This window comes from Pseudoalteromonas sp. 31A1 (genome assembly GCF_011378815.1).
Classification (GTDB): Bacteria; Pseudomonadota; Gammaproteobacteria; order Enterobacterales; family Alteromonadaceae; genus Pseudoalteromonas; species Pseudoalteromonas arctica.
Map to the genome: position 1 here is coordinate 57,672 of NZ_WTKY01000016.1, position 57,671 is coordinate 115,342.

Here is a 57,671-nt window from a genome sequence, read left to right on the forward strand (position 1 = left end):
TTGTATGTGCAGCGTCGCCCACTAAAACCAAGCGCCCTTGCGAATAGCTATTAGCATGCTGACGAGTAAGCGGAAATATCGCATGGGTCTGTACTTCAAAGTCTCCAGCAAGTTCTGGAAACTTATTAAGTATGTGCGCTTTTAACTGCTCTGGGTTTAACCCTCTAAATGCTTGCAGTGTATTTGCATCGTCGTACCAAATTAAATTAGCGTACGGTGCCTGCATTGGTAAAAATGCCAATGGCCCGGTTGGTGTAAACTGTTGCCATGTTTTAATTTGTTGCGGTGCATCGAGTTTAATTAACACCCCCATGCAATGCTGTTGGTACTGCCAGCCAGTAATTCCTATATTAGCTTTAGCACGCAGCTGCGATTGCCCGCCATCGGCTGCAATTACTAAATCAGCTGTATAGGTTTGCATTCCATACACAAGCGTAATTAAATCATCCGTTTGCTCTATTTTAGTAACCGGTAATGATTGCTCAATTACCTCAATCTTATAACGCCCAAATTGCTGCCACAAACTTGCTTGAATTAAACTATTTTCAATCAAGTGGCCTAAATGTGTCGTGTTTATATCGGCGCAATCGAATAATAAATTATCTCCACCGCGCTCAAATGCTTCTAACTGTTGATAAGGCGCTATACGATTTTGCCTTAAAAGCGGCATTGCCCCTAATTCATCAAGTAAATTTTCTGAAAAACGATTAATAGCCGACACTCTAATATCCACCTTATCGCTACTAAGAATGTGTGATGGGTCTATTAGGTGTTTTTCGATTATGCGCACGCCAAAGCCTTGTTGAGCCAGCTTTATCGCCATAGCCGCGCCAACCATGCCTCCGCCAACTACTATCACATTATTTTTAGTCATGTTTTTCATCATTTTATTATTACTTGAGTCTGTTTTGATTGTATCAAAATTAATTTGTTTTATACCAGAGGATATCCCTAACAGCACATTAAACTCGCCCTGTATTGATTTGAGATCACAAACATGAAAACTATACTTGGATCTGGGCGGGTATCCAGCTAAAATACGCCTCCTTTAAGTGAGCATGCTTGCTCCTTAATCCTGTTTCTAGCACATTTTTGTGCCACTATCGAATTGAACACGAGGCAATATTTCAATGAGCAAAAAGCTGCATATTAAAACCTGGGGTTGTCAGATGAACGAATACGACTCTCAGAAAATGGCTGAACTTTTAGATGCCACCAACGGCTACCAGCTAACTGATGATGCAACAGATGCCGACGTAATCTTACTTAACACCTGTTCAATTCGTGAAAAAGCGCAAGAAAAAGTATTTCACCAGTTAGGTCGTTGGAAGTTGTTAAAAGACGACAAGCCAGATTTAATAATTGGTGTAGGTGGTTGTGTTGCCTCACAAGAAGGTGACTCTATTCGCCAGCGTGCACCATTTGTAGATGTTATTTTTGGCCCGCAAACGCTACACCGTTTACCAGAAATGATTAAACAAGTGCAAGGCAACAAAGGCTCATCGGTTGTTGATATTTCATTCCCAGAGATTGAAAAGTTTGACCGTTTACCAGAGCCAAAAGCCGATGGCCCATCTGCATTTGTATCAATTATGGAAGGCTGTTCTAAGTACTGTACTTTTTGTGTTGTACCGTACACTCGCGGTGAAGAAGTTAGCCGCCCGGTAGATGACGTACTACTTGAAATTGCACAGCTTGCTGAGCAAAACGTACGTGAAGTAAATCTACTTGGCCAAAACGTAAATGCATACCGCGGCGACACGCACGATGGCGAAATTTGTTACTTCTCAGATTTAATTCGTCTTATTGCTGCTATTGATGGTATTGACCGTATTCGTTACACCACATCGCACCCAGTAGAATTTACGCCTGATATTATAGACGTTTACGCTGATGTACCAGAGCTTGTAGATCACTTACATCTACCAGTGCAAAGTGGTTCAGATCGTATATTAAACCTAATGAAACGTGGCCATACGGCAATTGAATACAAATCGACTATCCGTAAGTTACGTAAAATTCGTCCTAACTTAAGCATGTCGTCAGATTTCATTATTGGTTTTCCAGGCGAAAGCCAAGAAGACTTTGAAGCAACCATGAAGCTTATTAGCGACATTGGTTTTGATATGAGCTTTAGCTTTATTTACAGCGCGCGCCCAGGTACGCCAGCGGCAGATTTGCCAGATGACGTAACAGAGCAAGAGAAAAAAGAGCGCTTATACTTACTACAAAATCGTATTACACAAATGGCGCAGCAAATTAGCCGTCAAATGTTCGATACAGAGCAACGTATACTTGTTGAAGGTCCTTCTAAAAAGAACCCAATGGAATTACGTGGCCGTACCGAAAATAACCGTGTAGTAAATTTTGTTGGCCCACACACAGTGATCGGACAGTTTGTTGACGTACGTATTACCGAAGCACTACCTAACTCTTTACGTGGTGACTTAATTCGTACAGAATCAGAAATGAACTTACGACGTGAAATCGCGCCTTCAGCTATTTTAACTAAAGCTGCAGCTGCAGAGCCAAAACCAGACACTGTTAACGAAATTGGCGTAGCTACTTTCGTTCCTTAGTCAAAATTATTAGCGCCAGTTAACACTGGCGCAGTACTATAGGAAGCAATTTTGAGTAATCAGTTAAAAACGTTAGAGATTTATTTAGAACCTGCCGATAACAAACGCCTTTCTTCTTTATGTGGCCCGTTTGACGAAAACATCAAACAAATTGAACGCCATCTGGCTGTTGAAATAATTCACCGTGACAACTTTTTTAAAGTAACCGGTAAATTACACAACTGCGCCGGCGCTGTAGAAATCTTAAAAAACCTTTATGTTGATACTCAACCAGTGCGTGGTGTGTTAGGCGAAATAGAACCCGACGCCGTTCATTTAGCTATTACCGAATCAAAAGCCCTAGAGCAAGACGCATCAAGCAGCGCTTATGGCAAAGATATGGTGATTAAAACACGCCGTGGTGTAATTAAACCACGTAACGATAACCAAGGTGTTTATGTGGCTAATATTTTACACCACGATATTACCTTTGGTATTGGTCCTGCTGGTACTGGTAAAACCTACCTTGCCGTTGCTGCCGCCGTTGACGCCCTTGAGCGCCAAGAAATACGCCGCATATTATTAACGCGCCCTGCTGTAGAAGCGGGCGAAAAGCTTGGTTTTTTACCAGGCGATTTAAGTCAAAAAATAGACCCGTACTTGCGCCCTCTTTACGACGCTCTTTTTGAAATGCTAGGTTTTGAAAAAGTAGAAAAGCTCATCGAAAAAAATATCATCGAAGTAGCCCCGCTTGCTTACATGCGCGGACGTACTTTAAACGATGCCTTTATTATTTTAGATGAAAGCCAAAATACCACCGCCGAGCAAATGAAAATGTTTTTAACTCGCATAGGGTTTAACTCAAAAGCGGTTATTACAGGCGATATTACACAGGTTGATTTACCACGTGGTACACGCTCAGGCCTTCGCCATGCAATGGAAGTACTTGATGGTGTAAACGAAATTAGCTTTAACTACTTTAAAGCCCAAGACGTAGTACGCCACCCTGTTGTAGCACGCATAGTTGAAGCCTACGAGCGTAACGACGAAAGCGAGCGACTAAAGCGCATTGAAAAGCAAAATGCAAAAGACGCACTTGCTGCTCTTCAACAGCCTACTACTAAAGAGTAATACTTTGACAACCGAACTTGATTTACAAATAGCCTGTGAGTTTGACAACCTCCCAAGCGAAGAGCAATTTGCACTGTGGGCCGACAAAGCCCTTAGCCAATATCGTGATGAGTCAGAGCTCAGTATTGTTATTAGCGACGAAGCGCAATCGCAACAGCTTAATAACGACTACCGTGGTAAAAATAAACCGACCAACGTACTGTCGTTCGAATTTGAAGCACCACCAGGAATAGATATTCCCTTAGTTGGTGATTTAATTATTTGCCCAGCCATTGTATTAGCTGAAGCAATTGAGCAAGAGAAGTCATTTCATGACCACTTTGCTCACATGGTTATTCACGGATGCTTGCATTTGCTTGGATTTGACCATATAAAGAGTGACGATGCTTTAGAGATGGAAAGCATAGAAAAGCAATTACTTGCAGAGCTGAACATAGCAGACCCATACCGGGACGATATTTAAATTAACGGAGCAATTAGACGCAATGAGCGACGGTAACTCGCAATCTAGCCAGGGTTCTTCTGGCAAAACGTGGTTGGGCAGAATAGCTCAAATGTTGCAAGGGGAACCCCAGAATAGAGAAGAGCTGGTCGAAGTTATTGCCGATGCGCAAGAACGAGACGTAATCGATCCAGAAACAAAAGAGATGATAGAAGGTGTGCTTGGCGTGTCTGAGCTTAAAGTGCGAGACATAATGGTTCCGCGCTCACAAATGATCACTCTTGAGATCGACAAGCCGCTTGAAGAGCTAATTCCAATGATGGTTGACTCAACTCACTCACGCTTTCCGGTGGTGATTGAAGATAAAGATCATGTAGAAGGTTTTTTGCTCGCTAAAGATTTATTGCCACTGATCTTAAATAAAGACGAGCACTTACCATCAATACGCGATTATTTACGCCCAGCAATGGTAGTACCTGAAAGCAAACGTGTTGATACACTGCTAAACGAATTTCGCCAGCAACGCTACCATATGGCTGTTGTTATTGACGAATACGGCGGCGTATCGGGCTTAGTAACGATTGAAGATATTCTTGAAATAATTGTTGGCGAAATCGAAGATGAGCACGACGAAGAAGAAGAACATCAAGATATTCGTCGACTTGCTAAACATGTTCACGTAGTGCAAGCACTCACACCTGTAGATGACTTTAACGAGCATTTTAAAACAGGTTACAGCACAGACGAAGCCGATACTATTGGTGGAACTGTACTGCACGCATTTGGCCACATGCCAAGCCGTGGTGAAACGATTGACATAGAAGGTTACCAATTTAAAGTAACCAACGCCGACAATCGTCGTATTTTGCAACTGCAAGTCACCGTTCCTAAGGATGATGATAACGACAGTGAAGAAACTGCTAACTAGACTTACCCTATTAGCAAAAGATAAAAAAGCATGGCTCGCACTGGTTGCGGGCCTTGTTTTAACTTTTGGCTATGCCCCCTTTGAAATTTGGCCCATTGTATTTATTAGCCTTGGTGCCATAATTTTTTGCATTAACCCTAATAATACCGGTAAAGCACACGCAAAAACCGCTGCTAAATATGGCTTTATATTTGGCCTAGGTTGGTTTGGTGCAGGTATAAGCTGGGTCCATGTTTCTATTGCCACCTTTGGCGGAATGCCGCTTATAGCGTCGCTCTCGTTAATGGCATTTTTGTGCGCCTACTTAGCGTTATTTCCAGCCCTTGCCTTTTGGGCAACCACACGCTTTGCCACTGGCCCTAAAAGCTTTGGTGCATTACTCATTGCTTGCTTTGCAATTAGTGAGTATTTACGCGGAACAGTACTTACTGGTTTTCCGTGGTTAAGTTTTGGCTACACACAAACCGACGGACCACTCAGGCTGCTTGCCCCTTATATTGGCGAGTTTGGCTTAACTCTCGTATGCATCGCAATTGGTTTTGCACTTTATCGCTTAACCCAAAAAGATTTTAAAACCCCTGTTGTTACCGCTACTGCTGTTGCGCTCATTTTTACAGGCGCAAGTACCACAGGCAGTATTCATTACACAGATAAAAACATGTCGGTATTACTCGTTCAAGGGAACATACAACAACACCTGCGTTTTGAGCCAAGTGAGTTTTGGACCACCATGAGCAAATACCAAGACATGACGCGCCCACATTGGGATGCCGACTTAATAGTATGGCCCGAAGCCGCAGTGCCCGAAATAGAAATGCTTGCTGACTCGTACCTAGCTAATTTAGACAGTGCAGCGTCGTTTAATAAAACCGCCCTTGTAACCGGTATTGTTGACTACCAACGCGACACCAAAAACATATTCAATACACTTATTGTGGTCGGTAATAAAGAACGCGACGACGAGCACGGGCATTATCATTACCTTGATAAAAACCGCTATCAAAAACACCAGCTATTACCGATTGGCGAGTTTGTACCGTTTCAAGATTTACTGCGCCCTATTGCCCCACTATTCGATTTACCTATGTCGTCGTTTACACGTGGAGACAAAGTGCAAAACAACTTACGCGCCAATGGCTTTAATTTACTTCCCGCTATTTGCTACGAAATTGTTTTTGCCGACTTAGTACGCGGTAATTACAAAAGCGACTCCGACCTACTCTTTACTGTAAGTAACGATGCCTGGTTTGGCGACTCCATTGGACCCTTGCAACATATGCAAATAGCCCGTATGCGTGCGCTCGAACTACAACGCCCTCTAGTGCGCGTTACCAACAATGGTGTAAGCGCCGTATACGACCCCATAAGCCACACACAACAAACCATGCCTCAGTTTGAAGCTACAACATTGAAAGCTAATATTAAGCTCATAAAAGGCGACAGCGTGTACAGCCAATACGGCAATGTGTTTGTGTGGGGATTTGTGTTTTTGCTGGGTGTTGGTGGTTTTGGGGTTAGGTTTAGAAAATAAAATAGGGTTGATAGCTGTCGGTGGACAGCTATTTAAAAAAGATGTTTATTGTTGGGTTTCGCTTCGCTCTACCCAACCTACGCAAATTTACTTTTTAATCCAGCCTATGCTTAGAATATAACGAGTGCCTTGCTCTATTTTTAATACTTGGTGCTGCTCAATGTCGGGTCTAAAAAGTTTAATCCGACTATAATTTATAATTGGGTTTCCACAAATAAACTCACCACCCTTAGCTGCATGCTTTAGCACAATATTGAGCCTAAAGTGCCTGCCAGTTTTAACTGTATCGGTATGCGGTTTTATTTCACTCCCTTGTGGGAATTTAATTAAGTAAGCATCAAATTTTAAAGGGAATAGCATACGGCACAATAACATTTTATCGTAGCCCGACACTTGTCGCCCTCGCTGCCAACTAAATAATTCTCTCGCCATAACTACACTTTCATTTGTTCCGAAAATTCTTTTTAAAGTTTTAAAACCACTTAAACTTTAATTCTGCAGAGTGTACTCTGCTCGCCTGCGGTCTGAGTAGATTGCAGTGAATATCAATATAGCTACTCTTATTTGGTTCTATAAATATGTCATCGCTTTTACCTAAACAATTACCAACAAATTTGCCGTTCTCATCAAATGTAGAAGCAATAACTCCACCAGCATATATGCTTTCGTTGGTTATATTTTTTAGCTCTGCAGTTATTCTTACACGCCCATTTTCTTTAAAAATATCAGAAAGAGTAAGCTTATAATCACTATTAAAGCCATCTGTAGCCTCTAATGTTTTATTAGAAACCAGCTCTTTAAATCCACTATCTACCTCAGCGGCTATTGTTAGCGCGTACACACTAATACCACCTAGAGTTGCAATTACAAACCCTACCCCCCAAAAAAAGCCTTTTATAATCTCATTGAAATTATTATTCATTTAATTCCCTTTTAATTTTTACCACTGAATTTCGTAAATACTATACCCAAAGTAACTCTTTTTTCTCACCAAGTTTACAAATAAAAATTTACCTTTGTAATAAGCTTTTTAATCCATAGTACCAACTAAGCGCAGAGACTGTGCCATGAGTTTCATCTTCAAAGTAACGTTGATTTATAATGAGATTATCGCTTGAGTGTGCTTTTAACTTTTCAGCAAATGCAAAACCCCATCGGTAATTTGTTTTACCAATTTCGCCAAACACTTCGCCGTTATTTGCAAAGGTAAAATACACATTGCCTTTAAGCAGCTTATTTATTAGTTGCTTCTCATCAAAATAACGATTGAGATAGTTATTATCCCAAAGATACGTGGCATCAATAATTAAGTAATCTGTAAATAGCGCATGGTTGGTAAGCAATACATAGCTGGCAAACAAGCCACCAAAAGACTCGCCAATTAATACGCGTTTAGTTGATGTGCGGTAATTTTTATTAATCAGTGGAATGAGTTCTTTTTCAAAAAATGCGCTGTAGTTTGCAGCGTTGCCAATATTTTCAAACTTTTCGAGTAGCTTACCGTTAAATGTCCAATCTACATTTGTAGGGGTAAAGTCGCGCTCTCTTATCGCATTTTTACTGTTAGGAATAGCAACAATAATAGCTTCTTGTATTTGCTGCTCTAGCCGCTCTGTACTGAGCGCTTCCACCAGTCCAGCAACTGCTTTTAAATGGGTTGGGTCGCCATCAAGCAAGTAAATCACAGGATATACTTGATTCGGGTTTTCACTGTAGCTTAGCGGTAAATAAACACTATAATTGCGCTGTTCATTTAAAACACTAGATTTTAGCTGATAGGTTTTGGCTAAAATAATAGACTCTGAGGCATTTACATTTACTGTAAAAAATAAATATAAAAATATTATTGATAATACTTTCATACATATCCTTGTATTAATAAAAAACCAAGAAGAAACATTTGGCTTTCTTTGAACAATCAAAACACCGCTTTTATTGCTAAGCAGGTAAGCTATTCCTTAATTCGTGACGCTAACTTTTTATATATTGCATCTTTATTACGTTTACCAATTGCGAGTACATAAACCACAACTTCGTCGTCAATAACTTCGTAAGCTAAGCGATATCCTGCTGTACGCAATTTTATTTTGTAAACATTATCAAAGCCCCGCAATTTAGAGGCTGGCACATGCGGGCAATCTAAGCGCTCAGTAAGTTTCTTTTTAAACTGGCTTTTAAGTGGTGGCGCAAGTTTCTCCCACTCCTTTAAGGCTGCAGGTAAAAACTTTAACTTATAAGTCATCTATACTAACTTCAACCGCTTGAGATAAATCGCCCCTGCGGCTCTCAACAACTTTAGTTAGTTCATAATCATCCAGTTGTTCCATTAGTAGCTCATACATTGCTGCAGGTACTAAGTAAGCTGCAGGCTTGTTATGATTTAATATGGCTATTGCAGCGCCATCCGCTTCATTTAAAAGCGCTGTTGGATTTTTTTTAAGTTCTGAAATACTTGCCGAACAATCAGCTAAAACTTGTCTCATAAAACACCTAAAAAGAACTAAATTAAGCCCTAATTTTAGACCTTTTTTTATTTATAGCTATTCTTTTTTATAATCTTGTTAGTTTTTATTAATCTTTCACTGCATCTACAACAGTTTCAACATTCACAGGTTGATTCAGGTTACCTTTAATAACCACTGTCGCTGATATTTTATCTTGAATAGCTTGTCTGTTTGGATCCCAGTATATCTGCAGGAACCCTAATAGCCCGGTTGCAAAACCTGCGCCGTAGCCGCCGTAGCGACCAAAGCAATCTAATAAACCTAATGGCTCACCGCTTAGGGCAACCACACGGATATTACATACTTTTTTACCTGGTGTTTGCCCGCGCCAAAGCAATGAGAACAACGTAAAGTAAACAGCAGCCCAGCCAAAACCCAAGCCTAGGTCTTGAATAATGCCTTTGCTCCACTGCAAAATACTATTTGTAGTTGTTTGCGCTGGTTTTTCTTCTATTAACTCTGCAGGCTTTATTTCGTTATTTTCACTGAGTACTAATAACTGTAAAAACACGGTAGCAAGTTGTGGGCTTTGTAGGTCATCCATTTCTGCTAATTTGGGAACTTCCCCTATTAAATTATCAAGCGCGTTTTGTTGGCAAGGTTGCTCACAGCTTTCATCGGCTGTTTGCGCTAAATAAGTATTTACGCGTTGTTTTTCTGTGGCGGTAAGCTGTATTTCATCTTGTATTTTTACGCCCTGAACAGCTAGACCTTGATCAGCGTTATCTTCCTCTAGGTAATCTATGCCAATTGAAAGCACAGTAAGTGCGCTTACAAATAAAAAACTTGCTGCAAAAATTTTTAGGGTTCTTCGCCAAAACGACGACATTTTAGGTAAGTACTGTTGCGCGGTGCCTTTATAAAAAGCCATTGCAGCGACAAATGCTATTAAAGCCGCGCTGAGTTTGGCTGCTAAAAATATCAGTGCAACATCAATTATTATCGCTAATGCACGCCGAATTGGCGTAGCTAAAGGCAAGCCTAGTAAAGCACTGTCAATTTTAAAGGCGTAGGGTGTAATAACTTCTCGGGTTTCAGAATTTGATAATTCTAATTGTTCTATCTCTTTGGCTTTCATTTATTTTCTTGTTATTAAAATAGGTAACCCGGTTAACTTACGCGTTTTTTATTTTTTGCTCAAGGTAAAGTAAATAAACTGATAACAACCCCTAACTATATGTGAACTAAATGCATTTTATTAACTCATAACATAGCTATTACGTTGAGGAATAAGTGTGAATAAAGGGAATGCATGGCCGTGGGCTATATCGTTATGTATACATGCTGTATTGCTGTACTTATTACTTTCGCAAAAAATAAAGGTTGAAGAGCCTCAAACAAAAAAAGATATCGTAATAAACGCTTATGTAATGGTTAACTTGTCAACACTGCCTAAGTTAAGCACCGTTAACACCACCACTAACGCACCGATCGTTGAGCCTACAAAGTTAGAGGTAAAAAAAGCACCTGAACTAGCTTCAGAACCTGTAAGCATTAATAAAGTATCTACAACTCAAACACAGACTATTAAAGCACCCAAGCAACGTGACGAAAAACCAGTTGAGGTAGCAGAATCTGCTATTACAAATAAACCTCAACCCACTACCCAAACTATTGATACAAACACGCAGACGTTTAAAAAACTTAACCCGTATGCGCCTATTTATGGCGTGCCTATAAATAACTTAACACGTAAAAAAATGGTCACCTTTGGCGAAGCTGATAACTCAGATAGTACTGATGATGCAATAGCTGCCACGCCCACAATTAAATCACCGGTTAAATCACCGGTTAAATCACAAAAATCGGAAGTTATTAGCCAAAATACAATAGGCACACGACGATTAGAAAAATTTAACGGTAAATGCTATTTAATTGATACTTCAACCGTATTTGGTAGTAATGGCATGCCTCAAGGAAGCGCACAGACCTGCCCTGGTGAGCAAACAGATGATGAAATATTATTTAATAAAATAATGGATAAGTGGGCCCGCAAAAACAATTAGTTTTAAATTAGTGAACAAATACTTTGTTTAGCCGTATTAGTTATAAGGACTCCACTTACTTAATGGCAATTAGGAATACTTATGACAACTAAGCAACTCTCATCACTCTTTGTATTTAATGTATTAGTTGTAAGTGCACAAGCGAATGCAAATCAACGCTGGTACGCTGTTAACGACTCAGTAATGGGTGGGGTATCAAATAGCCAAGTAAACCAAACTGCTAAAAGTTTAATATTTGAAGGGAATGTATCGCTTGAAAACAATGCCGGTTTTGCATCAATTCGTACCGAATTTAACGCGCAAGGTCAAAACTCTAAAGCGATAGCGCTGCGTGTTAAGGGTGACGGGCAAACTTATCAGCTCAGGCTCAGAACTACCAATTATCTTGATGGCGCAGCGTACACCCACTCATTTAAAACAGTAAAAAATGAATGGGTAGATATAAACTTTGCTCCGAGTGATTTTACTTTAACGTATCGCGGTCGCATGCTTGAGCAGCAGGTTGTTATTGATTTTGACGATATAAAACAGCTAGGCTTTATGATTGCAGGCAAACAAGAAGGTAGGTTTAAACTAGAAGTGAGTAAAATTGAGTTTAAAAGCTAGCCCACCAGCATGTTGGTGGCGCTAAATAGTATAGTCGTCACCTCGCCTTTTCATTTCACTAATAACCAACTCAACCATTTGTTGCTTTACTGCCGCTTGCTCTGATTTTAGCTCTCCAAGTTGCAGCTCTAGCATGTCTATTTGCTCTTGTTGTTGCGTGTTTTTATATTGTTTTGCACCTAGATGCTCTGCATCTAAAGTTAAACTCGCATCACTTTTATTCGGCTCACTTGCAGAAGTATTTATAGTTAAACTACGTTGTACGGGACTTTGTTTAAGCTTGCTAATTTGTTCTTGCAGCGCAATAACTCGCCCAGTAAAGTGCTTGTATACTTTTTCTAGATTTTTATATTGATTGCTAAACGTAGCGTTATCTTCACTATATTCTTGCGCTTTGGTATCTAGAAACTTTGATAACACATATTTTGGCTCTTCCTCATTTTCTTCCTCGCTCTTTTCTTCACTCGCTCTTTCAACAGGTAGTTTATCTGATTGCGCTAAAGGTTGAGTATTTGAGCTGTGTACTTGGTATGCAATGGGAGCCGCTAAAATCTTCATTATTTTATCCCTAAAATAGCTTTGTAACTATTATGGGTATCGACCTCGTATTAAAATCCTTGAGTAAATTTTAATGTTAGCTAAAAGCAAAAAGCCCCACTTTATTAAAGTAGGGCTTTAGTAATTAATTACTTTGAATTAAATTACGACTCAATTGCCAGTAACTCTACTTCAAAAATAAGTACTGAGGCAGGAGGAATACTCCCTACCCGTTTTTCGCCGTACGCTAATTGGTGCGGTACATAAAAGGTGTATTTATCGCCTGGGCTCATCAGTTGTAAGCCCTCAGTCCAACCTTTAATAACTTGGTGTAAACCAAAGCTAATCGGTGTTTTACGCTCTACTGAGCTGTCAAACACAGTGCCGTCGATTAGTGTGCCATGGTAATGCACGTTAACCATACTTTTTGGGGTTGGTGTGTTTTCACTATCGCCTTTATGGTCTATTTTGTACTGCAAGCCAGAAGCTGTTTCTACTACACCTTCTACTTTTGCGTTAGCGGCTAAGTAATCTGCACCTATTTGTGCATTTATGCCTGCTTGTTGTTTTGCTTTTTTACTATTTTGAAATATTAAAAAACAAAAAATGGCGATAACTACCGCCAAAATTATATTAATCATCACTAACCTTTTCCGTTGTTTTACTTTTCGTTATCTGGCTCTTCGTCTTTTTCGTCGTCATCATCGCCATTAACTATGTCGGCAATTTCTTTAAGACGAGCAAGCGCAATCCCATTTACTGAGTTTTCTGGATACTGGTCATCAATAATATCGCCCGCTTCTATATCCATTAACAAGTTAAGCGCTTGATCTACGGTTTCAACTGCATAAATATTAAATTTACCCGCTTCAACCGCATTAAGTATTTCGTCATCAAGCACTAAGTTAACTTGGTTAGATTTAGGAATGATAACGCCTTGCGAACCTGTTAAACCACGCATTTTACATAGTTTAAAAAAGCCTTCTATTTTTTCGTTTACGCCACCAATGGCTTGTACATCGCCGTGTTGGTTAATAGAGCCTGTAAGCGCAATAGATTGGCTAATAGGTAGGCTTGTAATAGACGAAATAAGCGCACACAACTCTGCTAAAGATGCGCTATCGCCATCTATGTAACCATAGCTTTGCTCAATAGCAATATTAGCACTAAGCGTTAAACTAAAATGCTGTGCATATTTATTACCAAGGTAGCCGGTAAGTAGCATAACGCCTTTTGAGTGAATTGCTTTACCAAGTTCGGCTTCGCGTTCAACATCTATTACACCATCGGCGCCAGCATAAACGGTTGCGGTAATACGCGCTGGTGTGCCAAACGAGGTATCGCCAATGTGCAGTACCGTTAAGCCATTTACTTTACCAATGGCTTGGCCGTCGGTTGCAATAAGTGTGTGACCTTCTTTTATGTCACTGAGCATATTTTCGCTAATTTGGCCGGTACGGTATTGTTTACCTTCAATGGCTTCGTCAATATGGTGCGCGTCAATAACGGTTAATTTATCTTGTTTTGCGTAGTAACTCGCTTCTGCAATAAGCTCAAGTACATCAGCAAAACGCGCTGACAATTTATTTTGATGCTCAGCTTGGCGGTAACTAAATTTAAGTAAACGCACCATAGCCGCTTCTGTAGCGGTACATTTTAATGTTTGCTGGCAATACTCGGTTACTTTAGTAATAAACTGATATTGCAATTTATCGCTACTTGGCAAGTAGTAATCAAAGTCGGCTAATACTCTAAATAGCTCTGCAAATTCTTCGTCGTATTCACCTATGGTGTAGTACAACTCACGCGAACCTAATAAAATAATTTTTACATCAAGCGGTATAAGCTGCGGGCGAAGTGTAAAGCTCGTCCCTACTGTGCTGTCTTGATACGGTAAATCGTTTTTAATTTGATGTGTTTTTAACGCGAGTTTTAAACCATCCCACACTTGTGGGTTTGCCATGATTTTTTCAGCGTCCATAATTAAATAGCCGCCATTAGCACGGTGTAATGCACCTGCCTGAATTGAGCGATAACAAGTAATTAAAGAGCCTTGCGATGTTGAGTACTCAATTTTGCCAAATATATTGCCAAACGTTGGGTTAGGCTCGTACACAACCGGTGCTGCGTCGTCTTCTTTAAACTCAACTAAAATGTTAGGTGCAAAAAAGTCGGTAAGCATGCCTTTGCGGTCAAAGTCTTCTTTGCTTTCTTCACTTTCATCTTCGTCATCTAGCCATTCAAGTACCGCGTCTATAATTTCGACGCGAATATCTTTTAAATAACGCAGTACGCCAATATGAGTTGCGTATTTATGTTCTAAGTCTTTTAAAAGTGGTTTAGTGGCTTGCTCTGCTGTCGACTTTTTAAGGTTGCGTTGTTTTTCTTTTGATTCGCGTTTCCAACGTGGCAGCTCTATTAACGCTTCTATTAATGCATCTTCTAGCTTTTCAATTTTTTCAAAAAACTCTTCACGTAACGTTTCTTCAAGTTCGCCAAATTCGCTGTCGCTTAATTGTTTACCATCTACAAGTGGTGCAAACCCTACTGAATTTTTTTCTTCTACTAATGCAACGCTTTGCTCAAATGCTGCAATTTCTACTGCGGTAATAGCACTGTCGTAGGCGTCGTTAAATTCACGGTCGATTGATTTTTTCTTACGCTGATACGCTGGGTTATCAAATGCAGCAGGAAAAGTGTCGAGCACTTCATCTAAAAATGAATCTATGTCGTCACTAAGTTGTTTGCTTTGCCCTGGTTGCATAAACAATGCAATGGGCTCTCTGTGATCATCATAATTATTTACGTATAACCATTCGTTTGGCGTTGAGCGGTCTTTTGCGTGTTGCTTAAGTTTATCTTTAACAAGCGTAAAACGCCCGTGAGCGGCCTCGCCCATTACATAAACGTTGTAACCCGGCAGTTCCATCCCTAATGAAAAATCTAAAGCACTTTGGGCGCGTTGTTGGCCTATAAACGTAAGTTGCTCTGGGTATGGATTGCTCATGCACGTGTTTACGTGATTAGTAGATATACTCGGTGCGAGCTTTGAAACAGATAGTGGCAGCAATTTTTTCGTCATTCTAACTTCTTTTTTTACCAGCATATTCGCTGGCCTTTGGGCGTATTAAGTGGCCCGCAGCCACTTAATACTTATATTTAAGGGTGCAGTGCCTTACGACTAAAATAGATTCCATCACATTCAATACACGGTGTAATTTGTGTAGCGTGATAAACATCGTAACTATGGGTGCAATTCTTACATACTAATGTGCCCATGGCTATCCATTCGCCTGCGTGATACACACCATTGTGCTTAAAATCTTGACTTAAAGATTGCCACTCAAGTTGAGTTTTATCTTCTATGTGCGAAAGTTCAAACCAAAGAGACTCTTTAAGCTCTTGCCATGCAAGCGAATTATAGTGTGATTCGTTCTCTACTATATGTTCAATATCATTCTTTAAATAGCTTTTATAGAGCTCATATCTTTCTTGACTTAAATCTTTAAGCGCCTGCTCAGATTCAACAAACCCAGAAACCACATCTTTTAAACCATGCTCTTTCACATCTTTTATCCAATGGGTAAAACTGCTAAGCCATGTTTTGTAATCAGTCATTTTTTACTCCTTCAAAATTGCTGTTAAATCAGTCTGTAACTTATGTCTTTAGCTAACCACACTATAAAAAAGCAGGTTAACCTGCACTGAAAGTTACAATTTAATAAAAGCATGTTTTTGACGCTGTGAATAGTGTTTTATTTGGGGTATCCTAACGGCAATTTTTTATTAGTTTGCAAGAAGTCTGGAACCATAGATGCAAGAGCAATATAACCCGCAAGATATAGAGTCAAAAGTACAAAGCTACTGGGAAGAAAACCAGGTATTTAAAGTCACTGAAGATGAGAGCAAAGAAAAGTATTACTGCCTTTCTATGTTCCCTTATCCGAGTGGTCGACTGCATATGGGTCATGTGCGTAACTACACCATTGGTGATGTTGTTTCTCGTTTCCAGCGCCTGCAAGGCAAAAACGTAATGCAACCTATGGGTTGGGATGCGTTTGGTTTACCTGCAGAAAACGCTGCTATTAAAAACAAAACAGCACCCGCTAAGTGGACATACGAAAATATTGATTACATGCGTACCCAACTTAAGCAATTAGGTTTTGGTTATGACTGGGATCGCGAAATTGCGACGTGTCATCCAGAATACTACAAGTGGGAGCAGTGGTTTTTCACTAAGCTTTACGAAAAAGGCCTAGTGTATAAAAAAATGTCGACAGTTAACTGGGATCCAGTGGATCAAACCGTACTCGCTAACGAGCAAGTTATTGACGGTCGCGGTTGGCGTTCGGGTGCTGTAGTTGAGCAAAAAGAAATTCCACAGTGGTTTATTAAAATTACTGACTACGCACAAGAGCTACTTGACGATTTAGACAAGTTAGAAGATTGGCCAGAGCAAGTTAAAACAATGCAGCGTAACTGGATTGGCCGCTCTGAAGGGTGTGATATTGAATTTAAACGCACCGATAACGACGAAACATTTAGCGTATACACAACACGTCCAGATACCTTTATGGGTGTTACGTATGTTGCTGTTGCCGGTGGTCACCCTATTGCACAAGAAGCCGCTAAAAATAGCGATGCTATTGCAATGTTTGTTGAAGAATGCAAAAACACCAAAGTTGCCGAAGCAGACATGGCAACAATGGAGAAAAAAGGCATAGCAACAGGCTTTTACGCCACTCACCCATTAACGGGCGAGCAAGTACCAATATGGGTCGCTAACTTTGTGTTAATGCATTATGGCTCAGGCGCTGTAATGGCAGTACCTGCACACGACCAACGTGATTTTGAGTTTGCAACGGCGTACGGCCTAGATATAAAACAAGTTATTGCACCTGCTGAGGGTTCAGACCTTGAAGTAAACCTAAAAGAAGAAGCGTTTACTGATAAAGGCGTACTTGTAAATTCGGGTGAATTTAATGGCCTTGATTTTGAAGCAGGTTTTAAAGCTATTGCCGACAAATTAGAAGCACTAGGCGTTGGTGAGCGTAAAGTAAACTTCCGCCTGCGTGACTGGGGTGTGAGCCGTCAGCGTTATTGGGGTTCGCCAATTCCAATGCTTAGCGATGAAGATGGTAAAGAACTTGCTGCCACAGAAGATATGCTACCTGTTCGCTTACCAGAAGATGTAGTTATGAACGGTGTAACGTCACCGCTTAAAGCAGACCCAGAGTGGGCTAAAACAACAGTAAATGGCGCACCTGCGTTTCACGAGACTGATACGTTTGACACCTTTATGGAATCGTCTTGGTACTACGCACGTTACTGTAGCCCACGCTACGACGAAGGTATGCTAGATCCTGCGGCTGCTAACTACTGGTTACCAGTAAACCAATACATTGGTGGTATTGAGCATGCAATTTTACACTTATTGTACTCGCGCTTTTTCCATAAATTATTACGTGACTTTGGTTTAGTAAATTCAGACGAGCCGTTTGACCGCTTACTTTGTCAGGGTATGGTACTTGCTGAAACATTTTATCGTAAAGATGAAAAAGGCGGCGATATTTGGATTTCGCCAACTGATGTAAACACCGAAACTGACGATAAAGGCCGCGTAACTAAAGCATGGCATAAAGAAGACGGTGAGCCGGTATTCTCATCAGGCATGAGCAAAATGTCTAAGTCTAAAAACAACGGTATAGACCCACAACATGTAATTGCCCAGTATGGTGCAGATACAGTGCGTTTATTCATGATGTTTACAGCACCACCAGAGCAAACGCTTGAATGGTCAGACTCGGGCGTAGAAGGCGCACACCGTTTTTTAAAACGTGTATGGAAATACGCCGTAGACGTTAAAACAGTAGGTTACCAAGCACTTGATAAATCAGCGCTAACAAACCCACAAAAAGTATTACGTCGCGACTTACACAAAGCGATTGCTAAAGTGACTGATGATGTTGAACGTCGTCAAACCTTTAACACGGCTATTGCCGCTATCATGGAGCTTTCTAATAAGTTATTAAAAGCACCATTAAACGACAAACAAGATGTAGCGATTGCTAATGAAGCACTTGAAGCATTAATTATTATGCTTGCACCAATTACTCCGCATTTATCGCATGAGCTTTGGAAAGAGCTTGGTAAAGAAGGCGAGATTTTAGATGCTGCGTGGCCAAAAGTTGACGAGTCGGCACTTGTTGAAGATGAAAAATTAATCATCGTACAAGTAAATGGCAAACTTCGCGCTAAGTTAACTGTTGCTGCTGGTGCAACTCAAGAGCAAGTAGAAGCCCTTGCGTTTGCTGAGTCTAACGTCACTAAATTTACTGATGGCGCAACTATTCGTAAAGTTATTTACGTACCAGGCAAACTACTTAACGTGGTAGCTAACTAATATGGCTGCATTTAACGCCATTAAAAATGGACTAGCCTTAGTGCTAGTCTGTTTTTTGTTATCAAGCTGTGGCTTTCATTTAAAAAAAGCCTCTAGCTTGCCTGATAACTTAAAACAGCTAACACTTGTAGGCGATGACGAAAAATCGACTTTATTCACTGAGCTTAAAAAAGAGCTTAAAGCGAGTAACGTAGAGCTAGTATCGTCAGCTAAAGATAAAGCTCAATTGTATTTACGTAAAGAAACTATCGAACGCCAAACTCTTTCGCTATTTCAAAATGGTCAGGTTGCTGAATACGAACTCGCTTATGGCGTATCGTATGTAGTTAAACGACCAGGCGAAAAAGCGATAGAAAAACGTTTTGAGCTTTACCGTAATTACCAAGACGATCCGGATCATGCATTAGCAAAAGCAAAAGAGCTTGAGCTACTCATTAGCGAAATTCGTGAGCAAGCCAGTGGTCGTATTGTTAGAGAGCTGTCGCAACTATAATGCGCTGCTACGCTAATCAACTACCGAGTGAACTAAATAAAGGGCTAAAGCCCTTTTATTTAGTGTTTGGGGAAGAGCCTTTTCAAGAAGCGCAATGCGTACAGCAAATTCGTGACGTTGCTAAGCAACAAGGGTTTGATGAGGTAATTAAGTTTACTTTAATGCAAGGGTTCGATTGGCAAGAAATTATAGCTCAGTACCAAAGCATGTCGCTGTTTAGTGCGCGCACTATTATTGAGCTTGATTTAAACCAACAAAAACCAGGCGTTATTGGCAGCAACACCTTTAAAAAAGTGGTTGAACTGGTTAATCCCGATACTATTTTAATTGTTAAAGGCGCTAAAGCCAGCCAAGAAGTACAACGTGGTGCATGGTTTAAAGCCCTTGATAAACAAGGTGTATTTGTTCCTTGTTACCCGCTTACAGGCACGCATGTAAAACGATGGCTTGACGATCAATGCCAACGTTTATCGCTCAACGTACAAAACGACGCCAAAGTAAGCTTAATTAATGCCACTGAAGGTAACTTATTAGCGTGTTTTCAGGAACTTGAAAAACTCTCACTACTGCACGGCAATGCTTTAATTACTCAGCAATTAGTAATGCAAGGTCTGTTGAACCAAGCCAAGTTTGATATTTTTGATTTAAGCGATGCGCTATTAAATGGTCACGCTAAACAAGCTATAAAAGTATTAAACAAACTTGCGAGCGACAACACAGAAGTGGTGAGTATTTTGTGGGCTATAACCAAAGAGCTTAATACACTAATAAGTGTGCAACTTGGTTTACTAAATGGCGAATCTATCGCTAATTTATTTAAACAAAAGGCTATTTGGAAAAACCAACAAGGCCCAGTTCAAAATGCTATTAACCGGTTAAACATGCACACACTAGAACAAATAAATAGTGATGTAGCGTTGTTTGATGCCAGTTACAAGCAAGGTAAGTTAATAGCACCTTACCAAGCGCTTGCACATATTTGCATTAAATTTTGCCAGCCGCTTAACATTCCTATGCCGTGCCACACGGCTAATTAATAAATAGCTAATGGGTGTTAAATGATCGCAATTTTTGGTGGTACCTTTGACCCAGTTCATTTAGGTCATATAAATATGGCGCAGCAATGCGTTAATGCGTTTAATTTAGATACACTTTATTTTATGCCGTGTGCACTCCCTGCACATAAAGCTGCGCCGGGTATTAGTACGCAGCACCGAATTAATATGCTAAACGCAGCTACTGCACCTTATCCTCATTTTGAACTCGATTTAAGAGAACTTAACCGAACAGGTCCATCGTACTCGTTACTGAGCTTGCTAGAACTTCGTAAAGAGCACCCTACTACACCTATTTTATTTTTAATTGGTATGGACTCTTTTAACAATCTGGATAAATGGTTTGAGTGGCAAGCAATAACCCAACTTTGTCATATTGTGGTCTACCAGCGCCCTGCTCAACATTGCACTGTTAATGGTGAGCTAAAAAGCTATATGCAGCACGCAAATGTAGACGAAGCAGCAACACTTAAACAGTCACTTGCCGGTAAACTTTATTTTTTACCCGGTGAAATGCTCGATGCTGCCTCAAGCACCATTCGCGAACAACTGAAAAAAAGTAATAAAAAGAATGAACTATTGCCCGATGCAGTGAGTCATTACATACAAATGCATCAGCTCTATCAAATTGATGCTTAAAAACTCCTAGCGTGTTAAAATGCGCGCCATTAAATTTTTAAATTGAGACAAAACCTTGGATTCAAAACAACTACTCGCCTTTGCAATGGATAAAATTGACGATATGAAAGCGCGTGACATCGTTCATATTGACGTAACTAAGACATCAGATATCACAGATTACATGGTAATTTGTTCTGGTACTTCTAAACGTCACGTACAGTCAATTGCTGATCACTTAGCAAAAGAAGCGCGTCATGCAGATTCAGAACCACTAGGTTATGAAGGTGAAGGCGACGGCGAATGGGCACTGGTTGATTTAGGTGATGTGGTTGTACACGTGATGCAAAGCGAAGCACGTATCTATTACGATCTAGAAAAACTGTGGGGCTAAACGCTCACTTATTTTAGACAATGCTTGGAAGTAATACGTGAAAATACAAATGATTGCTGTTGGCACCAAAATGCCAGCATGGGTAGAAACGGGATTTGCAGAATATCAGCGCCGTTTCCCTAAAGATATGGCCCTTGAGTTAATTGAAATTCAAGCCGGAAAACGTGGTAAAAACGCAGATATAAAGCGTATTTTACACATTGAAGGTGAAAAAACATTAGCGGCTATTCCAAAAGGCAATCGTATTGTAACGTTAGAGGTAACAGGGAAAGCGCTGGATACTCACCAACTTGCTAAAAATATGGAAAAATGGCAACTCGACGGCCGCGATGTAAGTTTACTTATTGGCGGACCTGAAGGACTTGCTCCAGAGTGCATTGCAGCGTCTGAGCAAAAATGGTCGTTATCTAATTTAACATTGCCGCACCCATTGGTGCGTATTATTGTTGCAGAGAGCCTTTACCGAGGCTGGAGCTTAAATAACAATCATCCTTATCATCGCGAGTAACGCCTTGACATGCTAAAACATAGACCCACTATTCGTGACCACTCCGCAGAGGCAAACTTATTTGCTAGGCGAGCATTCGTGGGTTTTGTTTTTGTATTGGGATTAGTCGCTGTATTGCTTTCTAATCTTTACACTATTCAGGTAGAAGATCACCAAGATTACCAAACCCGCTCTAACGACAACCGCATTAAAGTTATTCCTATTGCACCCAATCGTGGTTTAATTTACGACCGTAACGGTGTACTACTTGCTGAAAACAAACCGGTTTACAATCTTGAAGTCATCCCTGAAGAAGTAGACGACCTTGACGAATCGCTTAATCAAATAAGTAAAATAATTGCGATTACAGAGCAAGATAAACAAGATTTTTTAAAAGATATAAAACACACCCGCCGTTTTAAATCACAAGTACTAAAAGCCCGCTTAGACGAAACAGAAGTGGCGAAATTTTCGGTTAATCAACATAAATTCCCTGGTTTTAGCATTGAGGCGCGTCTGGCTCGCTACTACCCATTTGGCGATACGCTAACGCATGCGCTTGGATATGTTGCCAAACTTAATAGAAAAGAGCTAAACCAATTAGAACAAGAAGATCGTGCAACCAATTACCGCGCTACATATGATATTGGCAAGCTCGGATTAGAAAAATACTATGAAGAAACATTGCACGGTAAAGTAGGTTCACAACGGGTAGAAGTTAATAACCGTGGCCGCGTAATTCGTACCCTAAGCATGACCCAGCCACAACCCGGTAGCGATTTAGTATTGACCTTAGACATTGGCTTACAACAAATTGCACAGCATGGGCTTAAAGATATGCGTGGCGCTGTGGTAGTTATGGACGCCAAAGATGGTGGCGTGCTTGCGCTTTATTCAAACCCAAGTTACGACCCAAACTTATTTGTTCACGGTATTAGTAGCAAAAATTATAAAGCACTGCTTAATCAAGATCGCCCATTAATAAACCGTACTACGCAAGGCCGTTACGCACCGGCCTCTACAGTAAAACCGTTAATGGCTGTGTTAGCGCTTGAAGAAAACATAGTAAATGAAACAACATCGATGTGGGATCCTGGCTTTTTTCAAATTCCAAACGTTGAACACAAATGGCGAGACTGGAAACGGTGGGGTCATGGTCATGTTGATGTATACAAAGCGATTGAAGAGTCTTGCGATACTTACTTTTACGACGCGGCTTATCGATTAGGCATAACTAAAATAAGCGACTTTATGGCGCGTTTTGGTTATGGCGATTTATCTGGTATTGATATTCACGAAGAAACCACCGCTATTCTACCTTCAAAAGAATGGAAAGAAGGTCGCTTTAAAGAGTCTTGGTGGCGCGGCGATACTATTTCGGTAGGTATTGGACAGGGTTATTGGACTGCTACACCAATTCAAATTGCAAACGCAACTAACATATTGGTTAATCGTGGTATTAATCACCCGCCTCATTTAGTGCAAGTGGTTAAAAAAGATAGCGATGTAACGCAAATAAATAACGAAGAAAAACCCCCTGTTATTTTAAAAGATCCACGTCATTGGCAGGTATCGTTAGATGCTATGCATAACACGGTCCGAAAAATATCTGGTACAGCGCACAAAGCATTTAAAGGCACTAACTACGATTCGGCGGGTAAAACCGGTACCGCGCAAGTAGTAAGTATTGCACAAGGTGAACGTTACGATGCTAAATCGCTTAAAGAGCGCCAACGTGACAACACTATTTATGTAGGTTTTGCACCTTATAACGATCCAAAAATTGTGGTTTCTGTTGTATTAGAAAACAACCACGGCGGTATTCAAATTGCTCGTCAACTTATGGATTATTACTTTGCAGCCAATCCAGTTAATCTTGCAAGGAACGATACACCATGACCGACTTGCACGATAAACGCTCTATTTGGATGCGCATGCACCTAGATTTACCGCTGCTGATTGCATTACTTATCATGATGGCTGGTAGCATAATGGTTGTATACAGTGCCAGCGGGCAAGACTCTTCAATGATGATTAGGCACATGACCCGTATGGGCGGTGCGGTTGTTGCTATGGTTGTTTTAGCCCAGTTTTCGCCTGCCACACTAAAGCGTTTAGTAATCCCACTTTATTGCGTTGGTTTATTAATGCTAGTGGGTGTACTTTTGTTTGGTGTAAGTTCAAAAGGCGCACAGCGCTGGCTTGACTTAGGCGTTACACGGTTTCAACCTGCTGAACTAATGAAATTAGCAGTACCTATGATGGTTGCTTGGTATATAGGGCGTAATCACCTACCTCCTCGTCCATTGCACTTAATTATTGGTTTTATGATTGTAATGCTCCCTACATTATTAATTAAAGAACAGCCCGATTTAGGTACCGCCATACTTATTGCTAGTTCAGGTATATTTGTATTGTTTTTGTCGGGCTTAAGTTGGCGTTTAATCGGCTTTTTAAGCTCAATTGTAGCGCTTGCCGCATGGCCATTTTGGCACTACGGTATGCACGATTACCAAAAACAACGTGTACTTACCTTTTTAGACCCTGAGAGCGATCCGCTTGGTTCGGGTTATCATATTATTCAATCTAAAATTGCTATTGGCTCAGGTGGTATAGAAGGTAAAGGCTGGCTGCTTGGCACGCAATCGCAATTAGAATTTTTACCCGAGCGCCACACCGACTTTATATTTTCGGTTTTAAGCGAAGAATTTGGTTTATTTGGCGTATGTGTTTTACTTAGCCTTTATTTATTTATTATTGGCCGTGGTTTATACATTGCTGTTAATGCACAAGATGCATTTGGTAAATTGCTCGCAGGCGCACTCACCCTCACCTTCTTTGTATATGTATTTGTTAACATAGGCATGGTATCGGGTTTATTACCTGTTGTTGGCGTCCCTTTACCACTTATAAGTTATGGTGGTACCTCAATGGTGACGCTCATGGCAGGATTTGGCATTATTATGTCAATTGCGACGGATAAAAGGATGCTTTTAAAATAATGCGACACACTAATCAGCTTATATTTACTACATTATTAATTTTACTTTTAAGTGCTTGTAGTAGCGGGTCAAGTAGCCGTTATAGTATGCGTCATGATGCAGCGCCATTAAGAGCCCCAACTACACTTGAGATGCAAGACGCTATAGTAACCGAAACCACTAAAAGTGCCAGCGCAAGCCGCCCATACACAGTGCTTGGTAAAAGCTATTCCCCGATACTTGATGAAACAGGTTATTCTGAGGAAGGTATTGCCTCGTGGTATGGTCGAAAATTTCATGGTTATCACACCTCAAATGGTGAAACCTACGATATGTTTGCCATGACCGCAGCGCACAAAACACTGCCATTACCTAGCTTTGTTAAAGTAACCAATACAGCAAATGGTAAATCAGTAATAGTGCGCGTAAACGACCGGGGCCCGTTTCATGACGATAGAGTGATTGACCTTTCGTATGCTGCCGCTTATAAGCTTGGCTATTACACTCATGGTACAGCAAAGGTTAAGCTAGAGGCCGTTACCCTTGCCGGCGCAACTGCGCGTCAAACCTATATTCAAGTAGCTGCAGGTAGTACACTTGCCAATATTGAAGCACTTGCCAGTACATTGCGAGATCAATACAAATTACCAACAAATATCGTTCAAAAAGACGACATTTACAGACTGCATTTAGGGCCAATAAAAGACACCCCTCATGCAGACGAAGTATTAAAAAAATTAAAACAAAATCAATTTCAAAACGCGTTCTTGCTTTACACTCAGTAAGACTAATACCCAAACCAGCCCAAGATGCTCGCATCTCGGGCTGGTTTGGGTATAAAATAGCGTAACGCGAATCTTTAACTTTAACCATTAATGAGTATGATGAAATCTATTAAACATAAAATCCTCAAAGGTGTATGCGGCCTCGTTTGTACAGCCGCCGTATTCTCAGCCAGCGCCCAAATTATTCCGGCACCACCTCAAGTTAATGCAAAAGGTTATTTTTTAGTCGACTTTACAACTGGTAAAGTAATTGCTGAAGGTGAAGCTGACACACAGCTAGCACCAGCAAGTTTAACTAAAATGATGACCAGTTATGTAATTGGTACTGAAATTAAAGCCGGTAACATTGCCAATACCGATATGGTAACGGTAAGCGAAAAAGCATGGGCTAAAAACTTCCCTGAATCTTCTAAAATGTTTATTGAAGTAGGTAAGCAAATTAGTGTTGATCAGCTTAACCACGGGATTATTATTCAATCTGGTAATGATGCATGTGTTGCAATGGCTGAGCATATTGCTGGAAGCGAAAGCGCATTTGCTGATTTAATGAATGCCCATGCTGCTAAATTAGGTATGAGCAACAGCCACTTTATCAACAGCCACGGCCTTGATACTGACGAGCACTTCACAACTCCGCGCGATATGGCGACACTTGGTGCTGCACTTATTCGTGATGTGCCAGACGAATACGCACTTTATAAGCAAAAGTCATTTACTTATAACGGCATTAAGCAATATAACCGTAACTCATTATTGTGGGACGAAAGCTTAGATGTTGACGGTATTAAAACTGGCCATACATCAGAAGCAGGCTACAGCCTAGTTACCTCAGCAACTAAAAACGATATGCGTTTAATTGCTGTTGTTATGGGTACTACCAGCGAACGTGCTCGTAAAGTAGAAAGTAAAAAGCTACTTAACTATGGTTTTCGTTTTTATGAAACAATTACTCCGTACAAAGCAGGCGACAGCTTTGCAGAACAACGTATTTGGATGGGTAACAAAGAAAATGTATCTTTAGGTATTTTAGAAGATACACCGATTACTATCCCACGTGGTCAGCATAAAAACCTTAAAGCTAACTTTGAGCTAGATAACACGCTTGAAGCACCACTTGCTAAAGGTACTAAAGTAGGTACGTTATTCTTACAACTAGAGGGCGAAGATATTGCTCAATACCCGCTAGTAACACTTGAAGAAGTGGAAGAAGGCAGCTTCTTTAGCAAAATTTATGATTACTTACGTTTACAGATAATGCAGTAATTTACAGTTGCCCTACTAACGTGGGTAACTAATTTAAACGTCTCCACTGTGAGGCGTTTTTTTTTGCTTGAAAAATGTTAGAATGCGCCCCATATAAGCAAGACTGCTAATTGCCTATCTGTATTAAGCTTCGAGCTTGCATAGAGTCCACACTTTTGTATGAGGAGTCACCGTCGTGGTTCAACCTGTTAAAGATACTAAATTTGATGAGTACCTAGAGTACCCTTGCCCATTTACATTCAGAATAATGGGTTTAGCTAATGTAAACTTAACTGATCAAATTTTAGCTAAGTTACAACCAATAGCACCTGGCGATTACGCCCCTAAAGTAAAACCAAGCAGCAAAGGTAATTACGAGTCAGTAAGCCTTGTAGCAACAGTTACTAGTGGCAAACACATTGAAGAAATTTACAACGTGATCAGCAATATTGATGACGTACGCCACATGCTTTAATCCATAGTTGAGATTTGTTGTGAACGAAAACACTTTGATCGTACGCCAACTGGGTCGCCAGCGTTATATGCCAATTTGGCAAAAAATGCAGGACTTTACCGACACCCGTGATGAAAATACGCCAGATGAAATTTGGCTTGTAGAGCACGAGAGTGTATTCACCCAAGGTCAAGCTGGTAAGGACGAACACTTACTTGCTCCTGGCGACATTGAGGTGATTAAAGTTGACCGTGGCGGACAAGTAACTTATCACGGTCCAGGCCAGCAAATGATGTATGTATTATTTAATCTACGTCGTTTAAAAATTGGTGTACGTGAGCTGGTTACGTGGCTTGAAGAGTGCATTATTGAATCACTCGCCGAGTACGGTATTCAAGCGTATGCTAAAGCTGATGCACCAGGTGTTTACGTTAACGACAGCAAAATTGCATCTCTTGGGTTAAGAGTTCGTCGTGGTTGCTCGTTTCATGGCTTAGCATTAAATGTTAATATGGACCTAAGTCCATTTTTACGCATTAACCCATGTGGTTATGCGGGCATGAATATGGTGCAAACTAAAGAATTAGATGGTCCTCAAAACCTAGAAAGTGCGGGTGAAGGATTGGTAAAACACATGATCAATAAGCTTAATGCAACACAGGTTAAGCATACTGAAGGGTTTGAAAACGAATGAATAAACCAGTCAAAATGGAACCAGGTGTAAAACTACGCGACGCAGAAAAAATGGCGTTGATCCCAGTAAAAGTTTTACCTACAGAAAAAACTGAAATGTTACGTAAGCCAGAATGGTTAAAAATTCGCTTACCTAAATCAACAGATCGCATTGACGGCATTAAAAAAGCGCTACGTAAACATGGCTTACACTCGGTATGTGAAGAGGCTTCGTGCCCTAACCTATCAGAATGTTTTAACCACGGTACCGCTACCTTTATGATTTTAGGTGCAATATGTACTCGCCGTTGCCCATTTTGTGATGTTGCCCATGGTCGCCCATTAAAACCTGACGCCACTGAACCTGAAAAGCTAGCACTTACTATTAAAGATATGAAGCTAAGCTACGTTGTAATCACTTCGGTTGACCGTGATGATTTACGTGATGGTGGTGCACAACACTTTGCTGATTGTATTCGCGAAATTCGTAAGCACAATCCAACAATCACTATCGAAATTTTAGTACCAGATTTTCGCGGTCGTATGGACCGTGCACTAGAGATATTAATCGAGACGCCACCTGATGTGTTTAACCACAATCTTGAAACTGCGCCACGTTTATACAAACTAGCTCGTCCAGGTGCTGATTACAAATGGTCATTAGAATTACTTCGTCGCTTTAAAGAAGCTCACCCAGAAGTAAAAACCAAATCAGGCCTAATGGTTGGTTTAGGTGAAGAAATTAGCGAAATTGAAGAAGTACTTCGCGATTTACGTGCCCACAACGTTGACATGCTAACTGTAGGCCAATACCTACAACCTTCTAAGCATCACTTACCGGTTAAGCGCTACGTGCCACCAGTAGAGTTTGATGGCTTAAAAGCGTATGCAGACGAAATTGGCTTTACTCACGCGGCTTCAGGCCCGTTTGTACGCTCAAGCTACCACGCAGATCAACAAGCTGCAGGTAAAGAAGTGAAATAATCACTTTTCTCAAAAAATTTAAAAAGCCGTTAATGATGCATAATCATTAACGGCTTTTTCATGTTAATGCTATAGCTTACTGCGCTAACTTACCTTTTGTAATAGAAAAATCAGCAAATCTAACTCGTTCTTCATCAGCGCGAAGGCTGTCGGTTTCAACAATCGAGCGGTATACTCCCCACTTAGGACGAGCAAAATCATCATCACTAAAGCCGCGCCACATATCTATGTTTTGCTCGCTTATATTAAATATCTCTGCATTATCGCTTAAGCGCGTTAACGCCATATCAAACTTGCCATTTTCACTAAATGTAGCTTGTACAAATACTTCGACCCATTCATCAGTAATAACTGACCAGTCGGTTTCAATTAAGTTTCTATCCAGACCCGTGCTGTTACCGTTTTCATCAAAGCCTGCACTATATCGCACTTGCAGCTGATTACCTGTACTGTTTTTTTGCGCCCCAGAAAGCGTGATAATAGGCTGATCGTCATTACCATTGGTGTTGTCGTTGCTATCATTTCGGGCTTTCATTTGAAAAAAATGGCTAAACTTACTCGTAAGCTCAAGCTCGCTGCTTACTTTAAATTTCCAACTGTATTGAAATGTTTCACCCTCAAACGCCAGTGTTTCTTGTGGTGATTTATCGTAGGTTTTTATTTCGTTACGTTGTCTATCACTTACGCCTTTGTCTTTATCTTGGTCATCATCTCGGTGAGCTAAAAAGACAAAATGGTTACCAATTATCGTATCGGTATCTTCAATAATATGGACAACACTTTCATGATTGCCAGCGTATAAATCTGGGGATTCAATTGACCCTTCGCCGAAGGCATTTTCAATAAGCGTGTATGCGTCAAGCCCCGAATTAACGCCATCTGATTGCAATAAAACGTGTGATATTTTCTCAAAGCCATCAGCTTGAGCTATTGGTGCACCAACAATTGTTATGACAACTTGCACGCTAGTATCATCTAAAGAGTTTACAGTTATTGTGTCTTGCAGTGTTTCATCTTCACTTAAAGATGTTATTGAAGCATTTAAATCATCAAGTGTGTATGACCAATCTCCACCAGCATTTAAGCTAAAAAAACCATAGCTTGTAGCGCTATTTTCTTGTGCTATAAAAGTAGCCTCACCGGATTGTTGATCAGTAATGGTTAATGAGCCTGTTATTGCATCATTACTATCACTAATAACTTCGCCTCGGCTATTACCACCAATTATTGCAGGAGTTTGTAAAGTAACCGCTTCATTATTTTGCACCGTAGAATCAGAGCCAGAGCTGCCACAACCAACAACTAAACAAGATAGAAGTGCGGTTGTAATTACATTACGCAGTTTAAGATTATATTTAGGCATTGTTAGTTTTATAGTTAATAGTAAGTTAATAAAACATAAACTTACCAATTAACTATGCAAATAACCACAACTCAATTACCAATTAACATGACCAATTTGATGGCAATCTATTTAAAATTATAAAAGCTATGTTTTTTCAGTGTGATACAAACAATTATTCCTATAGAACGTTTATTTATATATGTTTTAAAATAAAATTAGGTTAAAGCTGAGTTACTTGAGATAATTAATACTGACATAATTATTTAGGTTCATTATGAAACTATTAGTTCGTAACTTGTCTCGTGCTACCACTGAGCATGAGCTTCGTACTTTATTTGCAGAGCACGGTAAAGTGACTACCTGCAACTTGGTACTTGATAAAGAAACTGGCCAATCTAAAGGCTTTGCCTTTTTAGAAATGCCAAACGACATAGAAAGTAAAAGCGCCATTAAAGCACTTAACCAATCTACTGTTGATAAAAGTAAGATCCGCGTAAAGCTTGCAGACGCATAAAGCTAACTGCAACTTATACTAAAAAACCAGCTAATGCTGGTTTTTTGCTTTTAGTGCCAAGTATTGTATTTAAGCTTTATATTTAGCTAAAAAAACTAAGCGGTTATTAAGCCGCTTTTTTTATACTTATAGTGCCCAATATTATAAAAGAAGCAGACAGCACAAAAAATGTCTCCTGCTCAGCTAATATTGCAGCAGCAAAAAATGCAATGCCACTAGCTATAAATAAATACCCACTTTTTTTACATTGGCTCATTATGTGCTCCTTTAGGTTGTTCGTTATTTATACACATTATAAAATCAATCTGCAATTGAATGAAAAGTTCTCTATAAAAATTCGACATCGCTGCGGTGCTTCCTTTATATTGAAAGCCTAATTAAATAACAATATGAAGACTATGGCATCTACTCTTTTAAAAAGCGCTAGCCTAAGCCTGCTAGTTGCACTCTTTGGCTGCTCAGAGCCTGCAAGCCAACAAACCCCATTAGAAAATACAGCCGGTGTAAGCCTTAGCAATATTAAACAGCATATTAAAACGCTAGCCTCTGATGACTTTCAAGGCCGAGGCCCGCTTACTCATGGCGAAGTAAAAACAGTAGGCTACTTAAGCGAGCAATATAAAGCGCTGGGTTTAACCGGTGCTTATAAAGGTAAATACTTACAGCCTGTAAAAATGGCAATGGTGACAGCTAATCAGGACATGCAGTTAAAGGTAGGTGATTTGAGCTTTGAATCAGGCAAAGACTTTACCGCACGTACCGAGCAACTTCAGCCATTAATTGATGTAAGAAGCTCTGACGTTGTATTTGTTGGCTATGGCATTAATGCGCCAGAATATAGCTGGAATGACTATAAAAATATTGATGTAACAGATAAAACAGTGGTTGTGCTAGTTAACGATCCAGGCTTTGCTACTCAAAACAATGCCCTTTTTACTGGTAATGCAATGACCTACTACGGTCGCTGGACTTATAAATATGAAGAAGCCGCTCGCCAAGGTGCAAAGGCTGTATTTATTGTTCATGAAACAGCACCTGCGGCATACCCTTGGGGCGTAGTTGAAAGTTCAAACACCGGCACTAAATACACGTTAACGGATAACAATTTAAACGCGTCTAAATTACCGGTTATGGGCTGGCTAACACTTGATGCGACTGAGAAAATGTTTAACGCCGCAAAGCTTAACTATCAAGATTTAAAACAAGCAGCATTAAATGATGACTTTAAAGCGACGCCACTTAACTTAAAAGCAAACCTTGCCTTTAAAAACGAAGTATCTCATGCAAAATCGCATAACGTAGTTGCACAAATTACAGGTAGCGAATCACCTGACGAATACGTTGTTATTAGCGCTCACTGGGACCACTTTGGTACTAAACAAACGGATACTGGCCCTAAGATTTATAACGGCGCAGTAGATAACGCTTCAGGCACTGCAGCCACTCTTGAAATAGCACGCATCATGAGCAAAATGAATAAGCAAAAACCATTTAAACGCTCAATTATTTTTGCTAACTTTACAGCAGAAGAAACGGGGTTAATTGGTTCTGAAGAATTTGCATCGGGTGCGGTTGTACCTACAAAAAAAATGGTCGGTCTATTAAATATTGATGGCATGAACGTGCTTGATGGCACTGACTACATTTTACAATACGGTAAAGATTTATCGACAATGGAAAACTATTTAGCAAAGGCTGCAAAATCACAAGGCCGTGTTGTTAAAATGGATCCTCGCCCGCAAAATGGCTTATTTTTTAGATCTGATCATTTCTCACTTTCTAAGCAAGGTGTGCCTAGTCTATTATTTATGAGCCTGGGCGATACCGACCCTGAATACATAGCGCATAAGTACCATAAAGAAGCAGACGACTACTCTGCTGATTGGTCGCTAGGGGGAGTTAAGCAAGATATAGATCTTATTGTTGATATAGCCGCTCAACTTGCAAACAATGGCGATTGGCCAAAGTGGACTAGCGAGTCTGACTTTAAAGCTAAGCGCGCACAAGATAAGTAGTAATAGCTATTACTGAGTAATATAAAACCCTCCTACTTGGAGGGTTTTTTCATTAAGCCATATATAAATGCTTTTATTGCCCAAGTACCACTTTAAACATGATTACCTGCACCCTATTAATAAAATAGTTAGCACAGTAAATCTGTCTATAGTGACAAACTATAAAAATTTTTACGAAAAAAGCAACTAAGTATTAAATACTTAGTTGCTTTTTGAGTATGACTGGTAAGGTTTTACAACTAACTCAAATATAAAGCCTGTTACTGAACCGTTGAAAACTCTTCTTTAGATAACTCGCCATTTCCATCTGTATCTAATTGATCAAATAACTGTACTAGTTGCGAGTTTACTTGTGCTTCTGATTTGCTAATTACGCCGTCGCCATCAGTATCAAAAGAATCAAAATCTACCGCAGCAAACGCCGCTGAAGAAGAAGCTAGGGCTACAAGTGGTAGGGCGTGTTGATCTTTGGTGGGTGAATTTGCAGCAGTCTGTTTGGTTTTTAGGCAAGGCAGAGCCTATGTAGTGTGGTTATTCCCCATAAATAGGCGATAACGCAGCATAAATACCAAACATGCGCTGCCCTTTGGGTTCTTTCTAGGGACTATTAACTCTTTGTTGCTCGGTTTTTACTTAGCCCACTAGGTTACAAACCTCGCGCCGCGATTTAATCGTCCCTAGATTGAACAAATTTCAATCCACAAAGATCAATACGCCCTAAAGTTTTGTGTAATGTTTTCATAAGCGTTTCCTTAGGCTTTGTGCCTGATAAGAGAGAGGTAAGAAGTCCTTTTCAAAGATCCTTTAGGAGTAAAGTTTGAATAAATTAATATTCAAAAAAATCATTTTCTGTCGGACCACCACTACTTTGAACATTCAGCTCGTCAAATTGCTCTATCACTTGCGCCGATTTTTCAGAGCGATTAATTAAAGCATTGCCGCCTGTATCAAGTGTTTCAAAGTCTGTGTTTGCAAATACAACTGACGAGGAAACAATAGCTATGAGCACAAATATTGATTGTAGCTTTTTCATAATTTAATCCTTCAAAAGTATGCGGTGTCCTAAATAAATTTGCTCAATAGTGTTCTCTAGTCACTTCCTGGTTATTCTTTTTAGTAGGCTCCCTTGCCTACTTAGGTTGTCTTTGGCAACTCAGAATTTAGATAACATCACAGAGCATTAACTGCTTAAGGCTTTAATTTTAGGCCTTAGAAAACTCATCTTCAGATAGCTCACCATCTTGGTTTGTATCGAGTTCTTCAAATTTGCTTAAAAGCTCAGCATCTACTGAAGCTTCGGCTTGGCTGATTGCGCCATTACCATCTACGTCTAGCGTATCAAAATCTGTTGCTGCAAAAGCCGCTGATGAAGAAGCTAGCGCCATTAGTACTAATGTTGATTGAAATGTTTTCATAATAGTATTCCTTCATTGGGTTGTTGCGATTAAGGCCTTTGGCTTTCATCACGTTTTGCTTAATACACTCTAGGTATTACAACTTCGATGCCACTTTTTATTTGTTATTTAAAAACAATGAGTTAAACAATATAAAGCGAGAGAAGCTAAATTTGGGGAGATGCTTTTGTTGCTTTTTAGCAACAGTCATTTAACTAAAAAAATAAGCCAATATAAATCAATAAGTTAACTTTAATTAAAAAGACACACTTTAGCTAAAAAGCCAGTGACGGGAGCATTTAGGTTCGTCTTCAAAATAAACTGAATATGAACATGGAAATTACATAGGATTTATTCAAGTTTATTAAAAAATAAACTTATTTAAAATTAGATAGTTATATTTTTTTGAGGTATTTTATAAAAATTGTGAAGTGATATTTTGAAATTAACTGTTTTGTTGCCAAATGGCGAATTTATCTAGAAAGGTTGCAATGTGAAAGCTAAGTTATAGCATTGAGTTCATAACTTAATGCGCCGTAAAATATAGGTTCGCTTGAGTTAAGCAAACCTACATCGTGTGCCAGCCATCTGCAAAAGTACCGCTAAAAGTGCCACTATTTGAGTGAGGTAAATTATGTAGATTTAAACTACTTCCACCCTTGTAGCCACTTTTGGTTGTCTTTTAAATCTCGCCAACTAATTGGATATTGATTTTTTGACATAACAGCCTCGGTAATACACTCAATTACATTGCCGTCTTCATCAAATTCCACCTCAACAATAATAAAGTGCTTTTCTTTATTTATAGCAGGTGTTGCGGTCCATTTACTATTCAATAATTTTTTAGGGTTTAATTTATTCATTTAATATAGCGACTCCTGCTAATATCACAGCTTATATAAAGCAACTATACGACCCCAACACCTACTTAGTTCAGGTTACTGCGCAACTAGCTTACCTTTGTACATTTGCATTTGGCAATGAAAGTCATATTCACCAGCTTCAAGCGCAGGTAGTTTAACTGTATTACCATCACCCATTGCCAGAGCTTTACTTATATCAAGCTGTGGAAATATCACTGTTTCGGCGCACGGTGCGCTGTCTTTTCTATCAAAGGTAAGTACAACCTCTTTGTTGGCAGCCACTTGAATATGGCCAGGCTTATAGATACCGTTATCAACGACTATCGTTACTTTATTGTCATCACTTTGTGTTTGCTCTGGTTTGTATAGCCAAAACCAATAAATAATTGCGGCTATTAACAGTGCACCACCTATATTAATCATCAACATAATGTACTCCTTAGCTTAAATTACGATTTATTTGGTTTGAAAAAACGTAAGCGATTAGCGTTACTTACCACAGTAAGCGATGAAAGTGCCATAGCAGCTCCTGCTACAACGGGGTTAAGTAATATGCCAAAAAATGGATACAACACGCCGGCTGCAATCGGAATACCCGCCACGTTATAAATAAAGGCACCAAATAGGTTTTGTTTAATATTTAAAATAGTTGCATTACTCACGGCAATTGCATCAGCAAGGCCATGTAACGAGCCACGCATTAAGGTAATGTCTGCACTTTCTATTGCTACATCAGTACCTGTACCAATTGCAAAGCCTACATCGGCTTGCGCAAGTGCGGGAGCATCGTTAATACCGTCACCTGTCATACCGACTATTTCACCATTTTCTTGGCGTTTTGTTACTTCGTTAACTTTGTCATCGGGCATTACTTCTGCAATAAAGTCATCAATACCAACTTGCTTAGCAACAGCTTGTGCAGTGGCTTTGTTGTCACCAGTTAGCATAACTAGGTGGATACCTTTATTTTGCAGGCGTTTAATCGCTTCTACTGAATCCTCTTTAATAGGATCTGCTACAGCAATAATAGCGTGGAGCTTATTATTACTTGCAAAATACATGGGCGTTTTAGCATCACTGGCAAGTGTTTGAGCTTGCTCGGTTGCATCATCAACACTCACATTGTATTTATCCATTAGCGCTTTGTTGCCAAATAACAATGTTTGCCCGTCAACACTGCCAGTTACGCCTTTACCTGTAATGGCATCAAAGTCGGTAACTTTACTCAGTGTTAAGCCATGCTTTTTAGCGTATGCCGTAATTGCTTCAGCCAGTGGATGCTCTGAGCTACTTTCAAGGCTTGCAACACATTGCATTACTGTATTTTCGTCGCTGTTGTTAAATGTAACCACATCGGTAACTTGCGGTGTGCCTTGAGTAATAGTGCCTGTTTTATCTAAAATCATGGTGGTGATTTTAGATGTAGTTTGCAGCGACTCGCCATTTCGAATTAATATTCCCGACTCAGCGGCTTTACCAATACCCACCATAACCGACATAGGGGTTGCGAGTCCCAGCGCACAAGGACAAGCAATAATAAGTACCGTGGTTACAGCAACAACGGCATAAGCAATTGATGGCTCAGGTCCAAAGTTTAACCATGCAAGGCCAGCAAGTACTGCTATAATCATGACTGTTGGTACAAATATTCCTGATATAACATCAGCTAAGCGCCCTATTGATGGCTTAGAGTTTTGTGCACGTTTTACCATATTGATAATATTAGCCAGTGTGGTTTCGCTACCAATGTGCGTGGCTTTAAATAATAAAGTGCCACTTTTATTAATACTTCCGGCAACGACTTTGTCGCCCGTTTTTTTGCTTACAGCCATTGGCTCACCAGTAAGCATTGACTCATCAACCGTACTGCTGCCTTCAATAACATCGCCATCCACAGGGATTTTTTCACCCGGGCGTACGCGTACTTCATCATTTTTTACAACATCACTAATGTCGATGTCTTGCTCTTGCCCATCGCGAATCACGCGTGCAGTTTTTGGTTGCAGGCCAATTAAGCGTTTAATTGCTTGTGAGGTGCGCCCACGTGCTTTTACTTCAAAAGCGAGCCCTAAACTAATTAAACCGATGATCATCGATGATGCTTCAAAATATACGTGTCTTGCAACTTCCGGTAATAAGTTTGGTGCTATTACCACAAACATTGAATACAACCACGCAGTACCTGTACCAAGCGCTATTAATGTATCCATATTGGCAGCATGGTTTTTAAATGCCTGCCATGCACCGTTGTAAAATTGTTTACCTGATATAGCCATAACCACAAGCGTGACTATACCCACTAAAAACCATGCTATTCGTTGTGTGTCGGTGGTCACACTCATGTCAAAAATAAGCCCGTATATCATTAACGGTGCACCGACCCCTAACGCTAATATCATATTACGCATTAGCTTTTTGTAATGTGCCTCGTCCGACTTTGCTTTTTCATCAAGTGCATCTTGATCAGACTCGTTACTCATTGGCTTAGCTGAATAACCAATGTTTTCGACTGCTTTAATAAGCGTGCTTTCGCAGGCTTTACCTTCTACACGTACTGTACGCTCAGCAAAGTTCATTTCTACATTTTGCGCACCTTGCACGCTATTAAGGGCTTTTTCAATTTTAGCCACACAACTGCCGCAATTAGCACCTTCAATAATAAAGTTTTGCGCGGTGTCTTTTGTATTAGTCGTCATTACGCTGCTCCTTATTTGCAGAATCGTTTATTGGATCAACAAATGATTCTATTAAACTACACACGTCACTGGCATTTGCACCATCGGCTGATGTATCCCATTGCGCCAGAGCTGCATGCATTCTGTTTCGTAATTTTAATGTTTCTTGAAATAGTGCTTCGGTTTCTTCTAGGCGTTTAGTAATGAGTTTACGCGTTAACGGACAAGGACAATTCCCCAGCTCTGACTCGCCTATAATGTGTTGAATATCTTTGAGTGAAAAACCAAGTTGACGAGAGCTAATAATAAACTTTAAACGTTGCTGGTCTTGCTTTGTATACTCTTGATAGCCATTTTCTTCACTGCGTATTGGGTTAAGTAACCCAACACGTGTGTAATGACGAACAGTATCGGCAGTCACGCCCATTAACTTGGCGAGTTGTTTAACATACATAATTTAGCTCCGTCGTGTTTCAGTAGCTTCATAATAAACCTAGGTGCAACACATAGGTCAATGACTATTTTAAAACTAATAAAATAATACCAATTCGCTTAATTAAGTAACCTATTTAAGACAAGAAAATCGTGTTGATAACCAGGCAAAGGTTTCGTTATTTAGTTGTTATCACTAATTGCCTCTGCATCCATGCAGTCGTATATCAAAATGTTTAACGCAGTTAACGCCGAATTTAATCCCTCAAATTGATTAAGTATTGTTGCTCATTAGTATAGTGACACAAACATAATTAACTTAAGCTGATATCGGGCGTGTATTATCTGTAGGGGATGTAATTTAGGAGAGAAGCGCCTAAGTAAGGCGCGTATTAATCTAAGGGCGTGTTGATCATTGGTGGTTTAATTTACAGCAGACTGTTTGGTCTTTAGGCAAGGCAGAGCCTATGTAGTGTGGTTATTCCCCATAAATAGGCGATAACGCAGCATAAATACCAAACATGCGCTGCCCTAGTTTGATTCGCTACGGCTTTGCTCTAATTCGTCGCTTAGTTGCTGCGCTAAAGTTTGTATTTTAGGCATAGCATCTTTCATTAAGCTTTGTGACATTTGCATAGACTCTTGCATTACAACAGGCATTTTTTCAAGTATTTTTTGCCCTGTATCTGTTTTATAAAACGCTAGCATATCGGCAATTTCTTGCTCACTAAAATGTTTGTCGTACACGCTAATCATCATCGGCTGCATTTTGGCCCAGCTCATTTCGGTTTTTAATACCGTCGTCATGTCGCTGTAGTATTTATCAAAAATTGCCTGTTCAGAAGGCTTAACGCCCATTTGGTCTGACATGCCTTTCATCATACCTTCAACCTGGCCGTACATAGAGTCAACCATTGAATCTAAATTCATTACACTAATAAGTTCATCTATTTTTTGCTGCTTAGTATTTTGTTCAGCATATAAACTACTAGAAAAAATCAGTAATGATAAAAGTAGTACCTTACCCATAATAATATCCTTTCATATAAATAATCGTTTTATAGTTACATTATTAATTAGTCTTGTAAAGGGTACAAGCAATCACTAAAAAGGCCGAGTAAAATGAATTTATTCGGCCTTTTATAAATATATTTTTATGTTAATCGTCTTCTACATTATCTAGGCCTTTAGTGCCTTCTTTGGCTTTTAGCTTATGATGAATAGCTGACTTTATTAGCATGTAACCACTAATCGGTGCCGTAATTAGTAAAAATATAGTAATGAGTATTTCTTTAACACTTAGGCCATGCCCTGAATTTGCAAAATAAACCATAGCTGCAATTAGCATACTTGCCATGCCCAACGTTGTTGCTTTAGTTGGCCCATGCAAACGCATAAAAAAGTCAGGTAGTTTAACTAAGCCTATTGAGCCAATTAAAATAAACGTACCACCAAATAACAATAATATTGATACAACCCATTCGCTGATCATGTTTTCACCTTATTCAATTATATCGCCACGTAGTAAATACTTACACACTGCAACTGTACTTATGAAACCTAGCATGGCAATAAGCAGTGCAGCTTCAAAATAAAGCCCTGTATCCATACTAATGCTATATAAAATAATCAGTGCAATGACGTTAATGTACATTGTATCGAGCGCTAAAACACGATCAGGCACTGATGGACCAATGATCAATCGCCATAAATTAAGCAATAATGATAAGCCAATCATCGAAAAAACAATGAGTAATACGGTGTCTAACATTGAAATATCTCCTTTAGTGGAGCTTCGTAGCGTTGTTTTATTTGTTTGATAAGTGCTTCTTCATCTTTAAGGTCAAGCACATGTATTAATAAGTAGCGTTGTGTTGGCTCTTCACCCTCAGGTAACGATTCAGCAATTGGGTAAACCTCTGCACTCACTGTACCGGGTGTAAGCGATACACTACTGGCCAATATGGTAATTGGCATATCATGAGTTAAATCTATCGGTACTTTTATAAATGCCGGACGCAAATTTTTAGATGGCCCAAGTATAAGTAAAGCCACTTGTAAATTTGCTACGACAATATCGTACAGCACAATAAGCAACTGCTTAAGAGCCAAGCCCGGCTTTAAAATTAGTGGCTGAGGCTCGCGAAGCGAAAAACTTAATATCGGGATAAGTATTGCAAAAATAGTCGCTAATACTAAGTGCCCTACCGACACGCTATTATTTAACAATAGCCAAACCATAAACAAAAATAAGCTACGAAATGGCGTTGGTAACCAACGAAAACGGGCTTGTAATCTCATCACATGCCTCCTTTAAGTACAGCATTAATACCGCCGCTTATATCATGTAACTGAGTAGCAGCACCTAGCATGTATTCACTTATTGGTCCGCCAAAAATAACGAGCAATGGCGAACACGCAAGTAAACCTATAATTACAATTACCTGCAACGGGTGTGCATTTGCACAATCTGCGTTTTCGCTATTTTTACTTTTATGCTCCCAAAACAAGGTCGTGCCAGCACGCGAAAGCGCTACCAACAACGCGAAGCTTGTTACTAAATATACAGGCCAAAATAGTAAAGCTTGCTCACTATTTAATGTGGCTTTAAGTATCCAAATTTTACCTACAAAGCCTGATAGTGGCGGCATACCAACTACAGTTAAAGCCGCAACAATAAAGCACACACCTAATAAAAATGGTTGTTTAACAGAGCGACCCGCTACTAGCCTATCACCAACTTTACCGCGCTGGATTGAAACTAAGTCTGCTAGTAAAAACAGTGCGGCACTAACAAGTGTTGAATGCACTAAATAATATAAAAGTGCAGCAGTGGCATTTACATTTTGCAATGCAATTAGCGCAACCAACGTACCTACCGATACTAATACTAAGTTAGAGGTGAGTTTACGTAAGTCTTGCGCTGCCATAACGCCAATGGCACCCACTATAATGGTGGCAATTGCTAAGCCCCAAAGCCAAGGCTGCGCCATATGTTCAAGCGCTCCTGCTTGTTCGCCAAATATCACCGTGTAAACACGAAGCATGGCGTAAACGCCTACTTTGGTCATAATCGCAAACAATGCAGCAACCACAGGTTTAGCGCTTGAATACGTATTTGGAAGCCATAAATGCAGAGGTAATAGTGCGGCCTTTAAAGCAAATACAATTAATAGTAATAAACCACCTGCTTTTGCTAGGTATACATCATCGCCCGAAAGCTGTGATACTTTTTGCGCCATATCTGCAATATTAAGCGTACCAAGTACACCGTACAAAATACCCAAACCGATTAAAAATACGCTTGAGCCAACTAAATTTAATATTACATATTGCAGTGCCGCACGAGTGTTTTGTTTATCACCTGCGTGCATTAACAGTGCATATGATGCAATCAGTAACACTTCAAAAAATACAAATAGGTTAAATAAATCGCCAGTTAAAAACGCGCCATTTACACCCAATATTAAAAAATGAACAAGTGGATGATAAAAGCTGCCCTTTTCATCATCGCCAGCACTACCATATAAAATAGCGCCCAAACCTAAAAGTGAAGTTAACGTAACCAATAAGGTAGATAACATGTCAGCGACTAAGACTATCCCAAATGGTGCAGACCAACTACCAATAGCGTAAACATTAATACCTGTATTATTAATATGTACAAGTAAAAGCACACTAATGGCAAAAGTAGCTATTGCCATTACAATTGAAACTAAGCGGCGAATTTTGACGCTTTTACCACATGGCGGCAGCAATAAAATAACTGCCGTCAACATAGGTAATAAAATAGGTAGCGAAGCTAAATGTTGGATCATTTTTGCTCCTTATTATCTGCAGAGGTGTTAGGCACATAACCATCAACATGGTCACTACCTAAATCGGCGCGCCCACGTATTGCCAAAATAACCACAAATGCGGTCATCGCAAAACCAATCACTATTGCAGTTAGTACTAATGCTTGAGGTAGAGGATCGGCGTATTCTGTGCCAGTACCAAGTACTACCGCTTTATTAATAGTAAGGCGACCTGCTGAAAACAAAAATAAATTAACAGCGTATGAAATCATAGTAAGCCCAAGTACTACAGGGAATGTACGAGCTCTCAGCAGTAAAAACACACCGCAACTGACCAATACTCCAACGCAAGATGCGTACAATAATTCCATTAAATATTTACCTCTTTTTTCTGGGTATCTGCTGTCATATTACCTAAGCTTGCTAAAATCATTAACGTAGCGCCTACAACAGTTAAGTAAACACCTAGGTCAAATGCAATCGCGCTGGCAAGCTCTGTTTTACCGACAAACGGAATATCAAAGTAGTCAAACCAAGTTGTTAAAAATGGCTTATCGAAGAACCAACTACCCACACCTGTAAACAAAGAAATACCGATGCCTGAGGCTATAATTTTGCGATAATTAACATCAAAGCGTTCGTTTATCCATGCTGTACCATGCGCCATGTATTGCAAAATAAACGCGATTGACGTTACCAGTCCTGCAATAAAGCCACCACCAGGTAAGTTATGTCCACGTAAGAAAATATATGCAGAAACTAATAACGCAAGCGGTAATAAACTTTGTGAAATACTCGCCAGTAATATTGGATGACGTTCTTTAGCCCATGGGCGCCCTTCGCTGTCGCTTGCTGGCATAAATAATGGAATTCGAGAAAGTACTTTAAATATACCTAATGCGGCAATACCTAATACGGTAATTTCTCCAAGCGTATCAAAGCCCCTAAAGTCGACCAAAATAACGTTAACCACGTTGGTACCACCGCCACCTATTTTAGCGTTAGCAATAAAGAAGTCTGAGATTGAATCTAATGGACGTGTAAGTAATGCGTAACAAATACTCGCTATCACTACACCTAACGTAGAGGCTATTGCTAAGTCTCGAAGTACGCGTAATGAACTTGATTCTTTTGGCGTATGCTGCGGCAAGAAAAACAATGCCAACATAAGTAAAATAATAGTAACAACCTCAACGGTTAGCTGCGTAAGCGCTAAATCTGGAGCAGAAAAGCGTGTAAATACAACCGACACCATTAATCCTACAATTGAGAGCATTAATAGCGATACCATTCGAGAGCGATGCCAAATAACGGTGGCAAGAGCACCAATAATCAATAAGCCTGCACCAATTGCATTGTGCACATCAACAGGGGTAAGTGGCATGCTTCCGGCAAGTTGTTGCATTTCAAATAACGGCCAACCTGCACACAGTAATACTACCGCTAACATAATTACAAGGTAGCGCTGCAGCGATCCATTTTCTGTACTGTTTACTTTTGACTGACACCAAGCAACAATATTTAAGATTACACGTTCAAACGTTTTTTTAGCGTTTAGAGGTGGTAGTGATGCTTGAAATTGAAATAGATATTTACGATTAATATAAATAAATAAGCCGCCAGCAATCGCCATCGCACTCATTAGTAGAGGCAAGTTAAACCCATGCCAGATAGCTAATTCGTAAACAGGCATTTCTTTTCCAAGTACAGCTAAAGACGCCGCAGATAAAATGCCATCAATTGTAAAGTGCGGGAACATACCCACTAACAAACAAATCACAACAAGTATTTCTATTGGTACACGCATATAGCGCGGTGGCTCATGCGGCGTACGAGGTAAATCAATTGGTTCACCATTAAAAAACACGTCATGAATAAAGCGTGCTGAGTACGCAACAGCTAATGCACCTGCAACAGTTGCCAGTACTGGAATTAACCACGACATAGAACCAAGCACTTGCTGATGCAGCGTTTCTGCAAAAAACATTTCTTTAGACAAGAAGCCATTTAGTAAAGGAACTCCTGCCATTGCAGCCGCCGCGACCATCGCAAGCGTTGCAGTGTATGGTAAGTATCGCCACATACCATTTAATTTACGCATATCGCGCGTGCCCGTTTCGTGATCAATAATACCAACGGCCATAAATAACGACGCTTTAAACGTTGCATGGTTAATTATGTGAAAAATAGCAGCAACAGTCGCAAGTTCAGTATCAAGTCCGAGTAATAGCGTTATTAAACCCAAATGGCTTATTGTTGAATAGGCTAGCAAGCCTTTTAAGTCGTGTTTGAATAGTGCTATATAAGCGCCAAACAACAGCGTAGCTAAACCCGTTAACCCAACGAGCAAGAACCAAGTATCGGTGCCGGCTAAAGCAGGATGAAAACGTGCTAACAAAAATATACCGGCTTTTACCATCGTCGCAGAATGTAAATACGCGCTTACTGGCGTAGGCGCTGCCATTGCATGAGGAAGCCAAAAGTGAAATGGAAATTGTGCCGATTTAGTAAACGCACCCAGTAGCACCAATACCAATGCTACTTCGTATAAATCATGAGATTGAATTATTGCTTTACTCGCTAGAATAACATCTAGGTCGTAACTACCAACAATATCACCTAATAGCATCAATCCAGCAAGTAACGCTAAGCCGCCCGCGCCTGTTACAGCAAGCGCCATACGTGCGCCTTTTCGCGCTTCTGATTTATGCCACCAAAAACTAATTAATAAAAATGAGCTGATGCTCGTTAATTCCCAAAACAACCACAGTTGAATGACGTTGTTAGACATAACAATACCAAGCATTGCAGTCATAAATAGCATTAAGTAACTATATAGCTTAGCCATTGAGTCATTAGCGCTTAGGTAGTAACGGGTGTAGAGGATAACGAGCAAGCCTATGCCTAAAATCATAAACATAAACAATAAACTGAGGCCGTCTAACCGCAGAGACAAATCGAGTCCTATTGACGGGATCCAAGCTAAAGAATAACGAATGGTTTCGCCCGCTAAAACGGCAGGTGCATGGTATAGAGTAATCCCCAAAGCCGTCAAAGGCGCAAGAGCCGTTAAACTAGTGCTTAAATTGCGGGATAACTTACCTGTGCATGCAGAAATAACACTGCCAATTAAGGATAACAAGGGTATCCAGAGCAAAGTCATAATGTAGGGCCTTTTATTATCATAAGTTTATTAGGGCATCTCTTTTTAATACTAAGTGATGCTTTTACTGCCTGTTTTTAAACGACATTAATGACTATAGTTATACTGAAAAACACTGATTTTGTCTATAAAAAGCGGTTCTGTATGGGTGTTTTTTAAACAAGAACTAACAATTTATTAAGCCTAAAAAAACAATTAATTAATACTGATAATTGTTAATTTAATATGGCCTTATTTGCAAATGTAAGCGCGCCAGGGTGACGATGAAAGTTACCATTGGTCATATCTAAATGTTTCAACCAAAGTTGTCTATACTGCGCTGAGAGCCCTAACTGCTGATATTGCATAATAGACCAATTTTCACTAGGTTTATAAGCAATACCTCCTACCTGGCAACTCTTTGCTTTATGCCAACCTGTTGGCGGTGACTCACCATGAGAAATAAATAAATTAGGTGCAACAAAACCCGTTTTTGCACACAACCATGCTTGCTTAGTTTTAGGCAAAGCGTATTCATCTTCAAAACCGTTAAAATGCATCAGCTCATGCAAAAATATACTGTATTTTGCTTTTGAGTTTATTAGCATTGTTCCCTTCGTGACATTAGCCGTTCCATCTTTAGGCATCATCACTATAAAATCAAAATTGTTAGGAAGCTGGCTATTAAGTTTAGATGATTGCCAGTCACACTTTGCTATTTGACTAGTACTACTTTTACACTCAAGCATACCCGCAACGTAAACGGGTTTTGAAAAGCAAAAAATATTTTCACGGGGCTCTGGTTGTTTATTATAAGCATTAATAAACTCTGTAAGTTTATATAAGCCACTGCGATGATCGCTCATAGTCAGCACGTTAAACATACATTGCTTATTAGGTTTGCTTATATTTCTTAAAGATGAAAAACCGAGATCGTGGATAAACGCGGTAGATATTTTACTCTGTGGTATTTTTAACTGAAGTTTTAGATGATTTAGTACATCCCCTGCTGGTAATTTGTTTTTACTAGCGAGTAACTCTAAATCGCTCCAACGTGATTGCTCAAGTAACTTTGTTGCTAATATTTTACGCTCTGGGATTGTTAAGTCATTTATAGCGGAGAGCCAAAATTGTTTTGCAGTATCACTCTGACTGCTTTTAATAAGCTTAAGAGAATACATATATTGTGCTGAGGAAATTTTACTGCGAGCAAGTATAGCTAAAGAGGTCTTTGGTAACTGCTCTAGGTGATCAGAAAAATAAGCTGGTGAATTCCAATAACTTTGTAGAACATTGGCTTTTGTATTTAAAACATGCCAAAAGCCAATAGCGCCAAGGTAATTACTCGAGCCTGTAATTAACAAACAACATAGTAATACACCTATTAATTTAAAACGCTTAACTTGCGTCAACACCTTCCATCAACTCAAGTTCTAAACGCGCATATTTGTACTCAATAAACTCATGTACATTGGTTGCTAGCGCAAGCCTAAAATAGTCTGATGCTAAGTACAGCTCACCCGCTGCTTGATGCATTTTGGCTAAGTAAAAATAAGCTTCACATAAACGTTGCGCATATTCTTGCTCAGTTCTAACACCATCACTAATGCCTGATAAAAATGCATGTTCACTCATATCGCCCGTATAAAGAGAAATTAACTGATACGCCCATTGTGAATCATCAAGCGCAGTCGCATTTTGTTTAAGGGCATCAAGTGCGATTACTTTATCCTCTTGTGCCTGGGCTAAATAAACCCATAAAACACGGTACGGATCGTTAGGAGAACGGGCTAAAAACTCATTAAAGTCATTTTTAGCAAGGCCAGCTCTATCGCCGTAATACAGTGCAATTCCTCGATTTAAATAGGCGTATTCATGCTCTTCATCAAGTTCTAGAGCTGAATCGAAAAACTCATAGGCTTTTTCGTACTGCTGCATAAGCGTATGTTGAATACCTAAAAAATTATACACTTCAGCTAAATCAGGCTTAAGTTTTACTGCGCGGTTAAAATCAATACGCGAAAGAGTGGTCATACCTAGACTATCGAAAAGTACACCACGGTCGTAATAAAGCTTAGCTTGTTGCTCTTCGCTTAAGTCAGCCCTATTCAATAACTCTGAGTAGCGTGCAATAGCAATTTCACTTCTAAAGTCAGAGGCTAAAGGTGCAGTAAATGGCACATTAACAATCGGGGTTGGTTCTGATTCTGTTGTAGTTTGGCAAGCGCTTAAAGACAAAATAGCAAAAGATGCCAAAGCTAAATGTTTGAGTATCATTAAAATCCTTAATACCAAGATATATCGCGATTAATATAAGACAGACCTTGTCCAATAAGGTTTCATTAAAGCATAAAAAAAGGGGCTAAACAGCCCCTTTTTTATCATCTAGCTAATATAACTAGATTAATAAGTTAACAATTACGCGTCAGTTGGCGCGTCAGCTGCAGGTGCTGCTGATTCCATTGCTTCTTTAATACTTAGACGTACACGGCCTTGGCGATCTACTTCTAGTACTTTAACTTTAACTTCTTGACCTTCAGAAAGGTGATCAGCCACGTTATTAACGCGCTCAGTACTAATTTGAGAAATATGTACTAGACCATCTTTACCAGGAAGAATGTTTACAAACGCACCGAAATCAACAATACGTACAACTTTACCTTCGTAGATAGTACCTACTTCAAGTTCAGCTGTTAATTGCTCAATACGGCTAATTGCATTAGCTGCACTTTCGCCATCTGTAGCGGCAATTTTAATCGTACCGTCGTCACCGATTTCAATCGTTGTACCAGTTTCTTCAGTAAGCTGACGAATAGTTGCGCCACCTTTACCGATAACTTCAGCGATTTTCTTCTGTGGGATTTTCATTGTGTATATGCGAGGAGCAAACATTGATAGCTCTTCAGAAGGAGCAGAAATTGCTTCGTCCATCACTTCTAAGATATGTAAACGTGCAGCTTTTGCTTGTTTAAGCGCAATTTGCATGATTTCTTGAGTGATACCTTCGATTTTGATATCCATTTGAAGTGCAGTGATACCTGCAGCTGTACCAGCAACTTTAAAGTCCATGTCACCTAAGTGATCTTCATCACCTAAGATGTCAGAAAGAACAACGAATTTATCGTCTTCTTTAACTAGACCCATCGCAATACCGGCAACAGACGCTTTAATTGGTACACCGGCATTCATAAGTGCAAGTGAAGTACCACATACAGAAGCCATTGAAGATGAACCGTTTGATTCAGTGATTTCAGATACTACACGGATTGAATATGGGAATTCAGTCAATGTTGGCATTACAGCAGCAATACCACGCTTAGCAAGGTTACCATGGCCGATTTCACGACGCTTAGGAGAACCAACAAAACCAGTTTCACCTACACAGAATGGAGGGAAGTTGTAGTTAAGCATAAAGTGGTTTTTATGAGTACCCGTTAAATCGTCGATTAACTGTGAATCACGTTCTGTACCAAGTGTAGCTGTTACTAACGCTTGAGTTTCGCCACGAGTAAAGATAGCAGAACCGTGAGTACGCGGTAATACGCCAGTCATTACATCTAGTGCACGAATCATATCTGGTTCACGACCATCGATACGTTTTTCGCCAGAAGCGATACGGCCACGAACGATTTTCTTCTCAAGTGAACCGAAGATTTTACCAATTTCTTGCTTATCTAAAGACTCGCCTTCAGCAAGTTCAGCTGTTAACACTGCAACAACTTCATCTTTAGCTACGCCAAGTGCTTCTTTACGCGCTACTTTATCAGTGATTAAGTAAGCTGCGCCTACTTTATCAGCAGCAATTGCTGCAACTTTATCTTCTAGTGCAACGTTTTTAGCTGGTGCAGTCCAATCCCAAGTAGGCTTGCCTGCTTCTGCTTTAAATTCTTCGATTGCAGTGATGATCGCTTGAGATTGCTCATGACCATATACAACAGCGCCAAGCATTACGTCTTCTGCAAGTACGTTAGCTTCTGATTCAACCATAAGTACCGCTTTATCAGTACCGGCTACCACTAAATCAAGTTGGCTTTCTTCAAGCTCTTTTAATGTAGGGTTAAGTATATATTCGCCGTTGATGTAACCAACGCGAGATGCACCAATTGGACCACTGAACGGGATACCAGAGATAGCAAGTGCTGCTGAAGTACCAATCATCGCAACCATATCAGGTTGGATTTCAGGGTTAACAGAAACAACAGTAGCAATAACTTGTACTTCGTTTACAAAACCGCTTGGGAAAAGTGGACGAATTGGACGGTCAATAAGACGTGCAATAAGTGTTTCGCCATCGTTAGGACGACCTTCACGCTTTAAGAAACCACCTGGGATACGACCAGCAGCGTACATACGCTCTTGGTAGTTAACTGTTAGTGGGAAAAAGTCTTGGCCAGGTTGTGCTTCACGCTTACCAACAACAGTTACTAAAACTGAAGTGTCGCCAATGCTTGCAAGTACAGCGCCGTCTGCTTGACGAGCGATTGCACCAGTTTCTAGAGTCACTGTATGTTGACCTAGTTTGAATTCTTTAATAATTGCTTGCACTTAAAATATTCCTTAAATGTATTCTAATAAGTTGTCATCAAAGTACCAATTACAGTACATAATTGTATTCAGTTGGAAATCAATTAAGTACTACAATTGGCAATGATGTGAATAAGCGTAGATAAACCTTTTTACCTACGCGCATAGTATATACCAAAGCTGCTTCAAAATGCGAGTCTAGGGTGTGTTGATCTTTGTGGATTGAAATTTGTTCAATCTAGGGGCGATTTAATCACGGCGCGAGATTTGTAACCTAGTGGGCTAAGTAAAAATCGAGCAACAAAGAGTTAATCGCCCCTAGGATGAACCCGCAGGGCAGCGCATGTTTGGCATTTATGCTGCGTTATCGACTATTTATGGGGAATAACCACACTACATAGGCGCTGCCTTGCCTAAAGACCAAACATACAGCTGCAAAATTAATCACGAAAGGTCAACACACACTCGCTACTAGATTTAAGCTGGGCTAATTAGCGGGTAAATACAACAGCTATTGGTAGTCTATGAAATGGGGGTTTTATATTATAATTCAATAGGTTTAAGAATTTTCTTAATTTGGAAACACAAATTTTAGGCACAAAAAAAGGAGCTAAAAAGCTCCTTTTTCTATAATCTAGTTCTTAGCGACGTAGGCCAAGTTCTTTGATTAACGCAGTATAACTTGTGATGTCTTTACCTTTAAGGTAATCAAGTAGTTTACGGCGAGTGCTTACTTTACGAAGCAGACCACGACGTGAGTGGAAGTCATGCTTGTGATCAGCAAAGTGACCTTGAAGCTTGTTGATGTCAAAAGTAAGTAATGCTACTTGTACTTCTGATGAACCTGTATCGCCTTCTGCACGTGCAAATTTAGCAATGATATCGATTTTTTCTTGATTGCTTAGTGACATAGTAACTCCAAAAATTAAATTTAAAAGGTGTCTTAGCCGATCACTAATTCAGCCAAAACGATTAAGCGGGCGTATTCTACCAACTCTAGGAATAACTACAAGCTAATTATCCCCAACTACAACTAATAAGCCACCGTTAGGCACATTAGTTGCTTATTCAGGCTTCACGTAATCGTCTTGCTGACTAGCAAGACCACGTTTAACCTTTAAATGACCGTTTGAGTTGCGCTCACCAGTACCAATAAATATATTATCCGCAACAACTTTAATTGCACCATCAGGTAAAGCGATTGATAATTCTACAGCTTGCCCGTGACTAAAAATTCCCCCTTGTTCTTTTGTAATTTCAACAATGGGTAAATCAGTTAAAGCAGTATCAATTGGTAGCAATAGCGAGTCTAAATAAGTTGAAGGCGCAAGCTCTTCTTCTTTCGCTTTAGCAAGCAACGCTTCAATCTCATCTAGCGAGACCATTTTATCTGCCGGATACTGACCAACAGCGGTTCTGTGGAGCATAATAACGTGTGCGCCACAGCCTAGGTTTTCGCCTAAATCATCAACGATTGTACGAATGTAGGTCCCTTTAGATACATGGGCCGTCATTTGTAATACGTTGCTTTGTTCATCAAATTCGTCAAACGATAAGCTAAACACGTTTATTTTTCTGCATTTACGAGGAACTTCAATACCTTCGCGCGCGTACTTATATAACGGTCTACCTTGGTACTTAAGAGCTGAGTACATTGACGGATATTGTTCAGACTCACCAACAAAAGCAGCTATTTCTTTTGTTAGCTGTTCACGCGTAACGTTCACATCTTTAGTGCTAACAATTTCGCCATCAGAATCTGATGTTGTTGTACGCTCACCCAGTTGTGCACGAACGATATAGGTTTTATCTGTATCGAGTAAAAACTGCGTAAACTTAGTCGCTTCACCAAAACAAATTGGCAGCATACCTGTGGCAAGTGGATCTAAAGCACCTGTGTGCCCAGCTTTTTGCGCAAAATAAACACTTTTGGCTTGCTGTAATGCTTTATTTGATGAAATGCCTTCAGGTTTGTTTAACAACAAAATACCGTCAACTGCACGGCCTTTACTGCGCTTTGCCATCTGTATCAGTGCCTTCTTCGCTATCTGTATCGTCTACGTGATCAGTACCTTCTTCGCTATCTGAAACATCAGCAGCATCAACACTTTCTACGTCTTCATCTACATGCTTTGCGTTATCTTCGCGGATAATAGAATCCACTAAGTTAGAAATACGCATACCTTCCATTAATGAGTTATCAACTACAAACTTTAACTCAGGCATTATACGTGCACGGATACGCTTACCAAGTAACGAGCGAATATAGCCCGTTGCTTCATTAAGTACTTTTGCGCTTTGCTTTGCTGCGTCTTCATCTTGTGTGTTAAACACAGTAATGAAAATTTTGGCATAAGATAAATCGCGCGATACTTCTACCGCTGACACTGTCACCATACCTAAGCGTGGATCTTTAATTTCGCGTTGTAAAATTACAGCAATCTCTTTTTGGATTTGCTGTGCAACACGATCAGTGCGAGAAAATTCTCTCATTATACTTGTCCTAAAATAATAACTTATTGAAATTAAATAATAAGTTAACTAAATAATGGATATGCAAATGGGGGCTAAGCCCCCATTTAAAATCTTAGCGTAGGGTGTGTAGAACGTCCGGCGTTAACCTGAGCGTTCAATACTCCCTAGTAACAATTATAGAGTACGTTGTACTTCAACTGTTTCAAATACTTCGATTTGGTCACCAACACGTACGTCATTGTAGTTCTTAACGCCGATACCACATTCCATGCCGTTACGAACATCAGCAACATCGTCTTTAAAGCGACGAAGTGACTCAAGTTCACCTTCATAGATAACAACGTTTTCACGTAGTACACGGATTGGAGCGCTACGTTTAATAACACCTTCAGTAACCATACAACCAGCGATTGCGCCAATTTTTGGAGACTTGAATACGTCACGAACTTGAGCAAGACCAATAATTTCTTGTTTAAACTCTGGCGCTAGCATACCTGACATTGCTTGTTTAACTTCGTCAATCAAGCTGTAGATTACGCTGTAGTAACGTAGGTCTAAGTTTTCAGTCTCGATAACTTTACGAGCTGAAGCATCAGCACGAACGTTAAAGCCAACTACAATTGCGTTAGACGCTGCAGCTAGTGTTGCATCAGTTTCGGTAATACCACCAACACCTGAACCAACAATCTTCACTTTCACTTCATCAGTAGAAAGTTTAGTTAGTGAATCAGAGATTGCTTCGATAGAACCTTGAACGTCTGCTTTAAGTACCACGTTAACTTCAGAAACATCGCCTTCAGTCATGTTAGTAAACATGTTTTCAAGCTTAGCTTTTTGCTGACGTGCTAGTTTAACATCGCGGAACTTACCTTGACGGTATAAAGCAACTTCACGCGCTTTACGCTCATCTTTAACTACAGTCGCTTCGTCACCTGCAGCAGGAATACCAGAAAGACCTAAAATCTCAACTGGGATAGATGGGCCAGCTGACTTAATGTCTTTACCGTTTTCATCGCGCATTGCACGAACACGGCCATACTCAAGACCACATAATACAATGTCACCTTGGTTAAGCGTACCAGATTGAACAAGTACTGATGCTACTGGACCACGGCCTTTATCAAGACGAGATTCAATAACAACACCAGCCGCCATACCTTCAGTAGGTGCAGAAAGCTCTAAAAGTTCAGATTGGTTCAATACTGCTTCAAGAAGGTCGTCAATACCTAAGCCAGTTTTAGCTGAGATATGAACGTACTGCGTATCGCCGCCCCATTCTTCTGGAATAACGTCTAGTACAGCAAGTTCGTTTTTAACACGATCTGGATCTGCGCCTTCTTTATCCATTTTGTTTACTGCGATGATTAAAGGAACGCCAGCTGCACGAGCATGCTGTACCGCTTCTTTAGTTTGTGGCATAACGCCATCATCTGCTGCAACTACTAGGATTACGATATCAGTCGCTTTAGCACCACGAGCACGCATTGAAGTAAATGCAGCATGTCCTGGTGTATCTAAGAAGGTGATCATGTGACCGTTTACATCAACATGGTATGCACCAATATGCTGTGTAATACCACCGGCTTCGCCAGAAGCAACCTTCGCAGAACGAATGTAATCAAGAGTTGATGTTTTACCATGGTCAACGTGACCCATTACAGTTACTACTGGAGCACGTGGCTCTGACTTACCATCTTCGTGGCGGTCATTAAGTACTGTTTGCTCTAATTCGTTTTCTTTAACAATGATAACCTTGTGACCCATTTCTTCTGCAACTAATTGTGCAGCTTCTTGGTCAATCACTTGGTTAATAGTAACCATGTCACCCATTTTCATCATTGTTTTAACAACTTCAGCGCCTTTAACGGCCATGCGTGATGCAAGCTCAGCTACTGTAATTGTTTCGCTAATACGCACTTCATTTTTAACATCAACAGTTGGTTTTTGGAAACCATGTTGTAATGATGCAGGTGCTTTTAACTTAGACTTGTTACGGCCTCTTGATGCTGCAAATTTATCTTTTGCTGGCGCTTTTTTCTTTTTCTTAGCACGGCGTGTACCTTGCTCATCACGAGCATCGGCAACATCTTCTGCTTCACGTGCATAAGTAGAAGTCGTAAGATGGTGATCCGCTGTTTCTTCGCGTTTCTTACGTTCTTCTTCTTCTTTCTTCCAGCGTGCCGAGTTTTCTTCAGCTAGCTTTCTTGCTTCTTCTGCTTGACGTTTCGCTTCTTCTTCAGCTTTCTTCAATGCGGCCTCTTCTGCTTCTTTTTGCAGACGCTCAGCTTCTATGCGATCTTTCTCAGACTTAGCACTTTGCTCTGGGGTCATCTGCTTTTGTTTCGCTTTACGCTCTGCATCAGCTTTGCGTTTAGCTTCTTCTTTGGCTTTACGGTCGGCTTCTTCTTTCGCTTTGCGTTCTGCCTCTTGTTTCGCTTTTAATTCTGCGGCTTCTTGGTCAGCTTTTTGCTGTTCTTCAAGACGCACTTTTTCTTCAGCAGCTAAGCGAGCTTGCTCTTGTTCTTGTTCCATTGCGCTTTTCTTCACGTAAGTACGTGTTTTGCGAACTTCAACTTGAACATCTTTTGCTTTACCAGTAGAGCCCGTAACACTTAAAGTGCTTTTGCTCTTACGTTGTAAAGTCATACGCGCTGGGCCATCTGAACCTGTACCGCCATGATGCTTGCTTAAATGATCAAGTAACGTTGCTTTTTCAGCTTCTGTTACGTTATCAGTTGCTTGCTTAGTGATACCTGCTTGTGAAAACTGCTGTAGCAATTTATCAACAGTCGTACCTATATCGCCGGCTAGTTTTTCAACATTTACTTCTGCCATAGTGTGTAATACCTCCGTTAATAAATTACTCGTCTGCAAACCAACAAATGTTTCGTGCAGCCATAATCAGTTCACCCGCTTTTTCAGATGAAAGTTCTGTGATATCAACTAATTCGTCAATACCTTGTTCTGCCAAGTCTTCAAGTGTAACAACACCCTTGCTTGCCATAACAAATGCTAAGTGACGCTCTAAGCCTTCAAGCGCAAGTAAGTCTTCAGCTGGCTCTGCGCCATCTAAGCTTTCTTCCGTTTTAAGTGCTTTAGTTGTCAATGCATCTTTTGCGCGTGAGCGCAATAAATCTACAGTCTCTTCATCAAGACCATCAATTTCTAAAAATTCAGACGCTGGTACATACGCCACTTCTTCAAGTGTCGAGAAACCTTCGTTGATAAGTAATGATGCAAACTCATCATCAATTTCTAAATTTTCAGTGAATAAGTTAAGTAACTTATCAGATTCAGCTTCATTTTTAGTACGCATGTCTTCAACAGTCATTACGTTTAGTTCCCAGCCAGTTAACTGACTTGCTAAACGAACGTTTTGACCATTACGACCAATTGCTTGCGCTAGGTTATCTGCTTCTACAGCGATATCCATTGAGTGAGTGTCTTCATCCATTACGATTGAAGCAACTTCTGCTGGCGCCATTGCATTGATAACAAATTGTGCCGGGTTGTCATCGTAAAGTACGATATCAACACGCTCACCGCCAAGTTCTGACGATACAGCCTGAACTCGTGCGCCACGCATACCAACACATGCACCAATTGGGTCAATGCGTTTGTCGTTAGATTTAACAGCAATTTTAGCGCGTGAACCTGGATCACGTGCTGCTGCACGTAATTCAATCATCTCTTCGCCAATTTCTGGCACCTCAATGCGGAATAATTCCATTAGCATTTCAGGTTTAGAGCGCGTTACAAATAATTGTGCACCGCGTGCTTCAGGCTTAACTTCATATAAAAGACCACGGATACGGTCACCCGGGCGGAAGTTTTCACGTGGTAACATGTCATCACGATAAATTACCGCTTCTGCGTTGTTACCTAAATCAAGTACGATTGCATCGCGAGTTGCTTTTTTAACAACACCCGTTACCAGCTCGCCTTCTTGATCTTTGTATGCTTCAACAACTAAAGCGCGCTCAGCTTCACGTACTTTTTGTACGATAACTTGCTTAGCCATTTGTGTTGTAATACGGTCAAATTTGATTGAGTCGATTTGCTCTTCAACATAATCACCCATTTGCAAATCAGGTTCTTCAACCTGTGCTGCTTCTAGAGTGATTTCGCTGTATGGGTTCTCTAAAGAACCATCTTCTAATACAGCGGCAATCTGCCAACGACGGAACGTATCGTAATCACCGGTTTTACGGTCAATTGCTACGCGTACTTCAATTTCGCCATCGTGTTTTTTCTTTGTAGCTGTCGCTAAAGCGAACTCTAGAGCTTCAAAAATCTTTTCTTTTGGAACCGCTTTCTCATTGGAAACGGCTTCAGCAACCAATAATATCTCTTTTGCCATGGGTAATGCCTCGCTTGCCCTATTCCTTCGCACTCGAATTTAAAACTTCGCGATTAAATTCGCACGTTCGATGTTACTAAGCATGATCAGATGCTCTGCACCATCGCTAGATAGTGTGATCATATCGCTGCTAACTGCTACTAAGTCGCCTTTAAAATTACGACGACCATCCTGTGGAAGTTTAGTACGCACGCGTACTTCCTCTCCTTGCGCCTGCTCGTAGTGATCTTGTTTGAATAATAGACGATCAACACCAGGAGACGATACTTCCAAATCATATTCATTTGTAATTGGGTCTTCGACGTCTAAAATCGCACTAATTTGGCGACTTGCATCCGCACAGTTATCAACTGAGATCCCATCCTCATGAGCAATATATACTCTTAAGGTAGAATGGCGACCCGCTTGCACAAATTCAAGACCATGCAATTCAAAGCCTAACATTTCTACCGCAGGCGTTAACATGGTTACTAAATCTTGTTCAAGTTTTGTCACGAAAATCCTCCATACAAACAAAAAAAGGGCTTATAGCCCTAAAATACTGAGTTTAAGTTTTAATTTGATGACAATTGCCACAAATCGCAAGGTGCAGATACAACAACGCCCCGAACCAAGCGGGGCGTCACACCAATAAAGCATAAAACTGTGTGGCCTAGGGCCAAGCTTGGTTGCGAGTCAGTAAACTGACCTAATTAAACTACATAGTCTAAAACGCAAAACGCGCATTACTTAGAATGCGCGATATAAATTAGTAAGGTAATACCTACTAGTAGAATTGGTTGCGGGAGCCGGATTTGAACCGACGACCTTCGGGTTATGAGCCCGACGAGCTACCAGACTGCTCCATCCCGCGCCAATAGATATCAAACTTTAAATTTAATATCGCTGTTAGCTGTTTTACAACATGCTAAACAATGGCCGCTATTATAAGGATGTACGGGATGATTAGCAACTATAATACGCAATTAGTTTATAAAATTTCCAATTCGTCAAGATGCTAATTTAATGTATATATAAGTAACATAAGTAATCAATCAATTTTATAAAATGCTGTCTCTAAATTATTAAATATTACAGCTTATTATTTTTGAGTGAAAATCAAACAAACTAAATTTGAGCTACCTTAGTACCTTCTAGATGCTTACAATTTACCAGAAAATAAATTGATATAACTAAAACCCATACTTTAACACTAAAAAAACGTGCAGAATTTTATCTGCCCGCTATAATCAATTTTATGCCACTTAATAATAATAGTTATTACTCACTGCAGCGAGATAAAAATGAATCAACAACAATCAGCATTGTTAAATAACTTAACAAT

The 57,671-nt window shown here is 40.1% G+C and carries 58 protein-coding genes, 1 tRNA gene and 1 pseudogene (2 of these 60 cut by a window edge); 23 read left to right on the plus strand and 37 right to left on the minus strand.

Going from position 1 to position 57,671, the window contains the following annotated elements; translation table 11 throughout:
* On the minus strand, positions 1-961 hold the 5' portion of the coding sequence (locus GQR52_RS14615; RefSeq protein ID WP_165728901.1) for an FAD-dependent monooxygenase. Its footprint begins 296 nt before the window's first position; only the first 961 of its 1,257 coding nucleotides appear in the window; its start codon is at positions 959-961; the stop codon falls past the left edge of the window.
* 169 nt (positions 962-1,130) lie between these two features.
* Between GQR52_RS14615 and miaB the strand changes: the two genes are divergently transcribed.
* Genes miaB through lnt form a run of 5 tightly spaced genes read left to right on the plus strand, consistent with a single transcriptional unit; the run spans position 1,131 to position 6,590 of the window.
* Complete coding sequence (gene miaB / locus GQR52_RS14620; protein ID WP_165728902.1) at positions 1,131-2,579, plus strand: tRNA (N6-isopentenyl adenosine(37)-C2)-methylthiotransferase MiaB; 1,449 nt, start codon at positions 1,131-1,133, stop codon at positions 2,577-2,579.
* A gap of 51 nt (positions 2,580-2,630) precedes the next feature.
* Positions 2,631-3,689, plus strand: coding sequence for a PhoH family protein (locus GQR52_RS14625; protein ID WP_165728903.1), 1,059 nt, complete (start codon positions 2,631-2,633; stop codon positions 3,687-3,689).
* 4 nt (positions 3,690-3,693) lie between these two features.
* Positions 3,694-4,152 (plus strand): rRNA maturation RNase YbeY, encoded by a 459-nt coding sequence (gene ybeY, locus GQR52_RS14630; protein WP_002958542.1) that lies wholly within the window; start codon positions 3,694-3,696, stop codon positions 4,150-4,152.
* Between the two features lie 22 nt (positions 4,153-4,174).
* The gene (corC, locus tag GQR52_RS14635; protein WP_165728904.1) at positions 4,175-5,059 is read left to right on the plus strand and encodes a CNNM family magnesium/cobalt transport protein CorC; all 885 of its coding nucleotides are present in this window, start codon (positions 4,175-4,177) and stop codon (positions 5,057-5,059) included.
* A complete protein-coding gene (lnt, locus tag GQR52_RS14640) occupies positions 5,040-6,590 on the plus strand; it encodes an apolipoprotein N-acyltransferase (RefSeq protein ID WP_346774284.1) in 1,551 nt (516 codons plus the stop codon). The genes corC and lnt overlap by 20 nt, the downstream gene beginning before the upstream one ends.
* Before the next feature lie 87 nt (positions 6,591-6,677).
* On the opposite strand, the gene GQR52_RS14645 is transcribed toward lnt, so the two are convergent.
* From GQR52_RS14645 to GQR52_RS14670, 6 genes are all read right to left on the minus strand, one after another.
* On the minus strand, positions 6,678-7,022 hold the full coding sequence (locus GQR52_RS14645) for a 2OG-Fe(II) oxygenase (protein ID WP_165728905.1): 345 nt from the start codon (positions 7,020-7,022) through the stop codon (positions 6,678-6,680).
* A gap of 40 nt (positions 7,023-7,062) precedes the next feature.
* Positions 7,063-7,512 (minus strand): ATPase, encoded by a 450-nt coding sequence (locus GQR52_RS14650; protein ID WP_165728906.1) that lies wholly within the window; start codon positions 7,510-7,512, stop codon positions 7,063-7,065.
* Between the two features lie 88 nt (positions 7,513-7,600).
* Entirely contained in the window at positions 7,601-8,452 is an 852-nt protein-coding gene (locus GQR52_RS14655) for an alpha/beta hydrolase-fold protein (protein ID WP_165728907.1), read from the minus strand.
* Positions 8,453-8,541: 89 nt separating this feature from the next.
* Positions 8,542-8,832 (minus strand): type II toxin-antitoxin system RelE/ParE family toxin, encoded by a 291-nt coding sequence (locus tag GQR52_RS14660; protein ID WP_165728908.1) that lies wholly within the window; start codon positions 8,830-8,832, stop codon positions 8,542-8,544.
* Positions 8,822-9,073: a type II toxin-antitoxin system Phd/YefM family antitoxin gene (locus GQR52_RS14665; protein ID WP_165728909.1), complete on the minus strand. Its 252-nt coding sequence runs from the start codon at positions 9,071-9,073 to the stop codon at positions 8,822-8,824. Before GQR52_RS14665 ends, GQR52_RS14660 begins: the two co-directional genes overlap by 11 nt.
* Positions 9,074-9,161: 88 nt before the next feature.
* Complete coding sequence (locus tag GQR52_RS14670; protein ID WP_165728910.1) at positions 9,162-10,172, minus strand: RDD family protein; 1,011 nt, start codon at positions 10,170-10,172, stop codon at positions 9,162-9,164.
* A gap of 157 nt (positions 10,173-10,329) precedes the next feature.
* Between GQR52_RS14670 and GQR52_RS14675 the strand changes: the two genes are divergently transcribed.
* Both GQR52_RS14675 and GQR52_RS14680 read left to right on the plus strand, forming a co-directional pair.
* Positions 10,330-11,100: a hypothetical protein gene (locus GQR52_RS14675; RefSeq protein WP_165728911.1), complete on the plus strand. Its 771-nt coding sequence runs from the start codon at positions 10,330-10,332 to the stop codon at positions 11,098-11,100.
* 81 nt (positions 11,101-11,181) lie between these two features.
* A complete protein-coding gene (locus GQR52_RS14680) occupies positions 11,182-11,706 on the plus strand; it encodes a CIA30 family protein (RefSeq protein ID WP_165728912.1) in 525 nt (174 codons plus the stop codon).
* Between the two features lie 21 nt (positions 11,707-11,727).
* Here GQR52_RS14680 and GQR52_RS14685 read toward each other — a convergent pair whose 3' ends face one another.
* From GQR52_RS14685 to GQR52_RS14700, 4 genes are all read right to left on the minus strand, one after another.
* Positions 11,728-12,264: a hypothetical protein gene (locus GQR52_RS14685; RefSeq protein WP_165728913.1), complete on the minus strand. Its 537-nt coding sequence runs from the start codon at positions 12,262-12,264 to the stop codon at positions 11,728-11,730.
* A gap of 143 nt (positions 12,265-12,407) precedes the next feature.
* A complete protein-coding gene (locus GQR52_RS14690; protein WP_165728914.1) occupies positions 12,408-12,884 on the minus strand; it encodes an FKBP-type peptidyl-prolyl cis-trans isomerase in 477 nt (158 codons plus the stop codon).
* 20 nt (positions 12,885-12,904) lie between these two features.
* Positions 12,905-15,325 (minus strand): AAA family ATPase, encoded by a 2,421-nt coding sequence (locus GQR52_RS14695; RefSeq protein ID WP_240914480.1) that lies wholly within the window; start codon positions 15,323-15,325, stop codon positions 12,905-12,907.
* A 77-nt stretch (positions 15,326-15,402) separates the two neighbouring features.
* On the minus strand, positions 15,403-15,861 hold the full coding sequence (locus GQR52_RS14700) for a zinc ribbon-containing protein (protein WP_007585575.1): 459 nt from the start codon (positions 15,859-15,861) through the stop codon (positions 15,403-15,405).
* A gap of 196 nt (positions 15,862-16,057) precedes the next feature.
* On the opposite strand from GQR52_RS14700, the gene leuS reads away from it, so the two are divergent.
* The 13 genes from leuS (at position 16,058) to lipA (ending at position 28,811) form a co-directional block, all read left to right on the plus strand.
* Positions 16,058-18,646: a leucine--tRNA ligase gene (gene leuS / locus GQR52_RS14705; RefSeq protein ID WP_165728916.1), complete on the plus strand. Its 2,589-nt coding sequence runs from the start codon at positions 16,058-16,060 to the stop codon at positions 18,644-18,646.
* Position 18,647: 1 nt separating this feature from the next.
* On the plus strand, positions 18,648-19,139 hold the full coding sequence (gene lptE / locus GQR52_RS14710; protein ID WP_165728917.1) for an LPS assembly lipoprotein LptE: 492 nt from the start codon (positions 18,648-18,650) through the stop codon (positions 19,137-19,139).
* Positions 19,139-20,176, plus strand: coding sequence for a DNA polymerase III subunit delta (gene holA / locus GQR52_RS14715; RefSeq protein ID WP_165728918.1), 1,038 nt, complete (start codon positions 19,139-19,141; stop codon positions 20,174-20,176). Before lptE ends, holA begins: the two co-directional genes overlap by 1 nt.
* Positions 20,177-20,197: 21 nt before the next feature.
* Complete coding sequence (nadD, locus tag GQR52_RS14720) at positions 20,198-20,833, plus strand: nicotinate-nucleotide adenylyltransferase (RefSeq protein WP_165728919.1); 636 nt, start codon at positions 20,198-20,200, stop codon at positions 20,831-20,833.
* A gap of 55 nt (positions 20,834-20,888) precedes the next feature.
* Complete coding sequence (gene rsfS / locus GQR52_RS14725; RefSeq protein WP_165728920.1) at positions 20,889-21,206, plus strand: ribosome silencing factor; 318 nt, start codon at positions 20,889-20,891, stop codon at positions 21,204-21,206.
* A gap of 37 nt (positions 21,207-21,243) precedes the next feature.
* Positions 21,244-21,714, plus strand: coding sequence for a 23S rRNA (pseudouridine(1915)-N(3))-methyltransferase RlmH (gene rlmH, locus GQR52_RS14730; protein ID WP_007585562.1), 471 nt, complete (start codon positions 21,244-21,246; stop codon positions 21,712-21,714).
* A 9-nt stretch (positions 21,715-21,723) separates the two neighbouring features.
* Positions 21,724-23,592: a penicillin-binding protein 2 gene (gene mrdA / locus GQR52_RS14735; RefSeq protein ID WP_165728921.1), complete on the plus strand. Its 1,869-nt coding sequence runs from the start codon at positions 21,724-21,726 to the stop codon at positions 23,590-23,592.
* Positions 23,589-24,695, plus strand: coding sequence for a rod shape-determining protein RodA (gene rodA, locus GQR52_RS14740; RefSeq protein ID WP_165728922.1), 1,107 nt, complete (start codon positions 23,589-23,591; stop codon positions 24,693-24,695). Before mrdA ends, rodA begins: the two co-directional genes overlap by 4 nt.
* Positions 24,695-25,459 (plus strand): septal ring lytic transglycosylase RlpA family protein, encoded by a 765-nt coding sequence (locus tag GQR52_RS14745; protein WP_165728923.1) that lies wholly within the window; start codon positions 24,695-24,697, stop codon positions 25,457-25,459. The genes rodA and GQR52_RS14745 overlap by 1 nt, the downstream gene beginning before the upstream one ends.
* Before the next feature lie 99 nt (positions 25,460-25,558).
* Complete coding sequence (locus tag GQR52_RS14750; protein ID WP_165728924.1) at positions 25,559-26,722, plus strand: serine hydrolase; 1,164 nt, start codon at positions 25,559-25,561, stop codon at positions 26,720-26,722.
* A 175-nt stretch (positions 26,723-26,897) separates the two neighbouring features.
* Positions 26,898-27,176 carry a DUF493 family protein YbeD gene (gene ybeD, locus GQR52_RS14755; protein WP_002958517.1) on the plus strand — a complete coding sequence of 93 codons (279 nt, stop codon included), beginning with the start codon at positions 26,898-26,900 and terminating at the stop codon, positions 27,174-27,176.
* Positions 27,177-27,195: 19 nt separating this feature from the next.
* A complete protein-coding gene (gene lipB, locus GQR52_RS14760; RefSeq protein WP_165728925.1) occupies positions 27,196-27,849 on the plus strand; it encodes a lipoyl(octanoyl) transferase LipB in 654 nt (217 codons plus the stop codon).
* Positions 27,846-28,811: a lipoyl synthase gene (gene lipA, locus GQR52_RS14765; RefSeq protein ID WP_002958515.1), complete on the plus strand. Its 966-nt coding sequence runs from the start codon at positions 27,846-27,848 to the stop codon at positions 28,809-28,811. Before lipB ends, lipA begins: the two co-directional genes overlap by 4 nt.
* Before the next feature lie 76 nt (positions 28,812-28,887).
* Here lipA and GQR52_RS14770 read toward each other — a convergent pair whose 3' ends face one another.
* Complete coding sequence (locus GQR52_RS14770; protein ID WP_165728926.1) at positions 28,888-30,174, minus strand: VCBS domain-containing protein; 1,287 nt, start codon at positions 30,172-30,174, stop codon at positions 28,888-28,890.
* A 256-nt stretch (positions 30,175-30,430) separates the two neighbouring features.
* On the opposite strand from GQR52_RS14770, the gene GQR52_RS14775 reads away from it, so the two are divergent.
* On the plus strand, positions 30,431-30,670 hold the full coding sequence (locus GQR52_RS14775) for an RNA-binding protein (RefSeq protein ID WP_007585551.1): 240 nt from the start codon (positions 30,431-30,433) through the stop codon (positions 30,668-30,670).
* 106 nt (positions 30,671-30,776) lie between these two features.
* Here the strand turns inward: GQR52_RS14775 and GQR52_RS14780 are convergent, their stop codons facing one another.
* Positions 30,777-30,926: a hypothetical protein gene (locus tag GQR52_RS14780; RefSeq protein ID WP_007585545.1), complete on the minus strand. Its 150-nt coding sequence runs from the start codon at positions 30,924-30,926 to the stop codon at positions 30,777-30,779.
* Positions 30,927-31,068: 142 nt separating this feature from the next.
* On the opposite strand from GQR52_RS14780, the gene GQR52_RS14785 reads away from it, so the two are divergent.
* The gene (locus GQR52_RS14785) at positions 31,069-32,685 is read left to right on the plus strand and encodes a M28 family metallopeptidase (protein WP_165728927.1); all 1,617 of its coding nucleotides are present in this window, start codon (positions 31,069-31,071) and stop codon (positions 32,683-32,685) included.
* 260 nt (positions 32,686-32,945) lie between these two features.
* On the opposite strand, the pseudogene GQR52_RS14790 reads toward GQR52_RS14785, so the two are convergent.
* The 24 genes and pseudogenes from GQR52_RS14790 to GQR52_RS14905 all read right to left on the minus strand — a co-directional run.
* Positions 32,946-33,134, minus strand: a pseudogene (locus tag GQR52_RS14790) (EF-hand domain-containing protein); the annotation flags it as partial.
* A gap of 377 nt (positions 33,135-33,511) precedes the next feature.
* On the minus strand, positions 33,512-33,718 hold the full coding sequence (locus GQR52_RS14795) for a calmodulin (RefSeq protein ID WP_165728928.1): 207 nt from the start codon (positions 33,716-33,718) through the stop codon (positions 33,512-33,514).
* A gap of 169 nt (positions 33,719-33,887) precedes the next feature.
* Positions 33,888-34,100 carry a calmodulin gene (locus GQR52_RS14800; RefSeq protein ID WP_007585535.1) on the minus strand — a complete coding sequence of 71 codons (213 nt, stop codon included), beginning with the start codon at positions 34,098-34,100 and terminating at the stop codon, positions 33,888-33,890.
* 626 nt (positions 34,101-34,726) lie between these two features.
* Entirely contained in the window at positions 34,727-34,942 is a 216-nt protein-coding gene (locus GQR52_RS14805; protein ID WP_002958506.1) for a TIGR02450 family Trp-rich protein, read from the minus strand.
* A 75-nt stretch (positions 34,943-35,017) separates the two neighbouring features.
* The gene (locus tag GQR52_RS14810) at positions 35,018-35,371 is read right to left on the minus strand and encodes a cupredoxin domain-containing protein (RefSeq protein ID WP_165728929.1); all 354 of its coding nucleotides are present in this window, start codon (positions 35,369-35,371) and stop codon (positions 35,018-35,020) included.
* Between the two features lie 20 nt (positions 35,372-35,391).
* Positions 35,392-37,638, minus strand: a complete 2,247-nt coding sequence (locus tag GQR52_RS14815; protein WP_165728930.1) for a heavy metal translocating P-type ATPase — start codon at positions 37,636-37,638, stop codon at positions 35,392-35,394.
* Positions 37,628-38,071 (minus strand): MerR family transcriptional regulator, encoded by a 444-nt coding sequence (locus GQR52_RS14820; RefSeq protein ID WP_165728931.1) that lies wholly within the window; start codon positions 38,069-38,071, stop codon positions 37,628-37,630. Before GQR52_RS14820 ends, GQR52_RS14815 begins: the two co-directional genes overlap by 11 nt.
* A 509-nt stretch (positions 38,072-38,580) precedes the next feature.
* Positions 38,581-39,078, minus strand: a complete 498-nt coding sequence (locus GQR52_RS14825; RefSeq protein WP_010554687.1) for a DUF2059 domain-containing protein — start codon at positions 39,076-39,078, stop codon at positions 38,581-38,583.
* Positions 39,079-39,208: 130 nt separating this feature from the next.
* Positions 39,209-39,541 carry a Na+/H+ antiporter subunit G gene (locus tag GQR52_RS14830; protein WP_007585525.1) on the minus strand — a complete coding sequence of 111 codons (333 nt, stop codon included), beginning with the start codon at positions 39,539-39,541 and terminating at the stop codon, positions 39,209-39,211.
* A gap of 9 nt (positions 39,542-39,550) precedes the next feature.
* Positions 39,551-39,820: a K+/H+ antiporter subunit F gene (locus tag GQR52_RS14835; protein WP_007378493.1), complete on the minus strand. Its 270-nt coding sequence runs from the start codon at positions 39,818-39,820 to the stop codon at positions 39,551-39,553.
* Positions 39,814-40,350 carry a Na+/H+ antiporter subunit E gene (locus tag GQR52_RS14840; protein ID WP_007585523.1) on the minus strand — a complete coding sequence of 179 codons (537 nt, stop codon included), beginning with the start codon at positions 40,348-40,350 and terminating at the stop codon, positions 39,814-39,816. Before GQR52_RS14840 ends, GQR52_RS14835 begins: the two co-directional genes overlap by 7 nt.
* On the minus strand, positions 40,350-41,867 hold the full coding sequence (locus GQR52_RS14845; protein ID WP_010554686.1) for a monovalent cation/H+ antiporter subunit D: 1,518 nt from the start codon (positions 41,865-41,867) through the stop codon (positions 40,350-40,352). Before GQR52_RS14845 ends, GQR52_RS14840 begins: the two co-directional genes overlap by 1 nt.
* Entirely contained in the window at positions 41,864-42,217 is a 354-nt protein-coding gene (locus GQR52_RS14850; RefSeq protein WP_010554685.1) for a Na+/H+ antiporter subunit C, read from the minus strand. The genes GQR52_RS14845 and GQR52_RS14850 overlap by 4 nt, the downstream gene beginning before the upstream one ends.
* Positions 42,217-45,009 carry a monovalent cation/H+ antiporter subunit A gene (locus GQR52_RS14855; RefSeq protein WP_165728932.1) on the minus strand — a complete coding sequence of 931 codons (2,793 nt, stop codon included), beginning with the start codon at positions 45,007-45,009 and terminating at the stop codon, positions 42,217-42,219. Before GQR52_RS14855 ends, GQR52_RS14850 begins: the two co-directional genes overlap by 1 nt.
* A 215-nt stretch (positions 45,010-45,224) precedes the next feature.
* Positions 45,225-46,400 carry a hypothetical protein gene (locus tag GQR52_RS14860; protein ID WP_165728933.1) on the minus strand — a complete coding sequence of 392 codons (1,176 nt, stop codon included), beginning with the start codon at positions 46,398-46,400 and terminating at the stop codon, positions 45,225-45,227.
* Positions 46,387-47,265, minus strand: a complete 879-nt coding sequence (nlpI, locus tag GQR52_RS14865; protein ID WP_010554683.1) for a lipoprotein NlpI — start codon at positions 47,263-47,265, stop codon at positions 46,387-46,389. Before nlpI ends, GQR52_RS14860 begins: the two co-directional genes overlap by 14 nt.
* A gap of 141 nt (positions 47,266-47,406) precedes the next feature.
* On the minus strand, positions 47,407-49,533 hold the full coding sequence (gene pnp, locus GQR52_RS14870) for a polyribonucleotide nucleotidyltransferase (protein ID WP_165728934.1): 2,127 nt from the start codon (positions 49,531-49,533) through the stop codon (positions 47,407-47,409).
* A 620-nt stretch (positions 49,534-50,153) separates the two neighbouring features.
* Positions 50,154-50,423 (minus strand): 30S ribosomal protein S15, encoded by a 270-nt coding sequence (gene rpsO / locus GQR52_RS14875; protein ID WP_007585509.1) that lies wholly within the window; start codon positions 50,421-50,423, stop codon positions 50,154-50,156.
* 153 nt (positions 50,424-50,576) lie between these two features.
* The gene (gene truB / locus GQR52_RS14880) at positions 50,577-51,536 is read right to left on the minus strand and encodes a tRNA pseudouridine(55) synthase TruB (protein ID WP_165728935.1); all 960 of its coding nucleotides are present in this window, start codon (positions 51,534-51,536) and stop codon (positions 50,577-50,579) included.
* On the minus strand, positions 51,520-52,005 hold the full coding sequence (gene rbfA, locus GQR52_RS14885; RefSeq protein WP_007585506.1) for a 30S ribosome-binding factor RbfA: 486 nt from the start codon (positions 52,003-52,005) through the stop codon (positions 51,520-51,522). Before rbfA ends, truB begins: the two co-directional genes overlap by 17 nt.
* Before the next feature lie 156 nt (positions 52,006-52,161).
* Entirely contained in the window at positions 52,162-54,822 is a 2,661-nt protein-coding gene (gene infB / locus GQR52_RS14890) for a translation initiation factor IF-2 (RefSeq protein WP_007585504.1), read from the minus strand.
* A 25-nt stretch (positions 54,823-54,847) separates the two neighbouring features.
* The gene (gene nusA / locus GQR52_RS14895) at positions 54,848-56,347 is read right to left on the minus strand and encodes a transcription termination factor NusA (protein ID WP_007585502.1); all 1,500 of its coding nucleotides are present in this window, start codon (positions 56,345-56,347) and stop codon (positions 54,848-54,850) included.
* 39 nt (positions 56,348-56,386) lie between these two features.
* Positions 56,387-56,842, minus strand: coding sequence for a ribosome maturation factor RimP (rimP, locus tag GQR52_RS14900; RefSeq protein WP_002958482.1), 456 nt, complete (start codon positions 56,840-56,842; stop codon positions 56,387-56,389).
* 281 nt (positions 56,843-57,123) lie between these two features.
* Positions 57,124-57,200: transfer RNA gene (locus GQR52_RS14905), tRNA-Met, on the minus strand.
* A 430-nt stretch (positions 57,201-57,630) separates the two neighbouring features.
* Between GQR52_RS14905 and GQR52_RS14910 the strand changes: the two genes are divergently transcribed.
* Positions 57,631-57,671, plus strand: partial view of a globin domain-containing protein gene (locus GQR52_RS14910; RefSeq protein WP_010554682.1) — the 5' end (the start) only. It continues 421 nt past the right edge of the window; the window shows 41 of its 462 coding nt (coding positions 1-41); it begins with the start codon at positions 57,631-57,633; the stop codon falls past the right edge of the window.

Coding starts and splice junctions, on each gene's coding strand:
- holA (WP_165728918.1), top strand. CDS start 19,139: ATGCGCTGCTACGCTAATCAACTACCGAGTGAACTAAATAAAGGGCTA.
- GQR52_RS14825 (WP_010554687.1), bottom strand. CDS start 39,078: ATGGGTAAGGTACTACTTTTATCATTACTGATTTTTTCTAGTAGTTTA.
- mrdA (WP_165728921.1), top strand. CDS start 21,724: ATGCTAAAACATAGACCCACTATTCGTGACCACTCCGCAGAGGCAAAC.
- GQR52_RS14830 (WP_007585525.1), bottom strand. CDS start 39,541: ATGATCAGCGAATGGGTTGTATCAATATTATTGTTATTTGGTGGTACG.
- nusA (WP_007585502.1), bottom strand. CDS start 56,347: ATGGCAAAAGAGATATTATTGGTTGCTGAAGCCGTTTCCAATGAGAAA.
- GQR52_RS14700 (WP_007585575.1), bottom strand. CDS start 15,861: ATGACTGATTACAAAACATGGCTTAGCAGTTTTACCCATTGGATAAAA.
- GQR52_RS14655 (WP_165728907.1), bottom strand. CDS start 8,452: ATGAAAGTATTATCAATAATATTTTTATATTTATTTTTTACAGTAAAT.
- truB (WP_165728935.1), bottom strand. CDS start 51,536: ATGGCAAAGCGCAGTAAAGGCCGTGCAGTTGACGGTATTTTGTTGTTA.
- GQR52_RS14840 (WP_007585523.1), bottom strand. CDS start 40,350: ATGAGATTACAAGCCCGTTTTCGTTGGTTACCAACGCCATTTCGTAGC.
- GQR52_RS14670 (WP_165728910.1), bottom strand. CDS start 10,172: ATGAAAGCCAAAGAGATAGAACAATTAGAATTATCAAATTCTGAAACC.
- GQR52_RS14685 (WP_165728913.1), bottom strand. CDS start 12,264: ATGAAGATTTTAGCGGCTCCCATTGCATACCAAGTACACAGCTCAAAT.
- miaB (WP_165728902.1), top strand. CDS start 1,131: ATGAGCAAAAAGCTGCATATTAAAACCTGGGGTTGTCAGATGAACGAA.
- GQR52_RS14745 (WP_165728923.1), top strand. CDS start 24,695: ATGCGACACACTAATCAGCTTATATTTACTACATTATTAATTTTACTT.
- infB (WP_007585504.1), bottom strand. CDS start 54,822: ATGGCAGAAGTAAATGTTGAAAAACTAGCCGGCGATATAGGTACGACT.
- nlpI (WP_010554683.1), bottom strand. CDS start 47,265: ATGATACTCAAACATTTAGCTTTGGCATCTTTTGCTATTTTGTCTTTA.
- GQR52_RS14835 (WP_007378493.1), bottom strand. CDS start 39,820: ATGTTAGACACCGTATTACTCATTGTTTTTTCGATGATTGGCTTATCA.
- GQR52_RS14690 (WP_165728914.1), bottom strand. CDS start 12,884: ATGATTAATATAATTTTGGCGGTAGTTATCGCCATTTTTTGTTTTTTA.
- lipA (WP_002958515.1), top strand. CDS start 27,846: ATGAATAAACCAGTCAAAATGGAACCAGGTGTAAAACTACGCGACGCA.
- rbfA (WP_007585506.1), bottom strand. CDS start 52,005: ATGAGAGAATTTTCTCGCACTGATCGTGTTGCACAGCAAATCCAAAAA.
- GQR52_RS14820 (WP_165728931.1), bottom strand. CDS start 38,071: ATGTATGTTAAACAACTCGCCAAGTTAATGGGCGTGACTGCCGATACT.
- GQR52_RS14660 (WP_165728908.1), bottom strand. CDS start 8,832: ATGACTTATAAGTTAAAGTTTTTACCTGCAGCCTTAAAGGAGTGGGAG.
- GQR52_RS14650 (WP_165728906.1), bottom strand. CDS start 7,512: ATGAATAATAATTTCAATGAGATTATAAAAGGCTTTTTTTGGGGGGTA.
- GQR52_RS14780 (WP_007585545.1), bottom strand. CDS start 30,926: ATGAGCCAATGTAAAAAAAGTGGGTATTTATTTATAGCTAGTGGCATT.
- GQR52_RS14800 (WP_007585535.1), bottom strand. CDS start 34,100: ATGAAAACATTTCAATCAACATTAGTACTAATGGCGCTAGCTTCTTCA.
- GQR52_RS14810 (WP_165728929.1), bottom strand. CDS start 35,371: ATGTTGATGATTAATATAGGTGGTGCACTGTTAATAGCCGCAATTATT.
- GQR52_RS14850 (WP_010554685.1), bottom strand. CDS start 42,217: ATGGAATTATTGTACGCATCTTGCGTTGGAGTATTGGTCAGTTGCGGT.
- GQR52_RS14845 (WP_010554686.1), bottom strand. CDS start 41,867: ATGATCCAACATTTAGCTTCGCTACCTATTTTATTACCTATGTTGACG.
- GQR52_RS14815 (WP_165728930.1), bottom strand. CDS start 37,638: ATGACGACTAATACAAAAGACACCGCGCAAAACTTTATTATTGAAGGT.
- GQR52_RS14855 (WP_165728932.1), bottom strand. CDS start 45,009: ATGACTTTGCTCTGGATACCCTTGTTATCCTTAATTGGCAGTGTTATT.
- rpsO (WP_007585509.1), bottom strand. CDS start 50,423: ATGTCACTAAGCAATCAAGAAAAAATCGATATCATTGCTAAATTTGCA.
- GQR52_RS14785 (WP_165728927.1), top strand. CDS start 31,069: ATGGCATCTACTCTTTTAAAAAGCGCTAGCCTAAGCCTGCTAGTTGCA.
- corC (WP_165728904.1), top strand. CDS start 4,175: ATGAGCGACGGTAACTCGCAATCTAGCCAGGGTTCTTCTGGCAAAACG.
- GQR52_RS14775 (WP_007585551.1), top strand. CDS start 30,431: ATGAAACTATTAGTTCGTAACTTGTCTCGTGCTACCACTGAGCATGAG.
- GQR52_RS14770 (WP_165728926.1), bottom strand. CDS start 30,174: ATGCCTAAATATAATCTTAAACTGCGTAATGTAATTACAACCGCACTT.
- GQR52_RS14795 (WP_165728928.1), bottom strand. CDS start 33,718: ATGAAAAAGCTACAATCAATATTTGTGCTCATAGCTATTGTTTCCTCG.
- GQR52_RS14665 (WP_165728909.1), bottom strand. CDS start 9,073: ATGAGACAAGTTTTAGCTGATTGTTCGGCAAGTATTTCAGAACTTAAA.
- GQR52_RS14645 (WP_165728905.1), bottom strand. CDS start 7,022: ATGGCGAGAGAATTATTTAGTTGGCAGCGAGGGCGACAAGTGTCGGGC.
- lptE (WP_165728917.1), top strand. CDS start 18,648: ATGGCTGCATTTAACGCCATTAAAAATGGACTAGCCTTAGTGCTAGTC.
- rodA (WP_165728922.1), top strand. CDS start 23,589: ATGACCGACTTGCACGATAAACGCTCTATTTGGATGCGCATGCACCTA.
- nadD (WP_165728919.1), top strand. CDS start 20,198: ATGATCGCAATTTTTGGTGGTACCTTTGACCCAGTTCATTTAGGTCAT.
- GQR52_RS14695 (WP_240914480.1), bottom strand. CDS start 15,325: ATGACGAAAAAATTGCTGCCACTATCTGTTTCAAAGCTCGCACCGAGT.
- GQR52_RS14750 (WP_165728924.1), top strand. CDS start 25,559: ATGAAATCTATTAAACATAAAATCCTCAAAGGTGTATGCGGCCTCGTT.
- GQR52_RS14680 (WP_165728912.1), top strand. CDS start 11,182: ATGACAACTAAGCAACTCTCATCACTCTTTGTATTTAATGTATTAGTT.
- GQR52_RS14805 (WP_002958506.1), bottom strand. CDS start 34,942: ATGAATAAATTAAACCCTAAAAAATTATTGAATAGTAAATGGACCGCA.
- leuS (WP_165728916.1), top strand. CDS start 16,058: ATGCAAGAGCAATATAACCCGCAAGATATAGAGTCAAAAGTACAAAGC.